The organism is Herbaspirillum sp. CF444 (genome assembly GCF_000282135.1).
Taxonomy (GTDB): domain Bacteria; phylum Pseudomonadota; class Gammaproteobacteria; order Burkholderiales; family Burkholderiaceae_D; genus Herbaspirillum.
Genome location: NZ_AKJW01000070.1, coordinates 1 through 57,671 on the forward strand (window position 1 = coordinate 1; position 57,671 = coordinate 57,671).

At 58.9% G+C, this 57,671-nt stretch carries 47 protein-coding genes and 1 pseudogene (1 of these 48 running past the window's edge); 37 read left to right on the forward strand and 11 right to left on the reverse strand.

Annotation, left to right across the window (positions count from 1 at the left end; translation table 11 throughout):
- The first annotated feature begins 185 nt into the window (after window positions 1-185).
- The 3 genes from PMI16_RS16440 to PMI16_RS25045 all read left to right on the forward strand — a co-directional run bounded on the left by PMI16_RS16440 (window position 186) and on the right by PMI16_RS25045 (window position 5,653).
- Window positions 186-2,909: a DUF4118 domain-containing protein gene (locus PMI16_RS16440; RefSeq protein ID WP_007881526.1), complete on the forward strand. Its 2,724-nt coding sequence runs from the start codon at window positions 186-188 to the stop codon at window positions 2,907-2,909.
- 2 nt (window positions 2,910-2,911) lie between these two features.
- A complete protein-coding gene (locus tag PMI16_RS16445; protein ID WP_007881527.1) occupies window positions 2,912-3,613 on the forward strand; it encodes a response regulator in 702 nt (233 codons plus the stop codon).
- A gap of 108 nt (window positions 3,614-3,721) precedes the next feature.
- Window positions 3,722-5,653, forward strand: coding sequence for a methyl-accepting chemotaxis protein (locus tag PMI16_RS25045; protein WP_007881528.1), 1,932 nt, complete (start codon window positions 3,722-3,724; stop codon window positions 5,651-5,653).
- A gap of 37 nt (window positions 5,654-5,690) precedes the next feature.
- Here PMI16_RS25045 and PMI16_RS16455 read toward each other — a convergent pair whose 3' ends face one another.
- The 3 genes from PMI16_RS16455 to PMI16_RS16465 all read right to left on the reverse strand — a co-directional run bounded on the left by PMI16_RS16455 (window position 5,691) and on the right by PMI16_RS16465 (window position 7,858).
- Window positions 5,691-6,113: a hypothetical protein gene (locus PMI16_RS16455; protein WP_007881533.1), complete on the reverse strand. Its 423-nt coding sequence runs from the start codon at window positions 6,111-6,113 to the stop codon at window positions 5,691-5,693.
- A 32-nt stretch (window positions 6,114-6,145) separates the two neighbouring features.
- A complete protein-coding gene (locus tag PMI16_RS16460; RefSeq protein WP_007881534.1) occupies window positions 6,146-6,949 on the reverse strand; it encodes a TorF family putative porin in 804 nt (267 codons plus the stop codon).
- Window positions 6,950-7,084: 135 nt separating this feature from the next.
- A complete protein-coding gene (locus PMI16_RS16465) occupies window positions 7,085-7,858 on the reverse strand; it encodes a GntR family transcriptional regulator (RefSeq protein WP_007881536.1) in 774 nt (257 codons plus the stop codon).
- Window positions 7,859-8,213: 355 nt separating this feature from the next.
- Here PMI16_RS16465 and PMI16_RS16470 point away from each other — a divergent pair, with 355 nt between their 5' ends.
- From PMI16_RS16470 to PMI16_RS16500, 7 genes are all read left to right on the forward strand, one after another.
- The gene (locus tag PMI16_RS16470; protein WP_007881538.1) at window positions 8,214-9,275 is read left to right on the forward strand and encodes an ABC transporter substrate-binding protein; all 1,062 of its coding nucleotides are present in this window, start codon (window positions 8,214-8,216) and stop codon (window positions 9,273-9,275) included.
- Between the two features lie 52 nt (window positions 9,276-9,327).
- Window positions 9,328-10,143 carry an ABC transporter permease gene (locus PMI16_RS16475; RefSeq protein ID WP_007881544.1) on the forward strand — a complete coding sequence of 272 codons (816 nt, stop codon included), beginning with the start codon at window positions 9,328-9,330 and terminating at the stop codon, window positions 10,141-10,143.
- A gap of 10 nt (window positions 10,144-10,153) precedes the next feature.
- Window positions 10,154-10,945, forward strand: coding sequence for an ABC transporter ATP-binding protein (locus PMI16_RS16480; RefSeq protein WP_007881546.1), 792 nt, complete (start codon window positions 10,154-10,156; stop codon window positions 10,943-10,945).
- A gap of 17 nt (window positions 10,946-10,962) precedes the next feature.
- Window positions 10,963-11,691, forward strand: a complete 729-nt coding sequence (locus tag PMI16_RS16485; protein ID WP_007881547.1) for a maleate cis-trans isomerase family protein — start codon at window positions 10,963-10,965, stop codon at window positions 11,689-11,691.
- A 13-nt stretch (window positions 11,692-11,704) separates the two neighbouring features.
- A complete protein-coding gene (gene hydA / locus PMI16_RS16490; RefSeq protein WP_007881548.1) occupies window positions 11,705-13,123 on the forward strand; it encodes a dihydropyrimidinase in 1,419 nt (472 codons plus the stop codon).
- A gap of 256 nt (window positions 13,124-13,379) precedes the next feature.
- Window positions 13,380-14,102 (forward strand): hypothetical protein, encoded by a 723-nt coding sequence (locus PMI16_RS16495; protein ID WP_007881549.1) that lies wholly within the window; start codon window positions 13,380-13,382, stop codon window positions 14,100-14,102.
- A gap of 242 nt (window positions 14,103-14,344) precedes the next feature.
- A complete protein-coding gene (locus tag PMI16_RS16500; protein WP_007881550.1) occupies window positions 14,345-15,679 on the forward strand; it encodes a hemolysin family protein in 1,335 nt (444 codons plus the stop codon).
- Window positions 15,680-16,122: 443 nt separating this feature from the next.
- On the opposite strand, the gene PMI16_RS16505 is transcribed toward PMI16_RS16500, so the two are convergent.
- Window positions 16,123-16,905 carry a 3-hydroxybutyrate dehydrogenase gene (locus PMI16_RS16505; RefSeq protein ID WP_007881551.1) on the reverse strand — a complete coding sequence of 261 codons (783 nt, stop codon included), beginning with the start codon at window positions 16,903-16,905 and terminating at the stop codon, window positions 16,123-16,125.
- Between the two features lie 9 nt (window positions 16,906-16,914).
- Window positions 16,915-17,655 carry an acetoacetate decarboxylase gene (locus PMI16_RS16510; protein WP_007881553.1) on the reverse strand — a complete coding sequence of 247 codons (741 nt, stop codon included), beginning with the start codon at window positions 17,653-17,655 and terminating at the stop codon, window positions 16,915-16,917.
- A gap of 224 nt (window positions 17,656-17,879) precedes the next feature.
- Here PMI16_RS16510 and PMI16_RS16515 point away from each other — a divergent pair, with 224 nt between their 5' ends.
- The 5 genes from PMI16_RS16515 (at window position 17,880) to PMI16_RS16535 (ending at window position 24,831) form a co-directional block, all read left to right on the forward strand.
- Entirely contained in the window at window positions 17,880-18,647 is a 768-nt protein-coding gene (locus PMI16_RS16515) for a GNAT family N-acetyltransferase (protein WP_007881566.1), read from the forward strand.
- Window positions 18,644-19,504 carry a UDP-2,3-diacylglucosamine diphosphatase gene (locus PMI16_RS16520; RefSeq protein ID WP_007881568.1) on the forward strand — a complete coding sequence of 287 codons (861 nt, stop codon included), beginning with the start codon at window positions 18,644-18,646 and terminating at the stop codon, window positions 19,502-19,504. Before PMI16_RS16515 ends, PMI16_RS16520 begins: the two co-directional genes overlap by 4 nt.
- The gene (locus PMI16_RS16525; RefSeq protein WP_007881569.1) at window positions 19,486-20,532 is read left to right on the forward strand and encodes a glycosyltransferase family 4 protein; all 1,047 of its coding nucleotides are present in this window, start codon (window positions 19,486-19,488) and stop codon (window positions 20,530-20,532) included. The genes PMI16_RS16520 and PMI16_RS16525 overlap by 19 nt, the downstream gene beginning before the upstream one ends.
- Window positions 20,533-21,104: 572 nt before the next feature.
- On the forward strand, window positions 21,105-22,838 hold the full coding sequence (locus PMI16_RS16530; protein ID WP_034380944.1) for a methyl-accepting chemotaxis protein: 1,734 nt from the start codon (window positions 21,105-21,107) through the stop codon (window positions 22,836-22,838).
- Window positions 22,839-23,028: 190 nt separating this feature from the next.
- Window positions 23,029-24,831: a methyl-accepting chemotaxis protein gene (locus tag PMI16_RS16535; RefSeq protein WP_007881575.1), complete on the forward strand. Its 1,803-nt coding sequence runs from the start codon at window positions 23,029-23,031 to the stop codon at window positions 24,829-24,831.
- A gap of 151 nt (window positions 24,832-24,982) precedes the next feature.
- Here PMI16_RS16535 and PMI16_RS16540 read toward each other — a convergent pair whose 3' ends face one another.
- Together PMI16_RS16540 and ppk1 are read right to left on the reverse strand one after the other, a co-directional pair.
- Window positions 24,983-25,441, reverse strand: coding sequence for a SixA phosphatase family protein (locus PMI16_RS16540; protein ID WP_007881576.1), 459 nt, complete (start codon window positions 25,439-25,441; stop codon window positions 24,983-24,985).
- A 53-nt stretch (window positions 25,442-25,494) separates the two neighbouring features.
- Window positions 25,495-27,606, reverse strand: coding sequence for a polyphosphate kinase 1 (gene ppk1, locus PMI16_RS16545; RefSeq protein ID WP_007881578.1), 2,112 nt, complete (start codon window positions 27,604-27,606; stop codon window positions 25,495-25,497).
- A gap of 367 nt (window positions 27,607-27,973) precedes the next feature.
- Between ppk1 and pstS the strand changes: the two genes are divergently transcribed.
- The 7 genes from pstS to phoR all read left to right on the forward strand — a co-directional run bounded on the left by pstS (window position 27,974) and on the right by phoR (window position 34,973).
- Window positions 27,974-29,023: a phosphate ABC transporter substrate-binding protein PstS gene (gene pstS / locus PMI16_RS16550; protein WP_007881582.1), complete on the forward strand. Its 1,050-nt coding sequence runs from the start codon at window positions 27,974-27,976 to the stop codon at window positions 29,021-29,023.
- A 122-nt stretch (window positions 29,024-29,145) separates the two neighbouring features.
- Window positions 29,146-30,180, forward strand: a complete 1,035-nt coding sequence (gene pstC / locus PMI16_RS16555) for a phosphate ABC transporter permease subunit PstC (RefSeq protein WP_443134896.1) — start codon at window positions 29,146-29,148, stop codon at window positions 30,178-30,180.
- Window positions 30,180-31,097, forward strand: a complete 918-nt coding sequence (pstA, locus tag PMI16_RS16560; protein WP_007881585.1) for a phosphate ABC transporter permease PstA — start codon at window positions 30,180-30,182, stop codon at window positions 31,095-31,097. The genes pstC and pstA overlap by 1 nt, the downstream gene beginning before the upstream one ends.
- 51 nt (window positions 31,098-31,148) lie before the next feature.
- A complete protein-coding gene (pstB, locus tag PMI16_RS16565) occupies window positions 31,149-31,934 on the forward strand; it encodes a phosphate ABC transporter ATP-binding protein PstB (RefSeq protein WP_007881586.1) in 786 nt (261 codons plus the stop codon).
- Between the two features lie 157 nt (window positions 31,935-32,091).
- On the forward strand, window positions 32,092-32,805 hold the full coding sequence (gene phoU / locus PMI16_RS16570) for a phosphate signaling complex protein PhoU (RefSeq protein WP_007881590.1): 714 nt from the start codon (window positions 32,092-32,094) through the stop codon (window positions 32,803-32,805).
- Window positions 32,806-32,847: 42 nt separating this feature from the next.
- Window positions 32,848-33,525 carry a response regulator gene (locus tag PMI16_RS16575; protein WP_007881593.1) on the forward strand — a complete coding sequence of 226 codons (678 nt, stop codon included), beginning with the start codon at window positions 32,848-32,850 and terminating at the stop codon, window positions 33,523-33,525.
- Window positions 33,526-33,653: 128 nt separating this feature from the next.
- The gene (phoR, locus tag PMI16_RS16580; protein WP_034380982.1) at window positions 33,654-34,973 is read left to right on the forward strand and encodes a phosphate regulon sensor histidine kinase PhoR; all 1,320 of its coding nucleotides are present in this window, start codon (window positions 33,654-33,656) and stop codon (window positions 34,971-34,973) included.
- 99 nt (window positions 34,974-35,072) lie between these two features.
- Here phoR and PMI16_RS16585 read toward each other — a convergent pair whose 3' ends face one another.
- Together PMI16_RS16585 and PMI16_RS16590 are read right to left on the reverse strand one after the other, a co-directional pair.
- A complete protein-coding gene (locus tag PMI16_RS16585) occupies window positions 35,073-36,914 on the reverse strand; it encodes a TRAP transporter large permease (protein WP_007881595.1) in 1,842 nt (613 codons plus the stop codon).
- A 26-nt stretch (window positions 36,915-36,940) separates the two neighbouring features.
- The gene (locus PMI16_RS16590) at window positions 36,941-38,017 is read right to left on the reverse strand and encodes a TRAP transporter substrate-binding protein (RefSeq protein ID WP_007881596.1); all 1,077 of its coding nucleotides are present in this window, start codon (window positions 38,015-38,017) and stop codon (window positions 36,941-36,943) included.
- A 255-nt stretch (window positions 38,018-38,272) separates the two neighbouring features.
- Here PMI16_RS16590 and PMI16_RS16595 point away from each other — a divergent pair, with 255 nt between their 5' ends.
- From PMI16_RS16595 to PMI16_RS16610, 4 genes are all read left to right on the forward strand, one after another.
- Complete coding sequence (locus PMI16_RS16595; protein ID WP_007881597.1) at window positions 38,273-39,187, forward strand: LysR substrate-binding domain-containing protein; 915 nt, start codon at window positions 38,273-38,275, stop codon at window positions 39,185-39,187.
- Between the two features lie 317 nt (window positions 39,188-39,504).
- Window positions 39,505-40,872: an NAD(P)H-dependent oxidoreductase gene (locus PMI16_RS16600; protein ID WP_007881599.1), complete on the forward strand. Its 1,368-nt coding sequence runs from the start codon at window positions 39,505-39,507 to the stop codon at window positions 40,870-40,872.
- Window positions 40,873-40,881: 9 nt separating this feature from the next.
- Window positions 40,882-41,199 carry a putative quinol monooxygenase gene (locus tag PMI16_RS16605; protein WP_007881601.1) on the forward strand — a complete coding sequence of 106 codons (318 nt, stop codon included), beginning with the start codon at window positions 40,882-40,884 and terminating at the stop codon, window positions 41,197-41,199.
- Window positions 41,196-42,092: an NAD(P)-dependent oxidoreductase gene (locus PMI16_RS16610; RefSeq protein WP_007881602.1), complete on the forward strand. Its 897-nt coding sequence runs from the start codon at window positions 41,196-41,198 to the stop codon at window positions 42,090-42,092. Before PMI16_RS16605 ends, PMI16_RS16610 begins: the two co-directional genes overlap by 4 nt.
- Before the next feature lie 49 nt (window positions 42,093-42,141).
- Here the strand turns inward: PMI16_RS16610 and PMI16_RS16615 are convergent, their stop codons facing one another.
- Complete coding sequence (locus PMI16_RS16615) at window positions 42,142-43,062, reverse strand: LysR family transcriptional regulator (protein ID WP_007881603.1); 921 nt, start codon at window positions 43,060-43,062, stop codon at window positions 42,142-42,144.
- Window positions 43,063-43,174: 112 nt separating this feature from the next.
- On the opposite strand from PMI16_RS16615, the gene PMI16_RS16620 reads away from it, so the two are divergent.
- From PMI16_RS16620 to PMI16_RS26765, 7 genes and pseudogenes are all read left to right on the forward strand, one after another.
- Window positions 43,175-44,272, forward strand: a complete 1,098-nt coding sequence (locus PMI16_RS16620; protein ID WP_007881604.1) for a tartrate dehydrogenase — start codon at window positions 43,175-43,177, stop codon at window positions 44,270-44,272.
- A gap of 276 nt (window positions 44,273-44,548) precedes the next feature.
- Window positions 44,549-45,877: a glycerate kinase type-2 family protein gene (locus tag PMI16_RS16625; RefSeq protein ID WP_007881605.1), complete on the forward strand. Its 1,329-nt coding sequence runs from the start codon at window positions 44,549-44,551 to the stop codon at window positions 45,875-45,877.
- Window positions 45,878-45,887: 10 nt separating this feature from the next.
- A complete protein-coding gene (gene pyk / locus PMI16_RS16630) occupies window positions 45,888-47,306 on the forward strand; it encodes a pyruvate kinase (protein WP_007881612.1) in 1,419 nt (472 codons plus the stop codon).
- A gap of 249 nt (window positions 47,307-47,555) precedes the next feature.
- A complete protein-coding gene (locus PMI16_RS16635) occupies window positions 47,556-48,866 on the forward strand; it encodes an MFS transporter (RefSeq protein ID WP_007881613.1) in 1,311 nt (436 codons plus the stop codon).
- A gap of 310 nt (window positions 48,867-49,176) precedes the next feature.
- Window positions 49,177-50,751, forward strand: a complete 1,575-nt coding sequence (locus PMI16_RS16640) for a methyl-accepting chemotaxis protein (protein ID WP_007881614.1) — start codon at window positions 49,177-49,179, stop codon at window positions 50,749-50,751.
- 420 nt (window positions 50,752-51,171) lie between these two features.
- Window positions 51,172-52,299, forward strand: a complete 1,128-nt coding sequence (locus PMI16_RS16645) for a GGDEF domain-containing protein (protein ID WP_034380949.1) — start codon at window positions 51,172-51,174, stop codon at window positions 52,297-52,299.
- Window positions 52,300-52,313: 14 nt separating this feature from the next.
- A pseudogene (locus PMI16_RS26765) lies at window positions 52,314-52,529 on the forward strand (glycosyl transferase family 8); the annotation flags it as partial.
- A gap of 241 nt (window positions 52,530-52,770) precedes the next feature.
- Here PMI16_RS26765 and PMI16_RS16650 read toward each other — a convergent pair.
- Window positions 52,771-53,676, reverse strand: a complete 906-nt coding sequence (locus PMI16_RS16650) for a LysR family transcriptional regulator (protein WP_007881616.1) — start codon at window positions 53,674-53,676, stop codon at window positions 52,771-52,773.
- Between the two features lie 199 nt (window positions 53,677-53,875).
- On the opposite strand from PMI16_RS16650, the gene PMI16_RS16655 reads away from it, so the two are divergent.
- From PMI16_RS16655 to PMI16_RS16670, 4 genes are all read left to right on the forward strand, one after another.
- Window positions 53,876-55,198, forward strand: a complete 1,323-nt coding sequence (locus PMI16_RS16655; protein WP_007881617.1) for an aspartate aminotransferase family protein — start codon at window positions 53,876-53,878, stop codon at window positions 55,196-55,198.
- Between the two features lie 110 nt (window positions 55,199-55,308).
- A complete protein-coding gene (locus PMI16_RS16660) occupies window positions 55,309-56,199 on the forward strand; it encodes an amino acid ABC transporter substrate-binding protein (RefSeq protein ID WP_007881618.1) in 891 nt (296 codons plus the stop codon).
- A gap of 182 nt (window positions 56,200-56,381) precedes the next feature.
- Window positions 56,382-57,095 carry an amino acid ABC transporter permease gene (locus PMI16_RS16665; protein WP_007881619.1) on the forward strand — a complete coding sequence of 238 codons (714 nt, stop codon included), beginning with the start codon at window positions 56,382-56,384 and terminating at the stop codon, window positions 57,093-57,095.
- 51 nt (window positions 57,096-57,146) lie between these two features.
- Window positions 57,147-57,671, forward strand: the 5' portion of a protein-coding gene (locus tag PMI16_RS16670; RefSeq protein WP_007881620.1) for an amino acid ABC transporter permease. It continues 159 nt past the right edge of the window; 525 of the gene's 684 nt are visible here — the first part of the coding sequence; the start codon lies at window positions 57,147-57,149; its stop codon lies beyond the right edge, outside the window.

Sequence of the window (57,671 nt, forward strand, 5' to 3'; positions counted from 1 at the left end):
GCAGCCGCTCACTTTTCTTGCTTCGCCAAGAAAAGTGAGTAGCCGCCGGGCTACCCCTGGCAGGGTTGTCCGAAGAAGGAAAGACGCAGCTATCTAAAAACGGCCAGTCGGAACAAAACACAATCTATCGAAAACGGCATCCGGGTAACCGAGAAGCCCTCATTTCAAACTACAATACCCCCACCATGCCCACCCGCCCCAACCCCGACGAACTGCTCGACCGCGTCATGCGCGACGAAGACCGTCAGGCGCGTGGCCGTCTCAAGATTTTCTTCGGCTCCTCCGCCGGCGTTGGCAAAACCTACGCCATGCTCGCCGCCGCACAAAGCTTGCGCGAACAAAATGAAGAAGTCGTCGCCGGCATCGTCGAAACCCACGGCCGCGCCGATACCGAAGCCATGCTTGAAGGCATAGAACGGCTTCCCTTGCGTGCTTCCGAATACCGCGGCCGCACGCTCTACGAATTCGACCTCGACGCCGCACTCGAACGCAAACCGCACGTCATCCTGGTCGATGAACTGGCGCATTCCAACGTGCCGGGTTCGCGTCACGCCAAACGCTGGCAGGACATCGAAGAGCTGCTGCATGCCGGCATCCACGTCTACACCACCGTCAACGTCCAGCACATCGAAAGCCTCAACGACGTGGTCGGCCAGATCACCGGCATCCGTGTGCACGAGACGATTCCGGATCATGTGTTCGACGAGGCCGATGAGGTGACGCTGGTGGATCTGCCGCCCGACGAGCTGTTGCAGCGACTCAAGGAAGGCAAGGTCTACCTGCCGCAACAGGCAGAGAAAGCAGGGCGCAATTTTTTCCGCAAGGGCAATCTGCTGGCGCTGCGCGAGATCGCCTTGCGCCGCACCGCCGATCGCGTCGACGCCGACATGCGCGAGTACCGCGCCGATCGCTCCATCGTGCAGTTGTGGCAGACCAAGGAACGCATCGTGGTCGCCATCGGCGCGCGTGCCGACGAAGACAAGCTGGTGCGCGCGGCGGCGCGGCTGGCGGCCAAGCTGCAGGCGGACTGGCTGGCAGTGCACGTGGATGCGCCGCGCTGGCCGCGCGTGACGCTGGCCGGACGCGAGCGCATACTCAAGAACCTCAAGCTGGCGCAATCGCTGGGTGCGGAAACCGCCAGCATCACCGGCGAAGACCTGGCGCAGGCGCTGGTGCAGTTTGCGCGTAGCCGCAATGCCGGCAAGCTGGTGATCGGTCAATCGCAGGGCCGCCGTTGGATGCACTGGCAGCGCTGGTGGCGCAAGAATCTGGCCGAGCGCATCGGCGCCGCAGGCAAGGATATCGACGTCTACACCGTGGCGCGTCCCGCCGGATCGGGACGCGACGATAGCGTCAGGACCCCGGCTGAAGAAACACGCGACGACAGCGGACGCTTGCGCCGCCGCCGCGGCTATCTGTGGGCGACCGTCAGTTGCGCCCTGACCACGGCGCTGGCGTGGTGGCTGATCGCCTATCTGCATCCCGCCAACGTGATCATGCTGTACCTGGTCGGCGTGATGATCGTCGCGGTGCGCTACGGCCGCTCGGCATCGGCGCTGGCGTCGATCATGAGCGTGCTGGCTTTCGATTTCTTTTTCGTGGCGCCGCGCTTTTCCATCAGCGTCTCGGATGCCCAATACCTGATTACCTTGCTGGTGATGCTGGCGGTATCGCTGTTCATCAGTTCGCTGGCCTCGCGCATGCGACATCAGGCCAACGTCGCCATGCTGCGCGAGACGCGCGCGGGCAATCTGTACATGCTCGGCAAGGAGCTGGCGGCGGTGCTGACGCTGGAGCAGATCCTCGAAATCGGCCGCCGCCATCTCGGCGCGGTGTTCGGCGCGAAGACGGCATTCTGCCTGCCGGATAGCGGTGAAAACGTACGCGTGGCCGCGCCCGAAGAACATGACGCGCATGCCTTGCAGCAAGTCGACCTGGGCGTGGCGCAATGGGTCTACGACAACGATCAGGCGGCGGGGCGCGGTACGGCGACCTTGCCGGCGGCGCAGGCCCTGTATCTGCCGTTGAACGCCACCATGCGCACGCGCGGCGTGCTGGCCTTCGTCGCCGAGGACCCTTTGCAACTGGCTTTGCCGGAAAACCGGCAGATGCTGGAAATTTTTTGCTCGCAGATCGCCATGGCGATCGAGCGCCTGCACTACGCCGAGGTCGCGCAGGATGCGCTGGTGACGATGGAGTCGGAGCGCCTGCGCAATTCGCTGTTGTCGGCGATTTCGCACGACCTGCGCACGCCGCTGACCTCGCTGGTCGGCAGCGCCGAAGCCCTGGCGCGGCAACCCTCGCTGGGCGCCGACGAGCGCGAGATGGCGATGACCATCAGCGAACAGTCGCAACGCATGTCGGGGCTGGTGGAAAATTTGCTCGACATGGCGCGCCTGCAATCGGGCGGCATCACGCTCAACCGGCAATGGAACTCGATCGAAGAAGTCGTCGGCGCAGCCTTGCGCCTGTTGAACAAGACGCTGGGCGAACGCCGCGTCGAGACGCATCTGCCGGTCGACCTGCCGCTGGTGCGCTTCGACGCCGTGCTGATCGAGCGCGTCTTCGCCAACCTGATCGAGAATGCCGTCAAGTACGCGCCGGCCGGCGAGATCATTGTTGTAGAAGCCAAGGCGAATGCCGGCATGATGGACATCAGCGTGATCGATCGCGGCCCGGGTTTTCCGGCAGGCATGGAAGAACGCGCATTTGAAAAATTCACCCGCGGCGACACGGAATCGAGCACCCCGGGCGTCGGCCTGGGCCTGGCGATTTGCCGCGCCATCGTCGATGCGCATGGCGGCACAATTCGGGTGCTTGGCGCGTTGCCCGGCGATGGCGGTCGTGGTGCGCGCGTGTGTTTTACTTTGCCGCTTGAACAAGCACCAGCGTTACCAGAAGAGGATTAATCATGTTGGATCACGCCGGCAATATCGTTTTCGTCGAAGACGACGCCCACATCCGCAAGCTGGTGCGCAGCGCACTGGAACAGGAAGGCTTCATCGTCCACGAGGCGCGTACCGCGCGCGAAGGCATGGTCGAAGCCGGCACGCGCAAACCGGACCTGGTGATCGTCGATCTCGGCCTGCCCGATCAGGACGGCAAGCAGGTCATCGCCGACATCCGTTCGTGGAGCGACGTGCCTATCGTGATCCTGTCGGCGCGCACGCAAGAGGCGGAGAAGGTCGCCGCGCTCGACGCCGGCGCCGACGATTACCTGACCAAGCCCTTTGGCGTGCCAGAATTGCTGGCGCGTATCCGCGCGCAACTGCGCCGGCGCAGCCAGGCCAGCGCGGCCACTGGAAGATTTCGCTTGGGCGATCTGCTGATCGACCTGCCGGCGCGCACGGCAAACAAAGGTGGCGAGCCGGTGCATCTGACGCAGATCGAGCATCGCCTGATCGCCACGCTGCTGCGCGACGCCGGGCGCGTGATTACCCACCGGCAACTGCTGGCGGCAGGCTGGGGGCCGTCGCATACGGAAGACCATCACTACCTGCGCATCTACATGCAACGCCTGCGCCAGAAGCTGGAACAGGATTCCGCGCAACCGAAATACATCCTGACCGAGATCGGCGTGGGATACCGCGTGGTGAACGCCGAGCCGGCCTGAAGCCCGCTGCCGCGGCAGGCGATATCGCGAATCAGGCCTGCTTTATGCAAAGAATTCGATGTCTCAAGCGCAATATGGTCATTTAGAATAAGAAAAACAGGAGGTCCCATGATGCGAATGTTGCAGCAGATGAAGTTGTGGCAGCGGATTGTGTTGCTGGGATTGATGGGGCTGCTGCTGGTCGCTCCACCCTTCTATCTGTACATCGATGGCGCCAACAAGAATATTGATGCCTCTTACCGCGAACGTGCAGGGCTGGAACCCGGCAAAGACGCGTTGAGGATGTTGCAGATGGTGCAGCAGCATCGCGGTTTGTCGGCGGCTTTCCTGATTTCCGGCCAGATGGCGCAGCAGCGCAGCGAGAGCGTCGAACGCGGGAATCTTGCCCTGGATCAACTTGCGCTGGCCCTGCAGGCCAGCGGCTTGTCTTCTTCTCCGCTATGGGGACGCATCCGCTCCGAATGGAGCAGCCTCTCCAAGAGCGTCGGCGCGCGCGGCCTGACCGCCAATGAGAGTTTTCAGCGGCACACGCAGTTGTGTCAGTTGCTGTTGTTGCTGATTGAGCAGATCAGCGACAAATACCTGCTCAGCCTGGATTCCGACGCCGACATCTATTATCTGGTGCATACCGTCTATTTCGACTTGCCGCAATTGACCGAATACTTCGGGCAGGTGCGCGGCATGGGGGTGAGCGTGCTGAGCAGCGGCAACGTGACGCCGGAAGAACGCACGGTCATTTTCGGCCTGATTGCCGGTGCGCGGCTTTATGGCAAGAGTACGACGCGGTATTTCGAGAAGGCTTATGAAGCGCGGCCGGAAATGAAGGAGCGTTTCGCGCCAGGCATTGCTGCGGCTACTGCCGAGGGAGATGAAATCCTGACGCTGGCGAGCGAGAAAATTGTCACGGCGGACGGCGTCAATTTCTCCCCCCTGGAGTATTTCAACCTCGTGAGCAAAGCGATCGAGCGGCAATACGGGATTGCATTCGCCACGGCTGACCAATTGCAATTGCTGATCGGCGAGCGGATCGAGCGGCAGCGCAAGATGCGCAATCTGCTCGCCGGCGGCGTGTTGCTGATCGCGGGACTGGCGACATTGTTCGCCTGGTTCATCTGCCGCAGTCTGGTGCGGCAGCTCGGCGGCGAGCCGGGGGAGGTGATCCGTGTGCTGGCCCGGGTTGCGCAAGGCGATCTGACCCAGCGCATCGCCGTCGTCGACGGCGATCGTTCCAGTCTGGTGTGCCGGATGAAGGAGATGGTGGATCGCCTGTCGGCCGTGATCACCGAGGTGTCTGCCGGCGCCTCGGTGCTGGCCGATGCATCGTACGAGATCAGCAGCACCGCGCAGGCGCTGTCTGCCGGCGCCAACGAGCAGGCTGCGGGTGTTGAAATGACCAGTGCCTCGCTGGAAGAAATGTCTGCGTCGATCGCCAGGAATGCCGCCAGCGCCAAAATCACCCGGATGCTGGCGGACAAGGTCGTCACCGATGCCGGTGCGGGCGCGGCGACGGTGCGTTCGACCGTGGTGGCGATGAAGCAAATCGCAAAAATGGTCGAGGTGATCGACGATATTGCGTACCAGACCAATCTGCTCGCGCTGAATGCCGCGATCGAAGCTGCCGGCGCCGGCGGGCAGAGCCGCGGTTTTGCCGTGGTTTCCGCAGAAATCCGCAAGTTGGCCGAACGCAGCCAGACGGCGGCGCAAGAGATCGGCGGGGTGGCGGACAGGAGCGTCGAGCTGGCGGAAAAGTCCAGCGACACGCTCGACCAGCTGGTGCCGGATATCCATGAAACGGCGACGCTGGTGCAAACCGTGACGCTCGCATCGGCCGAGCAGGATTCCGGCGTCGGTCAGATCAATTCGGCGCTTGCCCGTCTCAGCATGACGGTGCAGCATAACGCCGCCGGGTCGGAGCAATTGGCGGCCACGGCCGAAGAGATGAGTGCGCAGGCGGAAAAACTGCGCCGTTCCATCGCCTTCTTCAAAACGAAAGAGGGACCCGCCGAGGACGACGCCGACGCCGACGTTGTGGCCGGATGATCGCATCTGCATCAGGCTTCACTCCACGCGGCGAAACCTAAAGCTCCCCCCAGATGTCGATCTGCCGCCGCACAATGCCAGCATGTCCGTCGCAGATGATCAATATCTCCTTGCTGCCGCTGCGCATCACGAAACGGAAATACTCCGCATCGCCGCGCTGCACGAAACTCTCGCTTTCGATCTTGCCGCCTGCAACGCCGTTGGTAACGGCCGCCATTGTTTCCATGGCGGCGCGGCGGCAGGCGGACAAGTGATTCCTGGCTTCCAGCGAGGGGCCATAGTCTTCCGGTGAGCGGTAGGGCACGACCGCATGCGATTGCTGCAGGCCCAGTGCCGCGTACAACATGACCGCCAGCATCACGCACCATGCCGCTTTCTTGTGCCGGCCGCGGCGTTTGGCCGAGGCATTCAGAAAATCACGAAGAACGTGCTTGTGCGAAGGAATGAGATAGTGGCGCATGATGGCCTCCGGAGCAGACGAATGCAGATGGATCAGAACGTGCGCGAAACCGCCAGTACCAGCTGGTCGCGGCCCAGATTCTTGCCCTTGACGGTATAGCCTGCATCCTTGGCGTTGGTGCCGGTGTAGTAGGCGGCCAGCACATAACCTGAGAAGTCGCGGTTCAGGCCCAGCTTCCAGTCGGTATACGACAGGTTGGACGAATTGGGGCCGGTGTAGCGCTGACGGCCGATGTGGGCGACGCCGTTGATGCCGGCGAACAATTCATGCGTCAGCGACAGATCGATGTAGTTGGAGCCGCGCGTGTCGGGGCTGCCGAAGGTGTTGCCGAGGGCGTAGGAATAGCGCAGCGTGATCCACTTGGCGTCCAGGCCCAGATACAGCTCGTTGGTGTCGGCTTTGGTAAAACCGTTGGGGAAGCTGCCCGGATAGGCGTAGTGCAGGAAGCCGACGTCGCCGGTCAGCGTGTCGTTGAAGCCATGCTTGAAGCCGCCGTAGATGTCTGCTTCCAGGCTGGCCGAAGCGCCCGGCGTGGCGTCGCTGATCCAGCTGATGTTGGATGCCCAGATGCCGGCGTACAGGCCGCTCTCGTGCGACAGATCGAAGCCGCCTTGCAGGGCCGGTTTTTCATTGGTCTGGGTCAGGCCGCGGAAGACGTACTGGCTGTAGAGGCCGATGTTGGCGCTGGTGGTGAAGGCCGGAGCAGGCGCTGCTGCTGTTTGAGCGTCGCTGCCGTCCGCTGCCATCGACGGCACGGCTTGCAGCAATGCCACCGCGCCTGCGGTCAGCACCAGCAGGCGGCCAAGCGCCAGAGAGAAGGTCTTCGGGGATGTCATTTTCTTGTACTCCACATGTCAGGTTGATGTGGACTACAAGATACGAAAAGTGGCGTTTAATTTTTATAAAACTTCAGCCCGGCAGAATAAACATCGCGTAAAAAACGGCGATATTTTTTTGCTGGCGAATGTGATTTACATCACTCCCAGGACCGCTTCCAGATCTTCCTCTTCGCTCGGCGGCACCGACATGTCGAGCACCGCTTCGATGTGATTCAGATGCTCGATCATGGATGCGACGGCCTGCTCGGCCTTGCCGGCGGCGATGGCGTCGATGATGTCGCCGTGTTCGTCGTGGGTGCAGGCGGGCACGGTGGGCGAGTCGTACAGCACGATGATCAGGCAGGTCAGCGAAGCCAGCTCGCGCATCATCTTGCTCATGACCGGATTCTCGACCATGTCGGCGATGCGGATGTGGAATTCCCCCGACAGCCGGATGATCGCGCGGCGGTCGTTGGCTTCGCGCGCCTGGGCTTCCTGCGCCACGTGCTCGCGCAGTTGAGCCACGTGTTCTGGCTTGGTTTGTTCGCACAGATGGCGCAGCAGCGCCGGCTCGATCAGGCGGCGCGCGGCAAAGATCGCGCGCGCCTCGCTCGGCGTCGGACTGGCGATGAAGGCGCCGCGATTCGGAATCGTCGTGATCAGGCCTTCGTGGCTCAGCCGCGCCAGCACTTCGCGCACGCGGGTGCGGTTGACGTTGAAGATGCCGGCCAGCTTTTCTTCCACCAGCTTGGTGCCCGGCGTGAGGCGGTGCTCCATGATGGAAGTGAGGATGCGTTCATAAATGATGTCGCCGGCCATCGGGCGGGCGCTGACGGCTTGCGCCGGAAGAGGGCTGTTGTCCGGTTTGCCGGCGGCTTTCTTTCGGCCGGGGCCGGTTTTTGCGTTTGGGGTGATGGTGCTGGTCATTGCCTGGTCCTGAATGAGTGTCCTGCTCGCCTGTTCTTTTATTTAAGGGGCAAGCCGGAATTAATTTTGTGGAGATATATTGTCACAATTAATAAAAAATTTCCCCACATTTATAAAATATTTTGTCGCACTGATTTGGTTTGATTTTTTCATTTTTGCACCAGCGTGGACGCGGTGCTTTGTACGAAGACAGTGAATTGAGGGTGAAATAGTGAATAACAGGCTTCCACAAAAGCGATTCTGATCCAAAACTCTCCTGGCACATCTATTGCATACATTGTCGCAATAAAGAAATTTAATTGTCACAATTTAAATCGATGTTGCTCATTGTTGTTCTACTTACGGGAGAGTCACCATGCAATACCTGGCACAAGAAACACAAAAAACACAAAAAACTTCATCGCGGCTGTTCGTCTTCCGCACTGCGGCCGTGACTCTGGGCCTGGCATGTAGCCTGGCGTTTGCCAGTTCGGCGCAAGCCCAGTCCAAGCCGAAATTCAAGCTGGCTTACGCCAAGTGCGCGCACTGCATGTCCATGGCGCTGGTGCCTGAGCTGGCCAAGAACGTCGACATCGAAGGCATCAACTTCACGGCCGGCAGCGATGCGCTGACCGCGCTGGTGTCCAAGAGCGTGGATATCGCGCAGGTGACTTATCTGTCCTTCGTCAGCGGCCTCGACAAGGGTTTCGACCTGGTGGCGGTGTCGGGCCAGGTCAACGGCGGCTCCGAAATGCTGGTCGGCAAGGACACGGCCCTGGCGTCCGACGACTGGGTCGGCCTGAAGAAGCTGATCGCCGAATACAAGGCGCAGGGCAAGCCGTTTCGCATCGCTGCTTCGCGCGGCAACGCGCAGGATTTGCACATGCGCGGCGAGCTGGCCCTGAACGGCATCAATCCGAACAAGGACGTGCAGTTCGTCAACATCCCGAATCCGTCCGACCACGCGGCAGCCCTGCAACGCGGCGAGGTGGAACTGATCTGCTCGGTGGAACCCTTCGCTTCGCAGATCCGCATGACCGGCGTCGGCAAGCATTTTGCCTTCCCTTATAAGCAAGCCGCCGGCCGCCTGACCAACCTGATCGTCACGCGTTCGGATGTGATCAAGGAACATCCTGCCGAGGTGAAGGAAACGGTTGCCGCCGTGGTGCGCCTGGTCGACAACCTGCAAAAGGACAAAGGCGCCTGGGTTGCCAGCATCGTCAAGGGCACCGGCCTGGACAAGACCGTCGCCACCGAAGCGCTGAAGAATTCCTACCCCGACTACAAGATGTACCGCGCGCAGACACAGGCCATCGGCACCATGATGAAAGACCTCAAGTACATCTCCACCGATGTCTCGGCGCAGATCGACAAGAACATGGACTACAGCTTTTTGATGGAAGTCACCAAGAAGCCGAAGACCGAACTGGGCTATTGATTTCCATCGGCATGCACGACGAACTTAGTGAGATAGAAAGCAGGTGATCACAATGAATGGACTGATGCGCTCTTTGTCGGAGGCGAAGTGGCGGTTCGCCGTACCGATTTTTCTGGTGTTGTTCTGGGAAGCGTTTTCTCGTTCGGGGGCGATTCCTGCTTCCTTGCTGCCGGCGCCGTCGCGCGTGTTCGCGACCTGGATGGACTGGATCTTCGGTTACAGCGAAGCGGCCCAGGACAGCAGCGGCCGCTGGATCTTCGACGCCATGGCCAGTTGCATGCGGGTCACGGCCGGTTATCTGATTGCGGCGATTTCCGGCATTGCACTGGGCGTGGCGATCGGCTGGTGGCGCTGGGTGGAGCGCGCCATCGAGCCGACCGTGCAGATGCTGCGGCCGATTCCGCCGGTGTCGTGGATTCCGCTGGCGATCATCTGGTTCGGCATCGCCAACAAGCCGGCGATCTTCCTGGTGTTCCTCGGCGCGTTCTTTCCCATCCTGATGAACACCGTGCACGGCGTCAAAACTTCCGATCGCAATCTGTTGCGCGCGGCGGCGATGGCCGGCGCCAACCAGAGCCAGCTGTTGCGTTTCGTGATCCTGCCGGCGGCGATGCCGAGCATCTTCGCGGGGCTGCGCATCGGCATCGGCAGCGCCTGGATGCTGACCGTGACGGCGGAGATGGTGGCGGTCAAGAGCGGTCTCGGTTACGCGCTGTGGGATTCGTATTACTTCCTGCGCTACGACCTGGTGATTGCAGCCATGATCAGCATCGGTCTGCTCGGCTATCTGGCCGACCTGATCCTGAAACTGATCATGAATTCGGTACTGCGCTGGCAGCATGTGGCGACGGTACAGGGCAAAGCGTAAGGAGAGCAACATGGCATTCATCGAACTCAACAATATCGTCAAGGTCTTTAAAGACAAAAAACGCGGCACTGACATGCTCGCCATCGACAACGTCACGCTGAAGCTGGAGAAGAAGGAATTCCTCTGTCTGCTGGGACCGTCCGGTTGCGGCAAGTCGACGCTGCTGAACATGATCGCCGGCTTCGAACATCCGACCTCCGGCAGCGTCACCGTTGCCGGCAAGCCGATCACCGGTCCCGGCGCCGACCGCGGCATGGTGTTCCAGCAAGCCAACCTGATGCCATGGCTGCCGGTGTGGGACAACATCGCGTTCTCGCTCAAGCTGCAGGGCAAGAGCGCCGCCGAACGCCGCGCCGCCGCCCAGCCGTTCATCGAGACGGTCAAGCTCAAGGGCTTTGAAAACCACTTCCCGGCCGAGCTCTCGGGCGGCATGGCGCAGCGCGTCGGCATCGCCCGCGCGCTGTTGCAGAATCCGTCGGTGATCCTGATGGATGAACCGTTCGCCGCACTCGACGCGCAAACCAAGATGGAAATGCAGGAAGAGCTGGTCACGCTGTGGCAGCGTTATGAGGGTACGATCGTGTTCGTCACGCACAGCGTTGACGAAGCGCTGGTGCTGGCCACCAAGGTCGCCGTCATGACGCATCGGCCGGGGCGGATCCGCGACCTGATCGACATCGATCTGGCGCGGCCGCGCGACACCACCACCGCCGAATTCAATCAATACAAGCGCCATGTACTGAGCCTGATCCGCGAAGAATCCGCGCTGGCCCATGCCGACGCCGTCAAACTTGCTGCATAGATTTCAAGGAAACCATCATGACTCAACGTACCCTGCTCGGCATGCTGACGCCGTCCTCCAACACCACGCTGGAGCCGGTCACCACCGCGATGATCGCCGATATCCCCGAGGCCAGCGCCCACTTCGGCCGCTTCCGCGTCACCGAGATCGCCTTGTCGAATCAGGCGCTGGCGCAATTCGACGACAGCGAAATCCTGCGCGCGGCCGAACTGCTGTCGCACGCCAAGGTGCAGAGCATAGGCTGGAACGGCACCTCGTCCGGCTGGCTCGGCTTCGATGCCGACGAACGCCTGTGCCGCCGCATCACCGAAGCGACCGGCATCCCGGCCTGCACCTCGGTGCTGGCATTGAATGAAATCTTCGACATCACCGGCGTCAAGCGCTTCGGCTTGGTGACGCCTTACCTCGATGACGTGCAGGCCGCGATCATCAGGAACTATGCCGCATCGGGGCTGGAATGCATCGCCGAACGCCATCTGCGCAAGCAGGACAATTTCTCGTTCTCCGAAGTCGGCGCCGACGAGTTGCGGGCCATGGTGCGCGAAGTCGCGAAGGAAAAGCCGCAAGCCATCACCATCTTTTGCACCAACCTGCGCGGCGCGCCGCTGGTGGAAGAGCTGGAGCGCGAAGTCGGCATTCCGATTTACGACACCATTTCCACCGTGGTGTGGAAGTCGCTCAGGCAGGCTGGATCGGATCCCTCGCGCATTCGAAACTGGGGCAGTTTGTTCCGCGACGTTGTGTAAGGGCGAACACGACATGGAAGATTTTGATCTGGTAATCCGCAACGGCACCGTCGCCACCGCGTCCGACATCATGCAATGCGATGTCGGCATCGTCGGCGGCAAGATCGTGGCGTTGGGGCGTAATCTCGCGCCCGGCAGGAAAGAGATCGATGCAGCCGGCAAGCTGGTGTTGCCGGGCGGTGTCGACAGCCACTGCCATCTCGATCAGCCGATGGAAGAGGGGCTGGAGATGGCCGACGATTTTCGCAGCGGCACGATCTCGGCGGCATGCGGCGGCACCACCACGGTGATTCCTTTTGCGGCGCAAGCGAAGGGACAATCCCTGCGCGCTGCGGTGGAGGACTATCATCGCCGCGCCGAGGGCAAGGCCGTGATCGACTATGCCTTCCACATGATCGTCAGCGATCCGACGGAGAAGGTCTTGAAGGAAGAGCTGCCGCAACTGATCAGCGAAGGCTATACCTCGTTCAAGATCTATATGACCTACGACGATCTGAAACTCAATGATCGCCAGATCATCGACGTACTGGCCATCGCGCGGCGCGAAGGCGCGATGGTGATGATCCATGCCGAGAATGCGGATTGCATTGCCTGGCTCACCGAGCAACTGGAAGACGCCGGCCTGACGGCGCCAAAGTATCACGCGACTTCACGGCCGATGCTGGTCGAGCGCGAAGCGACGCATCGCGCGATCGCGCTGTCCGAACTGGTCGACGTGCCGATCCTGATCGTGCACGTCTCGGGCAAGGAAGCCATCGAGCAGATCCGTTGGGCACATGGCCACGGTCTGCGCATCTATGCCGAAACTTGCCCGCAGTATTTCATGCTGACCGCCGACGATCTCGATCAGGAGGGCTATCACGGCGCCAAGTGCATCTGCAGCCCGCCGCCGCGCGACAAGGAAAACCAGCAGCACATCTGGGATGGCCTGGCCAATGGTTTGTTCACGGTGTTCTCGTCGGACCATGCGCCGTTTCGTTATGCCGATCCCAAGGGCAAGATGCCGGGCGGGAAGGAAGTGCCGTTTCGCTATATCCCCAACGGCACGCCGGGACTGGAAACACGTTTGCCGCTGCTGTTTTCGGAAGGCGTGGGCAAGGGTCGCATCGACCTCAATCGTTTCGTCGCGCTCACGGCCACCGACCCGGCCAAGATGTACGGCCTGTATCCGCAGAAGGGCACCATCGCCATCGGCGCCGACGCTGACATCGCGATCTGGGATCCGCACAAGGAAGTCGTGATCGCCAACGACAATCTGCATCACAACGTCGACTACACACCGTATGAAGGTGTGGCCGTGACGGGCTGGCCGGTGACCACGCTGTCGCGCGGCGATGTGGTGTATGACGGCAAGGATCCGCAGGGCGCCGCCGGCCGCGGCGAGTTTTTGAAATGCGGTTTGCCCGATCCTGCGCGTCCGCGCAAACGTTGATCGCTTTGATGGCCGGCGTGCATTACTCGTAAACGATAAGCACTCTCAACACAGCAAATGTTCGATGCCAGGGGGGGCACTTCTGCGGAAGTAGAAGTGTGACCCTGGCATGTCATTGTGGTTATTTCGTCCTCGTATTTCAAAATCTGCGGCTCGCGTTCGATTTCTGATTGCCCGCGCCGGAGGCATGGTGCTAGCATCACGCCGGACGTTGCCTTCCGATGGCGGCGTCAGATTCTTAAAGACGGGGTAACACATGAAAAAACAACTCATGATCGCAACCATGGCCGTCCATGGATTGCTGGGGATGCAGTCGGCCTACGCTGCCGGTGCAATGAATGTCGACGACGCGCAAGTGCTCGACGCCAACAAATGCCAGTTGGAAGCCTGGGGTAAATTCAATCGCGACGGCACCGAGCGCTGGCTCAATCCGTCGTGCAACCTCACGGGCAATCTGGAGATCTCGTGGGGCAATTCGTGGCAGCGCGACGCCAACGGCATGTATCTCTCGAACAGCCAGCTGCAGGGTAAAACCGTCTTCAAGGAAATGTCGGCCAACAGCTATGGCGTCGGCATGCTGGGCGGCGTGGTGCGCCAGACCGACAGTGGCGACGACAACGACGGCGCTCGCCGGCGCTCGTGGAATTATTATTCCAAGCTGCTGACTTCGTTCTCATTCAAGGATGACGCGGTGCTGCTGCATACCAATCTCGGCTTTAATCACCGGGGCAAAGAACAAACCACGCGCCTGACCTGGGGCCTGGGCAACGAGACGCGCCTGATGGAGCGGCTGTCGCTCATCGGCGAAGTGTTCGGCGAGAACAAGGGCAAGCCCGGTTATCAGGGTGGCATCCGCGCGAAGCTGGTGCCGGACCATGTCGAAATGGATCTGACCTACGGCAATACCTTCGGCCGCGAGACGCAAGGCCGCTATGTGGTGCTGGGGCTGCGTTTCATCACGCCGGAACTGCGTCGCTGATCGTTCTGTCCGGTCAATCCGGGTTGTCGGATTGACATTGTTTTCTGACAATGCCTGTTGTCGTGGTAAATTACGGCTTGCGCTTGCAGCAACACGCAAGAGCAGCTAACAAAACTTTCGCAGTTTTTCCCGTTTGCGATTTCTTCATTGCGCATCCGCGGTTCCACCCGACGGACTTCGCGCTGTTTTGTTAGCTGTTCTTCGGCATGCGCAATTTCTTCACTACTCAATAGGTACCTTCGTTGGAAAACATCTTACTGATCGTCGCGGCCCTCTTTCTGGTCGCGTTGAACGGTTTTTTCGTCGCAGCAGAATTCGGTCTGGTCAAATTGCGCCAGACGCGTATCAGGGCCATCGTCAAGACGCAGGGTTTGCGCGGACGCATCCTGGCCACTGTCCACAATCAACTTGACGCTTATTTGTCGGCCTGCCAGCTGGGCATCACGCTGGCCTCGCTGGGTCTCGGCTGGATCGGCGAGCCGGCCTTTGCCAGCCTGCTGGAACCGGTCTTCGCTTTCCTCGGCGTGAGCTCGCCGGAACTGATCCACGGCGTGTCCTTCGTCTTTGCCTTCGTCATCATTTCCTTCTTGCACATCGTGGTCGGCGAACTTGCGCCGAAGTCCATGGCCATCCGCAACCCAGAGCGCATCGGCCTGTGGTGCGCGATGCCGCTGTACGGTTTCTACTGGACGATGTATCCGGCAATCTGGCTGCTGAACCTGAGCGCCAACTGGGTGCTGCGTGTTTCCGGCCTGGGCGACGCCCATGGTCACGATTCGCATTATTCGTCGGACGAGCTCAAGCTCATCCTGCGCGGCGGCGGCAAGCCCACGGGCAAGTTCACGCGCGACGAATGGAACGTGCTGGCGCAATCGCTCGACTTCGGCGACCTGAAGGTCATGGACCTGATGCGGCCCGCCAACGAGATCGTTGCGCTGAGCGCCGGCAATACGCAGGAAGAAAATCTCGAGATCATTTATCGCAACCGTTTCAGCCGCTATCCCTACTTCGACGAAGATCGTCAGGAAGTGCTGGGTCTGCTGCATCTGAAGGACGTCTTCATTGCGCAGCAGGACGGCAAGGCGGTGGCCGATCTGCGCCTGTATCTGCGGCCGGTGCAGTACATCTCGCCGAGCTTGTCGGCGCAGGAACTGTTGCGTCGTTTCCGCACCGGCACGCCGCACTTCGCGATCATCGGGCGTCAGGGACAATCGCCGCTGGGCTTTATTACTCTTGATAATCTGCTGAGCGTGCTGGTGGGCGAGATTCGCGATGAATTCCGTCATACCAACAACGAATGGACGCGTCAGGATGACGGCACCTTGCTGGGCAAGGGCAGTCTGCCTATCGTCACGCTTGAGCACATGCTGGGCATCGATTTTGAGTACGACGAGAGCGTCGACTCGGTGGGTGGTCTGGTGATGGAGAAGCTGGGTGAGGTGCCCAAGGAAGGGCAGAAGGTGGAGTTTCCTGCGTTCGACATCGTCGTGGTGAAGATGAAGGGGCCGAAGATTGTGTTGGTGAAGGTTTTGCCCAAGATGGTGGATGGGGAGTGGGTTGGGGAGTTGGAGGGATAGTGTTTTGTTCCGACTGGCTTTGTTGGTAACTGAATCTTTTCTTTCTTCGATCAACCTTTGCCGGGGGCGGCCCGGCAGCCGCTCACTTTTCTTGCTCCGCCAAGAAAAGTAAGCAAAAGAAGGGTTGGAGCACTGCTCCAACACAACTGGTTCGTAGCCCCCTTCGGGGGTTCCCGGCGCCAGCAGGTGAAAATCGGGAAGGGAAAACAACTCGCTGCGCTCAGACATTTTTCCCTTCTTGATCCGATTTTCACCTGCTGACACCGGCTACTCTCAAGCGGACTTCGAGACTGGCTCGCTGCGCATCGCCAGGGGACGGTATCGAAGAAAGAAAAATCGAAGCTACCTATAAAACGAAGTCGGAACAAAACAAATACCGACCATAAAAAAAGCCGCCCACAAAGGCGGCTTCTTGCATCCCAAGCGACAAGCGCTCGCAACGCTTACTGCATAAACCATCCGTGGCTAACCACCACCGACTGCCCCGTAAGCGCATTCGTCGGAAACGCCGCCAGAAACACCGCCGTCTGCGCCACATCCGCAGTCGTCGTGAACTCGCCGTCAACCGTATCCTTCAGCATGACCTTCTTGATCACGTCGTCTTCACTGATGTTCAATTCCTTGGCCTGTTCGGGAATCTGCTTTTCCACCAGCGGCGTACGGACAAAGCCCGGACAGATCACGTTGGAGCGGATCTTGTCCTTCGCGCCTTCCTTGGCGACGACCTTGGCCAGGCCGATCAGGCCGTGTTTGGCGGTGACGTAAGGCGCCTTCAGCGGCGAGGCTTCGTGCGAGTGCACCGAGCCCATGTAGATGATCGAACCGCCGTTGCCGGCCTTGATCATGGCGCGCATCGCGGCACGGGTGGTCAGGTAGGCGCCGTCGAGGTGAATCGCCAGCATCTTGCGCCAGTTGTCCAGCGTGCTGTCGACGATCGGCGCGATGATCTGGATGCCGGCGTTGCTGATCAGGACGTCGAGCGTGCCGTAGGCGGCGACCGCGTCGGCGATGCCCTTGTCGACCTGCGCTTCGTCGACCACGTTCATGGCGACGGCCATGGCGGTGCCGCCGCTCTTGGTGATTTCTTCCGCAGTGGCCTTGGCGGCGTCGAGCGCCAGATCGGCGATGACGACCTTGGCGCCGGCCTTGGCGTATTCGATGGCGATTTCCTTGCCGATACCGCTGGCTGCGCCTGTGATCAGGGCGACTTTATCTTTGAGTAGCATGACATTCCTTTATTTAGCAAGATAATCATAAGCGACCGTGCCCAGGGGCAAGGTCAGGTCAGACAAAATATGTACGGCGGATATGACTTCCAGCACGGGCAGGTCGGCGACGGGCGCCAGCGCGTGCGGATGCAGGTCCAGTGCGCCGGGACCGGTCCAGGCGCCCTTGATGGTGATGTCGGACAGACTGTACTGTACCAGTTCGCAGATGCGCGGTGTGCCGTCGACGTGGGGGATGATTTTCAGCAGGAAGCTGGGTGTCGACAGCGACTTCTTCACCGTCTCCGCATCGAGCGCCCGATGCTTGTAACCCATCGTGCCGGTGGCGATGCGAAAGTCGCTGTAATCAAGCGTGCCGACCAGCGTGTCGGTGTGCACGCGCAGTTCCGGACTGCCGAGTTTTTTGGGAAATCCCCACAGCTCGCGGCCGCCGGCGATCGGCGGATGGTCGTTGAGATACATGCTGTGTACATAGCCGCCGGCGACGCCGTCTAGCGTGACCGGAATCACTTGCCCCGATTCGCAGTAGTGGCCGAAACCGGTGGAGTCCGGCATGTTGATGAATTCGAACTTGACGATGGGTTCCACGAATTGCAGCGGCGCCGGAATGATTTTCCTGAGCGCATCGGGATCGGTGCGATAGGTGATGATCAGGAATTCACGGTCGACGAACCGGTACGGGCCGGGGGGAAATGCCGGGTTGTGGATCGGCATGGCGAAAGCGTTGCGACGAATGTCATCTTCAGTCATATCTTTGTCTTCCTTTTCTGCAGGCCGGGAAAGCCGGTCGTCCCGGTTCGACGGAGCAGTACGTTATAAAGTTCACATCGTTTTCTTGCAGCAGGCTGACAGCAACAGTCTCCGGGCAGTGTTGCACGCTAGCCATGCCGTGTCCACGTTATGTCCATGTGTCATTTGCCTGAAACAATCGACGGTTACGCTTTGCATCGTTGTCAACTGAAAAAGGACGATGCATGAGACTGCTCACCACTCCAGCAGATGCTAACCCGAGTTTTTCCAAACTGTCATTGAGTCTCGCCAGCACGCCGGAAGAGGTGCGCGAAGTACAACGTCTGCGCTACAAAGTCTTCATCGAAGCAATGAACCTGTCCGCTCTGGCCAATGCCGAAGGTCTGGACAAGGATGAATTCGACGATTACTGCGATCACCTGATCGTACGCGACAATAAAACACTGAGCGTGGTCGGCACCTACCGCGTCATGAGCCCGCATGCAGCACGTCGCATGGGCAAATTCTACTCGGAACAGGAATTCGACCTGAGCCGCCTCGACAATATCCGCAACGCCATCTGCGAAGCCGGCCGCGCCTGCATCCATCCGGATTACCGCAGCGGTGCCGTCATCATGTTGCTGTGGGCCGGCATTGCCGACTTCATGCGCAAGGAACGTTGCGACTACCTGATGGGCTGCGCCAGCGTCAGCCTGGCCGACGGCGGCCACAACGCAGCGGCGCTGTATCACGCCTTCCGCGAAAACAACATGGCGCCGCAAGAGTACAGCGTCACGCCGCATACGGCATTTCCGATCGAAGAACGCGAAGCCGGCCATCAGCCGCAAGTGCCGCCGCTGTTGCGCGGCTACCTGCGCAGCGGCGCATGGGTGTGCGGCGAACCGGCCTGGGATCCTGATTTCCACTCTGCGGATTTCTTCCTGCTGCTGCCGCTGGCCAAGCTCGACGGCCGTTATGCGAAACACTACCTGAAAGAAACGAGAGCCGTATGAAACCACGCGATCAGTTTCTGGATGACGACGGCGTGGAAGCCGCTCTGGGAATGAAACGCGATCCCCTCCGTTTCAGGACGATCTGGATCTCCGACGTGCATCTGGGCACGACGGGGTGCCAGGCGCAACGCCTGCTGGAATTCCTGCGCGCGACTGAATCGGAGACGCTCTATCTGGTGGGCGACATCATCGACGGTTGGCAGCTCAAGCGTCGCTGGTACTGGGAACAAAGTCACAACAACGTGGTGCAGACGGTGCTCAAGAAAGCCAAGAAGGGCACCAACGTCATCTTCGTGCCGGGCAACCACGACGAAGTCATCCGTCAGTTCATCGACCTCGACTTCGGCGGCATCAAGATCCGCGACGAGCTGATCCACACCACCGCCAACGGCAAGCGCATGCTGGTGATCCATGGCGACCGTTTCGACGGCGTCATTGCCTGCGCCAAGTGGCTGGCCTATGTCGGCGACAACCTGTACACCATGATCCTCAAGTTCAACCAGTGGTTCAACAGCTGGCGCGCGCGTGCAGGATTGCCGTACTGGTCGCTGTCGCAGTATCTCAAGGGCAAGGTCAAGAACGCGGTCAATTACATCACCTCGTTCGAAGATGCGCTCGCAGCTGAAGCCGCCAAGAAAGGTCTTGACGGCGTCATTTGCGGGCATATCCACAAACCGGAAATCCGCGACATCAACGGTATCAAGTATTGCAACGACGGCGATTGGGTGGAAAGTCTGTCGGCCCTGGTCGAAGACGCATCGGGTGAATTGCGCCTGGTGACCTGGGGCGAAATCATGCAGTTGAAGAAAAGTTCCAAATTAGCCGGAGTAGAAGATTTATGCGCATTGCCATCGTAAGCGACGCGGGCGAACCCCAAGTCAATGGCGTAGTCAACACCCTGCGGGCGACCCAGAATTGCCTGCGAAACAAAGGTCACGAAGTACTGATGCTGGCGCCGCGCGATTTCCGCACGTTTGCCTGCCCGACTTACCCCGAAATACGGCTGGCCTACAAGCCGTATGCCAAGATTGCCGCCGCGCTGGATGCGTTCAAGCCCGATTGCATCCACATCTCCACTGAAGGCCCCATGGGCCTCGCGGCGCGCCGTTACTGCCTCAGGAACAAGCTGGATTTCACCACGGCCTATCACACGCGCTTCCCGGAATACCTGAGCGCGCGCAAGCTGTTGCCGAAGGCGCTGACGTATCGCCTGATGCGCTGGTTCCACGGACCGTCCAAGGCCATCATGGTGCCGACGCCGAAGATGAAGGACGCGCTCGAACAGCACGGCTTCCGCAACGTCGCGTTGTGGGGGCGCGGCGTCGATACCGAACACTTCAAGCCGGCTGCGGAAGATCACGCCTGCATCGTGCGTCCGCTGTTCCTGTATGTCGGCCGCGTGGCGGTGGAAAAAAATATCGAAGCCTTCCTCAAGCTGGATTTGCCCGGTTCCAAGTGGGTGATCGGCGACGGACCGCAGCGCGAAGAACTGGAACAACGCTACCCGGATGTCCGTTTCCTCGGCGCCAAGGGCCACGACGAATTGCCGGCGTATTACAACTGCGCCGACGTGTTCGTGTTTCCCAGCCGCACCGATACCTTCGGTTTGGTGCTGGTCGAGGCAATGGCGTGCGGCGTGCCGGTCGCCGCCTATCCTGTCGAGGGGCCGATCGACGTGGTCTCCAACGGCTTTTCGGGCGCCTTGCACGAAGAGCTCGATGTCGCTTGCATGGAAGCGCTGGTGCTGCGCCGCGAAGACGTGCGCGAGCATGCGATGAGTTATTCATGGGATGCCGCCACGCAACAGTTCTTGCAGCATTTGCATTACGCGCGCAGTGTAGCTGCGGGCGCCGTGCCGACGGTCGCCGTATCCGAATCTCACTGAAATCGTCTGCGGCCCAACCGCTGGAAGTCGACGGCGCCAACAAGCGGGGAGAGTTTTAAGGCCTGGCCACGATGGTAAAAAAGCCTGTCCGGCAACGACCGGGCAGGCTTTTTTCATTCCGGCAGCGACACGCGACGCCGCCGCTTGCGGCTTCCGGAAAATTATGCGAAAACGGTATAGTTACATGCGCACAAAGCATTGGCCTAGCCCGGAGCGCTTATCTAAGATGCAGCACGAGCAATAATGGAACAGGAAATGCGGGCGGCATGACAGACGCGCAGACGTCTTATTCACTCGCAATAAAGGTCGTCAAGAGCGCCGCACAAGATGCGGCCGTTGTCTTTCCTTATTCGGATTTCATTGCTTTGCGACAAGAAAAACAAGTCTGAAACACGTACAATTGCGGGGCATCCGGGCGGGCATGAATCCTGCTGGCAATACAAGGGCAAGCATCGGCCGGCGACACCGGCGAGGTATGGTCCTTTATGCACGGCACCACATAGAACCATCAAGCATCTGGCAAGTTGCACCTTCAGGGACGGCAGTTTTTTATCAGGGAAAGTTGAATGGTTATGATCTCGAATATCAAAATTGGGGCACGTTTGGCGCTGGGGTTCTGTCTGGTCTTGTTCTGCGCAGCAGCGATTTTGTTCAATGGCCTGTGGCGCATGAGCGAAATGGAAACCAGCAGCGAGTACATCATCAACCAGAAGGTTGCCAGCATGACTGCGGCGATGAGCATGCGTGAATCGGGCAGCGCACTGGCACTCGCGTTACGCAAGGTCGTCACGCCGACCGACGCCGCCGAAGGTCAGCAGGAAAACCAGCGCCTGGCCAAGATCCTGCAAGCCTATGCAGGCTTCGAAGGACAACTCACCAAGCTGACGTCGACAGACAAAGGCAAGGCGCTGCTCGCAGCGTCGGCCGCGGAACGCAAGGTGCTGTTCCCCATCGTCGAGAAGATTCGCGAGATGGTCGGCGGCGGCAACTACTTCGACGCGGCGCAATTGCTCAAGAGCGATTTCCTGCCCGCGTATGACAAGTGGATGGCCAGCGTGGGCGCATTGGCAAGCTATCAGCAGGAAGACATGTCGGCCGCTTACGTTGCCTTTCAGTCAAGCTATCACACCGGCCAGATCAGCATGATCGTCATCGGTATCGTGACGCTGGCGCTGGGCGCTTTCTTCACCTGGTCGATTACCCGCACCATTACGGCGCCGCTGCGACGCGCCGGCAGAATCACCGAAACCATCGCCAGCGGCGACCTCACCACAATGGTCGAAGAAAAGAGCCACGACGAGGCAGGCCAGCTGGTGCATTCGCTCAATGCCATGCAAACCAGGCTGGCATCGACCGTCAACGAAATCAAGCAAAGCGCCGCCATCATCGCCGTCGCTTCGCAGGAAATCGCCACCGGCAACGCCGATCTGTCCAATCGCACCGAATCGCAGGCTTCCAGCCTGGAGGAAACCGCCAGCTCGATGGAGCAACTGACATCGACCGTAAAGCAGAATGCCGAGAATGCGAATCAGGCCAATCAATTGGTGATGTCGGCTTCGGACTATGCGGTCAAGGGCGGCAAGGTGGTCGGCGATGTGGTGGAAACCATGGGTTCCATCAAGGCCAGTTCCAGCAAGATCGTCGATATCATCGGTGTGATCGACGGCATTGCGTTCCAGACCAATATCCTCGCGCTCAACGCCGCCGTGGAAGCGGCGCGCGCCGGCGAGCAAGGTCGCGGCTTTGCCGTGGTGGCGTCCGAAGTGCGCAGCCTGGCGCAGCGTTCGGCTTCCGCCGCCAAGGAAATCAAGATCCTCATCGGCGACTCGGTCAGCAAGGTGGACGCGGGCGGCAAGCTGGTCGACGAAGCCGGCGTGACCATGAGCGAGATCGTGACCTCGGTCAAGCATGTGGCCGACATCATGGGCGAGATCACCGCCGCGAGCAAAGAGCAGAGCGCCGGCATTGCCGAAGTGAACAACGCCATTTCGCAGATCGACGAAATCACGCAGCAAAATGCCGCTCTGGTGGAGCAGGCTGCCGCTGCCGCCGAAAGTTTGCAGGAGCAGGCCGATTTGCTGGCGCGTGCGGTTGCCGTGTTCAAGATTGACGGCGCTGCGATGGCGGCGCAAGGCGCACAGGCGACTGTCGTGCCGTCGATGCTGAAGACGGTCAACCCGCCGCTGGAGTTGCAAGCCGCCGAGCCTGCTGTCGCCAAGCCGGTTGCCGTGCACAAGAAGACTTCTCCCGTGGCGCCGAAGAAACCGGTTGCCACACAAGACGAAGGAAGCTGGGAAGAGTTCTGATGCCCATCCTCGCGTAACGGCGAGGTCACAATCATCATTTAATCTGCATCCTTCGCAACGATGCAGACAAAGCCCGCAAGCCTTCCGGCCTGCGGGCTTTTTAACAAGTTGCCTCGGTAATGTCCCGCGGGCAACACCTCCACAATGTAATGGCAACATACAGGCAACAACTTTCATCAAGGGCAAGAATATGTTTTTTTCGACACTGCGCATGCGCCTGATCGCCTTGTGCGTTTCGGTAGTGGTGCTGGCGATGCTTGCCATCATCGGCGCCAATTTTTTGACGAGCAAGTCGCGCATGCTGGATTCGCTGGACCGCCAGACGCGTCAACTGTCGGACAGTCATGCGGCAACCATTGCGGAATGGGTGGCGTCGAAGAAGTCGGTCGTCACTTCCATCAAACAGGCGGCCGACATGGCCGATCCGCTGCCTTTCGTCAAGGCGGCGGAACAGGCCGGCGGCTTCGATCTGGCCTACATCGGCTATGCGGACAAGCACACCGTGTTCTCGCAGGAACGCACCCGCGCACCGGATTACGATCCGACCAAGCGCTCCTGGTATACGCTGGCCTCGCAGGTGGCCGGTCCGGTGGTGACTTCGCCGTACACCAGCGCAAGCACCGGCAAGCTGCTGGTGACTTTTGCCGAGAGTATCGGCGCGACCGGGCAGGTCAAAGCAGTGGCGGCGGCGGACGTGTTGCTGGACACGGTGGTCCGCATTATCGTGGCGATCAAGCCTACGCCTGAGAGCTATGCGTTTCTGGTCGACAGCAAGGGCAAGATCATTGCGCATCCCGATACCAAACTGACCCTCAAGCCGATTGCAGATCTCGACAAGGACCTCTCGGTGCCGACGCTGGCCGAAGTCGAGAGTACGCATCAGAGCAAGCAAATCCGCCTGAACGACCGCGACGGCATGCTTTATGTTTCCAAGGTCGCCGGCACCGACTGGCTGCTGGTGGTGGTGCTTGACCGTGCCGACGCCACGTCGCCGCTCAAGGCAATGCTGGGATCGTCGGCTGCGACCGCACTGGTGGTGACGGCGCTGGTCTGCCTGTTGCTCAGCGTGCTGATCGCCAAGGCCTTGCAGCGGCTGGCGCTGGTGCGCAATGCGCTGGGCGAGATTGCGGTCGGCGACGGCGATCTGACGCGCCGCCTGGATGCCAACGGTCGGGATGAGCTGGCGCAGATCGGCCTGGCATTCAATCAGTTCGTCGACAAAATCTCCGCGGTCCTGCTCGATATCCGCAAGGCCAGCGACACCATCAAGGAAGCGTCGCGCGAGATCGCCGAGGGCAACAGCGATTTGTCCGCGCGCACCGAAGCGCAGGCCGGTTCGCTCGAGGAAACCGCATCGGCCATGGAAGAACTGACCGCAGGCGTCAAGAGCAACGCCGACAATGCGCATGAAGCCAATCTTCTGGTCGCTTCCGCATCCGACATTGCCGCCCGCGGCGGCGACATGGTCGGCCGGGTGGTCGATACCATGGGCGCCATCAATGAATCGTCCAAGAAGATCGTCGACATCATCAGCGTCATCGACGGCATCGCTTTCCAGACCAATATCCTGGCGCTGAATGCCGCCGTGGAAGCCGCACGCGCCGGAGAGCAGGGACGCGGTTTCGCGGTGGTGGCGTCGGAAGTGCGCAGCCTGGCGCAGCGTTCAGCCACGGCCGCCAAGGAAATCAAGGTGCTCATCGGCGATTCCGTCGAACAAGTCGAACAGGGCAGTCAGCTGGTGGAGCAGGCCGGCGCCACCATTCGTGAAGTGGTCGACAGCGTCAAGCGCGTGAGCGAAGTCGTGGCGGAAATCAGCACCGCCAGCCGCGAGCAGAGCGACGGCATCAACCAGACCAACCAGGCGATCACGCAGATGGATGAAACCACGCAGCAGAACGCCGCGCTGGTGGAGCAGGCCGCGGCGGGCGCGCAATCCTTGCAGGAACAGGCGATACGTCTGGCCGGCGCGGTGAGTTCGTTCAGGCTGAACTGATGTCGTGCTGGCATCGGTGCACTAAGCAATAGCGACACCGATGCAGAAGTAAAAAGACGCCGGGCTGCTGAGAATATCGGCAGCCCGGCGTCTTTTATCGGGCAGTTCTTTTTGCGCTTATTTGTTGCGCTTGTTTTTCATGCTTACTTGGTTACTTGGCGATCAGGTCCGGCGCCATCACCGCGCGCAGATAATTGGTCGTGATGTCGCCGCGTTCGCGCTGGGCGATCCACCAGACGTTGGCTTTGCGAATCGACCATTCCTGCGGCATGCCGCCGATGAGTTGCGCCGCCACCAGGCCCAGCGTCGGCTGATGGCCGATGACCAGCACCGGTTCGCGGCTGTCGGGCCAGTTGGCGGCGGCGAGCAGGTCTTCCGGGCTCTTGTCCGGCGCCAGGTCGGTGTGAATCTTGAACTTGCGCCCGAGCGCTTCGGCCGTCTGCACGGTGCGCGTGGCCGGACTGACCAGGATGCGGCAACTCTCGGGCAGGTTGCGGTCGAGCCAGTCGGCCATTTTCCAGGCTTGCTTGTGTCCCTTGCCGGTCAGCGCGCGACCCTCGTCCGGCTCACCCAACTCCGCTTCTGCATGACGCCATAAAATCAGTTCCATGGGGACTCGCCTCTGGTTGATTGGTTGATTTTCAATGCGCGTGGTCCGGGTTGTCATTCCTCGACCAGCGGAGCGGCGATGCCGAGCGCATGCATCAGATGCGCCTGTGCGCTGAACGCTGCCTGGCGCGTGCGTGCCTTTTTGAGTGCATAGACGCCGTCGCAGTTCAAATGCCATGCATTGGTGTTGTCTTTCAGGTAAGGATCGAGTCCCTCGCTGATGATGCGCTTTTTCAGCGTCTTGTCCAGAATCGGGAAGGCTACTTCGATGCGGCGGAACAGATTGCGGTTCATCCAGTCGGCGCTCGACAGATACACGTCGTGCGCCAGATCGTTGCGGAAATAGTAGATGCGCGAGTGTTCCAGATAGCGGCCGATCACCGAGCGCACGCGGATGTTTTCCGACAGGCCTGCCACGCCGGGACGCAGCGCGCAGGCGCCGCGCACGATCAGGTCGATCTTCACGCCGTCGGCGGAGGCCGCATACAAGGCGCGGATGACCGATTCGTCCAGCAGCGCGTTCATCTTGGCGATGATGCGCGCAGGACGGCCTTCGCGGGCGATCAGCGCTTCGTTGCGGATGGCGCGGATGATTTCCTTTTGCAGCGAGAACGGCGCCAGCCACAGGTGATTCAGGGTGCGCGGCTTGGTCAGCGTGGTCAGGTGAATGAAGACCTCGTTGACTTCGGCGGTCAGTTCGCGATGCGAGGTCAGCAGGCCGAAGTCGGTATAGAACTTGGTGGTGGTCGGGTGATAGTTGCCGGTGCCGAGATGGGCATAGAAATGCAGCGCGTTGTCTTCGCGGCGGATCACCAGCGCGATCTTGGCGTGGGTCTTGAGGCCGACCACGCCGTAGACGACTTGCGCGCCGGCTTGTTCCAGCTTCACCGCCCAGTTGATGTTGGCTTCTTCATCGAAGCGCGCCATCAATTCCACGATGACGGTGACTTCCTTGCCGCGCTGGGCGGCGTGGATCAGCGCTTCCATCAGGTCGGAGTTCATGCCGGTGCGGTAAATCGTTTGCTTGATCGCCACCACGTTCGGATCGTGTGCCGCCGTGCGGATGAAATCCACCACCGGCTGGAACGACTGGAAAGGGTGGTGCAGCAGCACGTCGCGCTTTTTCAGCACGGCGAAGATGTTTTCGTTTTGCAGGTTCGGCGGCAAGGTCGGTGAAAACGGCGGGAAGCGCAAGGCCGGTTCCGACACCAGGTCGACCAGTTCCGACAGGCGCACCAGGTTCACCGGGCCTTTGACGGCATACAGGCGGTTGCGCTCGATGGAGAACTGATTGAGCAGAAACTGCGCGAGATGTTCCGGGCAGTTGCTGGCCACTTCCAGACGCACGCCGACGCCGAACTGGCGGCTTTGCAATTCGGTCTGCAAGGCCTGGCGCAGGTTTTTGACTTCTTCTTCGTCGACCCACAGGTCGCTGTTGCGCGTGACCCGGAACTGCGAATAGGCGGTGATCTCGCGGCCGGTAAACAATTCGGCAATATGCGCGTGAATCACCGACGACAGCAGGCAGAACGACACGCCTTTCTTGTCCGACAGGCCGTCGGGCAGGCGGATGACGCGCGGCAGCACACGCGGCGCCTTGACGATGGCGATCGCCGTGCCGCGGCCGAAGGCGTCCTTGCCGGACAGTTCGATGATGAAGTTGAGGCTCTTGTTGAGCACCTGCGGGAAGGGATGGGCCGGGTCCAGGCCGATCGGCGTCAGCAGCGGGCGCACGTTCTGTTCGAAGTACTGTTTGACCCAGGCACGCTGGGCGTCGTTGCGGTCTTCGTGGCGCAGCAGGTGGATGCCTTTGTTGGCCAGCTGCGGCAGGATGTCCTTGTTCAGCAATTCATACTGGCGCGCCACGATCTGGTGGCATTCGATGCTGGTGCGTTCCAGGGCTGCGCTCAGCTCGGGCGGGTCGATGTGTTCACCCTCGATGCGGTTTGCCAGCAGGCTGGCGATGCGCACTTCGAAGAATTCGTCGAGGTTGCTGCTGCAGATGCACAAATAGCGCAAACGCTCGAGCAAAGGAATGTGCTTGTTTTCCGCCTGAGCCAGAACGCGGCGATTAAACGCCAATTGCGACAGTTCTCTATTCAGATAAATGGCTGTCGGATTGATTTCTGTGTGAGCGCTGTCTTCCGGCTTTTCTTTTCTGGTCATGCGTGATTCCTGTATTCCTGGCAATTTTTTCGCAGTGTAGGGCGGCTGTATGACAAGTTAATGACAAGTCCGGAAGAGTCTTGTCACAAACGTCTGCTCCTTTGCCTCATTGATTTTCCTTGCGGAAATTAATTGTCTGCTTTTGATTCTACCTTAGCCCTTGAACCATGCCGGATATTGCATAAAAGGAATTATTTCCTTTTCCTTCATGACAAGGGTGGGTCATAAACTCGTCACAATTGCTGGTTAAAGTTCACCCCGTCCCTGGAACTCATTCCATAAGTGCGTCGTTCGTCCGGATAACTGGGACGACGATTTATGAAATGGGTTCTTCGACAAACTATCTCGTCAAACAAAGGAGCAAGACATGGGGTTTCATCACATTCTTAAATCTGTTGCGGTAGCAGTGTGTGGCACGGTCGCGTTTTCTGCAGCAGCACATGCAGCAGAAATCACCGGCGCAGGCGCATCGTTTCCGTACCCGATTTACGCCAAATGGGCAGAATCGTACAAGGCTGCTACCGGTAACAGCCTGAACTACCAATCCATCGGTTCCGGTGGCGGCATCAAGCAAATCAAGGCAAAGACTGTCGACTTCGGTGCATCCGATGCTCCGCTGTCGCAAGCTGAACTCGACGCTGACGGCCTGACGCAATTCCCTGCAGTCGTCGGCGGCGTTGTGCCGGTCATCAACCTGGAAGGCACGACTCCAGGCCAGGTCAAGCTGTCCGGTCAAGTGCTGGGCGACATCTACGCCGGCAAGATCACCAAGTGGAATGCTCCTGAAATCGCTGCCCTGAACGCAGGCGTCAAGCTGCCGGCGGAAGACATCACTGTCGTTTATCGTTCCGACGGTTCGGGCACATCGTTCGTGTTCACCAGCTACCTGTCGAAGGCTAACGCCGACTTCAAATCCAAGATCGGCGCGGGCACCGCAGTCAAGTGGCCAGTCGGCGTGGGCGGCAAGGGCAACGAAGGCGTTGCAGCCAACGTGCAAAAGGTCAAGGGCGCAATCGGCTACGTCGAATACGCTTACGTCAAGAAGAACAAGCTGAACTACACCCAGCTGAAGAACAAGGACGGCACATTCGTGTCGCCTGACGACGCTACTTTCAAGGCAGCTACTGCCGCCGCCGACTGGGCCAAGACGCCGGGTTTCGCAGTTGACTTCACTGACGCAGCCGGCAAGAACAGCTGGCCTATCAGCAGCGCAACCTTCATCCTGCTGCACAAGGCACAAGCTGCCGACGGCGCCAAGGGCAAGGAAGTCCTGAAGTTCTTCGACTGGGCCTACAAGAACGGCGGCGCAGCTGCTGCCGATCTGGACTACGTGCCACTGCCAGCATCGGTCACCAAGCTGGTTGAAGATTCCTGGAAAGCCAATGTCAAGGACAGCTCCGGCAAGGCAATCTGGTAATCAGTATTCAGTACTGCCCCGGGTACGCCCCAGCGGCGTACCAAATGTGCATTAACTGAAACATGGCAGGGCTGCGGTGGGCCAATCAGGTCTCCGCAGCCCGCTACTAAATGGTGAAAACAATGAGCTCAAACATCTCTGCCACGACCATGTCGAACACCGATCTAGGTAAGCCTCCCGTAGATACGTCTGCGCAGCAAGCTCACGAAGAGCTGTTGGCAACGATGCGCAAGCAACGCATTCAAGATTTCCTCTTTCATAAAGTCACGCTGATCTTCGCATTGTCGGTATTGCTGATGCTCGGCGGGATTATCGTTTCTCTTTTCATCGGCGCCTGGCCGGCCTTCCACGAATTCGGTCCCGGCTTCATCACGCGCGTGGAATGGGATCCGGTCAACGACCAATACGGCGCCGCGATTGCCATCGTCGGCACGCTCTCCACTTCGCTGATCGCGCTGCTGATCGCTTTCCCGGTCAGCTTCGGCATCGCACTGTTCCTTACTGAAATCTGCCCGAGCCGCCTGCGTCGTCCGCTCGGCACCGCAGTTGAGTTGCTGGCCGGCGTGCCCAGCATCATCTACGGCATGTGGGGTTTGTTCGTATTCGCACCTCTGTTTGCGGAATACGGCCAGCCCTTCCTGAAAGCCACCATCGGCCAGTTGCCGGTGATCGGCGCCTTGTTCCAGGGCCCGACCATGGGTATCGGCATCATGACCGCCGGCCTGATCCTGTCGGTCATGATCATCCCGTTCATCGCTTCCGTGATGCGCGACGTGTTCGAAGTCGTGCCGGCCGTGCTGAAAGAATCCGCTTACGGCCTCGGCTGTACCCGTTGGGAAGTGGTGCGCAAGGTGGTGCTGCCGTACACCAAGACCGGCGTGGTCGGCGGCGTCATGCTCGGCCTCGGCCGTGCATTGGGCGAGACGATGGCGGTCACCTTCGTGATCGGCAACTCGCACCGTTTGTCGTGGTCGCTGTTCGCCGCGGGCAACAGTATCGCTTCCACACTCGCCAATGAAATCGCCGAAGCCTCGTCGAAGCTGCACGTTTCGTCGCTCTTCGCACTCGGTCTGATCCTGTTCGTGATCACCTTCATCGTGTTGTCCGCGGCGAAGATCATGTTGATGGGCATGACACGCAAGGAAGGTGCCAAATAATGAATCAACCTGTCAATCAAACGGCCGCTCCGGCGCAAGCTGCACACGCCAGGCCCGAAATCAATTCGCCGATGAACCCGGTGTATCGCCGCCGCCTGCTGCAACATCGCATCGGCATGCTGTTCTCTTTCCTGGCGATGGCAGCCGGCCTGGTCGTTCTGGCCTGGATTCTGCTGACGCTGATGATCAAGGGCTTCAGCGCGATCAACATCGGCATGCTCACGCAAAACACCCCATCGCCGGGCGGCGACGGCGGCGGTCTGCTCAACCCTATCATCGGCAGCCTGATGATGGTCGGCATCGGTACCCTGATCAGCACCCCGATCGGCATTCTGGCCGGCATCTACCTGGCTGAATACGGCGAAGAAAGCAAGCTGGCGCAGGTCACGCGTTTCGTCACCGACATCATGCTGTCGGCGCCATCGATCGTCATCGGTCTGTTCGTCTACGCGATCTACGTCGCCAACGTCGGCCATTTTTCCGGCTGGGCCGGCACTTTCGCCATCTCGCTGATCGCGATTCCGGTGGTGGTGCGTACGACCGACAACATGTTGAAGCTGGTGCCAAGCAGCCTGCGCGAAGCGGCATTCTCGCTCGGCGCGCCGCGCTGGAAAGTGGCGATGATGGTGCGTCTGCGCGCCGTCAAGGCCGGCGTCGTGACCGGCGTGCTGCTGGCGGTGGCGCGTATCTCCGGCGAAACGGCGCCGCTGCTGTTCACTGCGCTCAACAACCAGTTCTTCAGCACCAACATGAATCAACCGATCGCCAACCTGCCGGTGGTGATCAACCAGTTCGCCATGAGTCCTTACGACAACTGGGTCGCACTTGCATGGGGTGGCGCCTTGCTGATCACGTTCAGCGTCCTCGCCCTGAACATCCTGTCCCGAACCATGTTTAGCCAACGCGTTCCAGGCTAAAAGATACGCATAACAAGCGAACCCAGATAAGTGAATCGACAAGAGAACACTATGACTACTCAGACATCCGCAACTGCAGACAAGAAATCGACCATTGAAATTTCCCAGTTGAATTTCTACTACGGCGGTTTTCACGGCCTGAAGAACATCAACATGAACATCTTCGAAGGCAAGGTCACCGCCTTCATCGGTCCGTCGGGCTGCGGCAAATCGACATTGCTGCGCACCTTCAACCGCATGTACGACCTGTACCCGGGCCAACGCGCCGAAGGCAAGATCATGTACGCCGGCAAGAACATCCTTGAACCGGGCCAGGACTTGAACATGCTGCGCGCCAAGGTCGGCATGGTGTTCCAGAAGCCGACGCCGTTCCCGATGTCGGTCTACGACAACATCGCCTTCGGCATCCGCCTGTACGAAAACCTGCCCAAGGGCGAAATGGACGAGCGCGTCGAATGGGCGCTCAACAAGGCGGCCTTGTGGGGCGAAGTCAAGGACAAGCTGAACAAGAGCGGCCTGTCCCTGTCGGGCGGTCAGCAACAACGTCTGTGCATCGCCCGCGGCGTCGCGGTCAAGCCGGAAGTGCTGCTGCTGGACGAGCCGACATCGGCGCTGGACCCGATCTCGACGGCCAAGGTGGAAGAGCTGATCGGCGAACTGAAGAACGACTACACCATCGCCATCGTCACGCACAACATGCAACAAGCGGCGCGCTGCTCGGATTACACCGCCTACATGTACCTGGGCGAATTGATGGAGTTCGGCGAGACCGACCAGATTTTCATGAATCCGGCGCGCAAGGAAACCCAAGACTACATCACTGGCCGCTTTGGATAAGGTACGGCATAAGCTACTGCGCGGCCCGATGTCCGCGCTGTGATGCTCGCCGTACCCCAGTACGGCTGCGCTTCTCGCGCAGACCTCGGGCCGCTCGCTACGCTTCTGCCGCACCTCTTGAGGTCAGTTATTTTTAATTATTTTTTAAGGACGTGACATGACAGGCGATCACTCTTCCAAGCAATACGATGCTGATCTGGAAACCATCCGTTCCAACGTGCTGGCCATGGGCGGCATGGTGGAGCGTCAGTTCCAGGATGCGATTTCGGCTTTCCGCAACGGTAATCTCGAACTCGCTGCACGTGTGATGAAGGACGACGAGGCGGTCAATCGTCTGGAAGTCGAACTCGACGACGCCTGCAGCCACCTGATCGTGCGTCGTCAGCCGACTGCCAACGATCTGCGCACCGTGATGGCGACCATCAAGATCATCACCGATCTGGAGCGCGTCGGCGACGAAGCCACCAAGATCGCACGCAATGCGATCCATCTGCACAAGCGCGGCAGCGTCGGTCCGATCAATCATTTCGAGACCGTGCGCGTCATCGCCGAAGAAGCATCGGAAATGCTGCGCAGCGCGCTGGATTCCTTCGCCCGTCTGGATACCGATCAGGCGACCGCCCTGATTGCACAGGACGCCAGCATCGACCACGGCTTCCGTTCGATCACGCGCAGCCTGGCAACCTTCATGATGGAAGATCCGCGCACGATCTCGGCATCGATCGACACGCTGTGGGTGGCCAAGGCCATCGAACGCATCGGCGACCATGCCAAGAACATCGGCGAATACGTGATCTACGTCGTCGGCGGCAAGGATATCCGTCACACCGATTTCGGTGCTGCCAAGATCCTTGCGTCGGACGAAGAGTAAGCGATCGGCGTTCTCCTTGATCAATCCTGACGGCGCAACTCCATGACTACCATCCTGATCGTTGAAGACGAACCATCGATTGCCGAACTGATTGCCTTCACGCTCAAGGAGGCAGGCTGGTCCAGCTTCGTGGTGTCGAACACGGCGGCGGCGTGGGAATTTGTCCAGCGCCGCGCGCCGCAACTGGTGCTGCTGGACTGGATGCTGCCGGACCGCAGCGGCCTGCATCTGCTGTCGCGCATTCGCGGCGATCGCCAGTTGCAGCAGCTGTCGGTGATCATGCTGACCGCCAAGAGCATGGAAGAAGACAAGATCGCCGGCCTCGACAACGGCGCCGACGATTACATCACCAAGCCGTTCTCGCCGCGCGAGCTGACGGCGCGCATCAAGGCCTTGCTGCGGCGCAAGAGCCCGGAGTTCGCCCAGGAAGAAATGATCGTCGGTCCGGTCACGCTGGACCCGGCCAGTTGTTCGGTCGCCCTCAACGGCGACAAGATCGACATCGGCCACGCCGAGTACAAGCTGCTGAAGTTCTTCATGGCGCATCCCGACCGCGTGTTTTCGCGCAGCCAGTTGCTCGACCGCGTCTGGGGCGATCACGTCGTCATCGAAGAGCGGACCGTCGACGTGCACGTGCTGCGCCTGCGCAAAGCCTTGCGCGACGCGGAGCACCTGATCAAGACCGTGCGCAGCGTCGGCTACATGTTGTCTGCAAAATAACAAAAAAGATACACGCAGGCAGGCGCAACCCCTTTGGAGACATGGGGAATCCCGAAAGACCTCTATACTGGATGCTCGATCGTCATCGCGACAATCGAGTCAACCTGATTCTGAATAATGAGTTTTACATGAGTCCACAACTGCTGTTTTGGGTTCCGGCTGCCCTGCGTTTTCTGGTTTGCCTGGCCGGCGTCGGTATTGTCTGGTTTTTCTTCGGCGCCACCGCCGGGCTGATCATCGCCCTGATCGGCATGGGCGCACTGGCGTTTACCCAACTGCATTACCTGTTCCGCCTCGGCAGCTGGCTCGACAATCCGCATCAATCCAAGCTGCCGGACGGCTGGGGCGCGTGGACCGATATTTTTGCGCGCCTGTACCGCATGCGTCGCGATGACGAAAAAAACCAGATCGAACTGGCCGAATGGCTGGCGCGTTTTCGCCAGGCGATGAGCTTGTTGCCGGACGGCGTGGTGATCATGGATGACGTGTTGTTCCTCGAATGGTGCAATCCGGCGGCGCAGCAGCATCTGGGTTTGCAGCTCGAACGCGACAAGGGCATGCGGGTGACCAACCTGATCCGCAATCCGGCCTTCATCGACTACATCATCCTCGGCCGCTATGAGCAGCCGCTGACCCTGGCCGTGCAGGAGCGCAAGCTGATCGTGCAGATCATTCCCTTCGAAAACCGCCGCCAGATCCTGGTCACCCACGACGCCACCGAATCAGAGCGCATCGACATGATGCGCCGCGACTTCATCGCCAACGCTTCGCACGAGTTGCGCACGCCGCTGACCGTCATCAACGGCTTCCTCGAAATCGCCTTGGCCCAGCCCAACCTCGATACGGAAATCCGTACCGCGCATCTCAAGCTCATGACCGAGCAGGGCCAGCGCATGCAAAACCTGATCGGCGACATGCTCACGCTGACGCGCCTGGAGTCGGTCGACTACCCGTTGCGTTCCGAGCGCGTACACGTCAGGCCGCTGCTGGAAGGCATCCTGGAAGAAGCCAAGGCGCTGTCGTCCGGCAAGCACAGGATCACGCTGGAAGCGGACGGTCCGGATTTGCAGGGCAACGTCGACGAGCTGCGCAGCGCCTTCAGCAATCTGGTTTCCAACGCCGTGCGTTACACGCCGCAAGACGGCGCCATCAAGCTGAACTGGGAGCGCAAGCCGGGCGGCGGCGCGCAATTCGTCGTCAAGGACAACGGCATCGGCATCAGCCAGGAACATATCGCGCGCCTGACCGAACGCTTCTATCGCGTCGACAAGAGCCGCTCGCGCGAAACCCAGGGCACCGGCCTCGGCCTGGCCATCGTCCGCCACGTCCTGCTGCGCCACCGCGCGACGCTCGGCGTGGAGTCGATGCCGGACAAGGGCAGTACCTTCACGGTCTGTTTCCCGGCGAGTTTGCTGATTGAAGAGTTTGTGCCGGTGGAGAGCAACTGAGTTGTCGTCTCGGAGGGCAGGGGCACGTCCTGCAGCCGGTACAGGTATTTAAAAGGCCCGCCGCTCGGTGGGCCTTTTCTTTTTTGAAGCATCGAGCCGTTAAAGAAAACCGATTGATATCCAGGGGATGAAAGTAATTGCAATCAATCCCAGTAGCAGCATTCCTAAATAGAGCCAGATACGTTTCAGCGCCACTTCCGGTTTCACTTCGCCGATAATGCAGGCGGCGTAGTAGCAGAGGCCAAAGGGCGGGGCGAAGACGCCGAGTCCCATGGCCAGTATCACGACCATTGCGTAGTGAATTTCATGGATGCCAAGTTGGCGCGCTACCGGAAATAGCAATGGGCCGAACAGCACGATGGCCGGGATGCCTTCCAGCACGCTGCCAAGGACGATGAAGGCCGCGATGGAAACCAGCAGGAAGCCGGTTGCACCGCCCGGCACCGCCGTCATCATTGCCGCAAGGTCATGTGAAAAGCCGGATTGCGTCAATGCCCATCCCATCGCGCTGGCTGCACCGACGATGAACAGAATGGCGCCGGACAATGCGGCCGTCTGCACCAGGATCGGCAAGGCCATATGCCACTTCAGGCTGCCGCGATAAATGATCAGGCCGACGATGAGCGAATAGGCGATGCCGATGGTCGAGACCTCGGTCGCGGTCGCCACGCCTTCCACCACGGCAGTACGGATGACGAAGGGCAGCAGCAAGGCGGGCACGGCGATGGCGAAGGTTTTCAGTACGCGCTTGAACGGCGCGCGGCTGGTCGCGACATGGTCCGATCCCGCGCGCCACCAGGCGACGACGGCCAGCACGATGGCAAGGACGAAAGCAGGCATGATGCCCGCGGTAAACAGCGCCGCGATCGATATTCCCGTCACGGAAGCAATCGCAATCAGGACCAGCGAGGGCGGGATGGTTTCGCTCATCGCGCCGGAAGCCGCCAACAGGGAAATCAATTCGCTGTCCTGCATGCCGCGCTTGCGCATTTCGGGAAACAGCACCGGCGCCACTGCCGCCATGTCTGCGGTTTTGGAGCCGGAGATGCCGGATACCAGCAGCATCGCGCCCAGCAGCACATACGACATGCCGCCGCGCACATGGCCGACCAGCGCCGCCAGGAACTCCACCATCACGCGCGCCAGGCCGGTGGCATGCACCAGCTGGCCCAGCAGGACGAACATCGGCACCGCCAGCAGGATCAGGCTGCTCATGCCTTCATCCATGCGGCCGACGACAATCACCACCGGCGTGGTCGTCGTTGTCAGCAGATACGCACAGGTCGCAATCGCAAAAGCGAACGCGATCGGAGCACCGGCCATGACTGCCGCGCCCAGCAAGCCGATGAAGAAGATCGGCAGCGCGCTTTGTCCCATGGCGGTAAGCATCGGCGCCCCCAAGTAGCAGGCTCCGGCGATGACGGCCAGCATTGCTGCTACCGTAAGGATGTCGCGCTTGTTGTGATGCATCAGGCGCAGCGCACAGCTCACCAGGGCGACCAGAAAGCCGACCGGTACGGCCAGCGCCCGCACCATGCCGCTCCAGCCCAACGCGGGTGTTTCGACGAAGCCCTGGTCTTCGACGTAGTCGAAGCTCGGATGGATCATCATCACGAGCAGCACGGCGGTGACGCCCACGGCAAGCGTCTCTGCCCATGCCTGAGCGCGCGGCGACAGTTTCGATACAAAGAAGGTGAGGCGCATATGGCAGGAGCGCTGCACCGCCAGTGCGCTGCCCAGCATCGCGAGCCACAGAAACAGAATGGACGCCAGTTCATCGCTCCAGATCAGCGAACTGTGCAGCACCGAGCGGGCAATGATGCCGATGAACAGCAGCGCCACTTCTGCCATCAGTACGCCGGCGGTGAGGACTTCCACCGATTTTTCCAGCCAGTGCTGCGCGCTGCCCAGCATATTGCCGGCCGGGCCGTTCAGCGGCATGGGCGGTGCGGCGCTATGGACGGCGCTCACGACATTTTCCCTACGACGGCCTCCAGCGCAGCCCATGGCGCAGCGCCGAACTTGTCGCGCCATTCCTTGTAAAAGCCTGCGTCGGCCAAGGCCTTGCGGAAGGAGTCGCGATTGGCGGTTTCGAAGATGATGCCTTTTTTGGCGAGCTGGTCCTTGAGCGTGGTATTGAGCTGCTCAACGTCACCGCGTTGTTCCATATAGGCGCGATCAAACTCGCGCTGCACGATTTTCTTGAGATCGTCGGGCAGGTTGGCAAACGCGCGGCGATTGCCTAGCATCCAGAACGGGTCCCAGATGTGATTGGTCTGGGTGATGTACTTCTGTACCTCGTACAGTTTGCCGGAGTCGATCGCGACCAGGCCGTTTTCCTGGCCGTCCACCAGTTTGGTTTGCAGCGCCGTGTAGAGTTCGTTGAAGTTGATCGAGGTCGGGTTGGCGCCCAGGGATTTGAACAGCGAGGTGAACATCGGCGACACCGGCACGCGGATGCGGTATCCCTGCAAGTCGGCAGGGGTCTTGATCGGTTTGGAAGCCGAGGAAATCTGGCGGAAGCTGTTGTCGCCGGCCTTGGCCACCGAGACGAAACCGCTCTTGTCGATCTGCGCGCGGATCAGCTTGCCCAGATCGCCGTCGACGCTGCTCCACACTTGCTGATAGTCGGAATACGTGAAGCCGACGTTGGTGATTGCTGCCAGCGGCACGACGGTAGAAATAACCGAGCCGGCGATATTCAGGAATTCAACCCCGCCCGAGCGCACTTGTGTCAGCAGATCGGTATCCGAGCCCAGTTGGCTGGCCGGGAAAAAGCGGATGTCGAGTCGACCGGCACTGGCTTCGCGGATGCGATCGGTAGCCTGCTTCAGGCGCGCATTGATCGGCTGGTCGAGCGATTGGCCGGTCGCCAGCTTGTAATTGAATTCGGCGGCGCGTGCCGGGCCGGACCAGACAGTGAACAATGGTAGCGAGGCTGCGGCGGTCAGCAAGGTGCGACGCTTGGCGGAAGGTCGCTTCGACGATGGCTCGGGCGACGAATTCGACGAAAAATCGCCGCGTGGCGGTTTGATTGGGGTCATGCTGTTGTCTCCAGTTTTTATAGGTCGGTATCCGCGTCAAGGCGGCTTCCTCAGAGGATGCGCCTTATTTCTGCCGGATGCAGTGCAGCTTGTCTGGCTGCGGCAATCGACATGTCTGTCGACTGCCTTCGAGATTCTCCGGTCGCTTTCTGTGAGCTTGCCTGGGGAATCCGTGATTGAATGTAAAAGGTTTGTTGGTGAAGTACAATTAATTTATTTTTAAGAATCGTGTAGAAAATTTAAAGAGTTGACGCCATGTATCTTCCTCTTCGCTCGATCAGTGTTTTCCACGCGGTAGCACGCTCCGGCAGCATTTCGAGCGCAGCGGAAGAACTCAATGTCACCCCTTCGGCGGTCAGCCAACAGATCCAGGCGCTGGAGACGCATCTCGGCACTTCGTTGATGGTCAAGGTCGGCCGCGGCGTCGCCCTGACCGAAGCCGGCGAGCGCTATTTTTCCATGATCGCCGAGGAGATCGACCGCATTTCCGAGGCGACGCAAAGTATTCGCGGCCTGCGTCCCGTCACGCTGCTGACGGTGCGGGCGACGCCGACCTTGTCGAGCAAGTGGTTGCTGCCGCGACTACGTTCATTCCTGGATGCCAATCCTGACCTGGAAGTACGGCTGAACGGCACCAATGAAGTGACCGATTTCACGCGCGAGACGGTGGACGTGGAAATCCGCCACGGGCGTGGCCAATGGCCGGGCCTGTTCACGGAAGGACTGACCGAGGAATGGTTTTTCCCGGTGTGCAGCCCCTCTCATGCGGCAGCGGGCAGCATGAGCGTCGCCGACGTGGCGCAACATCGGCTGATTCAGTCTGTCAAGTCGCAGGTGCAATGGCCATACTGGTTTTCCATGAGCAAGATCACGCCGCCGAATCAGATGCGCCGGGTTCTGTTCGATCGCAGCCACATGGCGGTCGATGCGGCCGCCGACGGCATCGGTCTGGCGTTGGAAAGCAGCCTGATGATGTGGCGCGAACTGCGCGACGGCAGCCTGGTTTGTCCGGTGCGCAATCCGCCGAAGATTTCCCAAACCACCCAATGGATCGTCTGCCCGGTTGATCACCTGCGTAAAAACAAAGTCAGCCTCTTCATTGACTGGCTGCGCGTGGAAGTCGCGCAATGGCAGGCGGAACAGGCGCAGTATCTGCGTTTACCGTTCTAGAAGTTACCTCTTCCTTTTCTCTCCTCTTTCCCTCGTCTTTTCTACTTTTTAGAAAAACTAAGCATTTCCATCGTAAATGTTAATTGTTTTAACAGGATGCGCTGAGTAAACTTTTTTGCACGAGTTGGGCGAGTCCAAGCTGCGCAAGAAGCAGTTCGCTCAATGCGTAAGAGTCTGTCGGCTGGTTTGTCCCATGGCGCTGGTTCACGCGTGGTGGCGCAAGGCATAACGGCAATTTCACGCTTTCAGGTATCGCACCCAAAGCCCAGAACGCGAGAGACAAGGGCGATACCTTCTGTCATTGACGAGGATTAAAAATGAATCTGTACAGCTTGCTGCGCGAACGCGCGGCGGCCGGTCGCCCGGTGCGCGTCGGCCTGGTCGGCGCCGGTAAATTCGGTTCCATGGTGTTGGCGCAGGCCCGGCTTATCGAAGGCATGCATATCGTCGGCGTCGCCGATCTGAATGTGGAAAAAGCCCATGCCGCGCTGGAACGCGTGGGCTGGGAAAAGGCCAGATATCAGGCCAAAACGCTCGGCGACGCGGTCAAGAACGGCACTACCTGCGTGCTGGAAAACGCCGCCGCGCTGGCCGATTGCCAGGAAATAGAGTGCATCATCGAAGCGACTGGTCATCCAATCGCCGGCGTGCGCCACGCCTTGTCGGCCATTGATGGCGGCAAGCACGTGGTGATGGTCAATGTGGAAGCCGACGCCATGTGCGGCCCCTTGCTGGCTGCGCGCGCCAAGGCCAAGGGTCTGGTCTACAGCATGGCCTATGGCGACCAGCCTGCAATCATTTGTGAACTGGTCGATTGGGCGCGGTCCTGCGGTTTCGAACTGGTCTCGGCAGGCAAGGGCATGAACTACGAGCCGCGTTACCGTTATTCGACTCCCGACACTGTCTGGGGATTCTTCGGCTGGACCGAAGAAGAGGTCGCCAAGGGCGATTTCAATCCCAAGATGTACAACTCTTTCACCGACGGCACCAAAGCCGCGATTGAAATGGCGGCTGTCGCCAACGGCACCGGCCTCGATTGTCCTGACGATGGGCTGGCATTTCCGCCTACCGGCCTGCACGATCTGGCCAGCGTATTCCGCCCAGCAGCCGACGGCGGCCGACTGGCGCGCAGCGGCCTGGTCGACATCGCCGCCAGCCAGGAGCCGGATGGTCGCGAAGTCTTCAACAACATCCGCTATGGCGTCTTCGTCACCTTCAAGGCGCCGACTGAATATGCGCGCGCCTGCTTCAAGCAATACGGCCTGCTGGTCGACAAGTCGGGTTGGTATGGCTCGATGTGGCGACCGTTCCACATGATCGGCCTGGAAACCAGTATCAGCGTGTTGTCGGCAGTATTGCGCGGGGAATCCACCGGATGCTCGAAGGAATTCCGTGGCGATGCCGTTGCTACCGCCAAGCGCGACTTGCAGGCCGGCGAGATGCTGGACGGCGAAGGCGGCTATGCCGTGTGGGCCAATGCGATCCCTGCTTCGAAGAGCCTCGCGTTGGGTGCGTTGCCGATCGGTCTGGCGCACAACGTCAAGCTCAAGCGCCCTGTGAAGAAAGACACTGTCGTTCGCTTCGAGGATGTCGAGCTGTCGAGCGATCTGGACGTGGTGAAACTGCGTCAGGAAATGGAACGGCATGCTCGCGCCAATCCGGGTGGCAGCATCTTGTTGCGTTAGGAGTCGCGCATGACAGATGTCGCAACAGCATTTGTCGTCATTGCAGAGTTCGAGGTCAAGTCCGCCAGCATGGCGGATTTCCTCGCGCTGGCGCATGACGATGCTTATCATTCGGTCGTCGATGAAACAGGTTGCCGCCAGTTCGACGTTGTGTGTTTTCCGGACTCGACGCGTGTGCTTTTTTACGAAGTCTATGACAACCGGGCTGCATTCGATCTGCATCTGGAAACGCCGCATCTGGCGCGTTTCAGGGTGGGCTTCCCAGCCTGTATTGAGCGGGAATTGCCGGTGCGTTTTGGTAGCGGCAGAGTCGGAAGCGCAATATGACGGCGCCGCTCAACATCGGAACAATCGGCTTTATCGGCACCGGCATCATGGGTTTTCCAATGGCACGCCATCTGGCGCAGGCCGGCTATCGCGTGCAGGCCTGGAATCGTACCCCGGAGAAGGCGCAGCGCCTCTCCGCATGCGGCGCCACGATAGTCGCCGAGGCCACCGACGTCGTCCGCAATGCAGATGCGTTGATATGCATGCTGAGTTCCGGCCCCAATTGTGATGCGCTGCTGCTGGGAGAGCACGGACTGATCGCGGGCATGCGCGCCGGAAGTCTGCTTGTCGTCATGAGTTCGATTCCCGTCGAGACCGCGCGTCATCAGGCGCAGCAGGCTGCGGCACGCGGGGTCGCCTACGTCGATGCTCCGGTATCCGGCGGCGAAAAGGGCGCGATCGAAGCCAGCCTGGCAATCATGGCGGGCGGCACTGCGCAGGCCTATGAACAAGCATTGCCGTTGCTGGAAAAAATGGGACGCCCGACGCATGTCGGTCCGGCAGGATCCGGAGAACTGGCCAAGTTGGTCAATCAGATGATGGTTGCCAACAACATCGCCAGCGTGGCCGAAGCTTTGCTATTGGCTGAGCGCGGCGGCGCAGATCCGGCGAAAGTTCGGGAAGCATTGCTTGGCGGCTTTGCAGACTCGACGATATTGCGCCAACATGCGCTGCGCATGATTAGCGGCGACTTTGCCCCAGGCGGCCCGGCACGCTATCAGGTCAAAGACACAGGCACTGCGATTCGTTTCGCCGCTAGCGTGGGGCTGGATTTGCCGATGCTGAACAAAGCCGATCAGCTATTCTCCGACATGCTGGAAAACGGAGACGGCGATCTTGATCACAGCGGAATCATACGGGAACTGCGTCGGCGTAATCAGCTCCCGCCGTGAAGCGCAATTTTTGCTTCTTGCCGGCCGCAGGCGTCGTCTGTGCAGTGGCTCATTTAACGGCAATGTTTGAGATTTCTTTCTCGATAAAATCGACAAAACTGCGAATACGATTAGACATTTGATGACGCTGCGAATAAACCGCAAAGATGTCCGCATTGGGGGTCTGCCAACTTGCGAGTACCTGCACCAACCGGCCGTCCTGTAAATAGGGCCGAATATCCCATTCGGCACGCATCAGGATACCGTGGCCATCCAACGCCCATTTCACAGCAATCTCACCGTCGTTAGTAGTAAGGTTGCCGCGTATTTTCACCGTTTCGGTCTTGAGCGCCGTCCCGGAACCAATTGATAAGCGCCATACGCCATAGGCTTCGTCGCCCTGGCGGATGCCTACACAATTATGCTTGGTCAGGTCATGCGGTGTGAGCGGCATACCGCGTCGCTTCAAGTAATCCGGCGCAGCGCACAGCAAGCGCGAGTTGGCGGCGAGCCGACGAGCAACCACTCTCGTGTCAGGCGGTTCACCGAAACGTATGCAAACGTCGAAGCTATCGTCGGTGAGCGGCGGTGGCATGACGGACAGCTGTAATTGCACAGATACCTGCGGATACTCTGCGACAAAGCGAGATATCACCGGCGCCACATGACTGCGGCCGAATCCAAGCGTGGCGTTGACCCGGAGCAAGCCTTCCGGGCGTCGCTTCGAGCTGCCCAGCAACTCGGACAACTCATCGATCTCGTCGAGAATACGCCGTGCGTGCACCAGGTACAGCTCCCCCTCCGGGGTCAGCATCATGCGCCGTGTGGTGCGATTGACCAACGGCACGCCGGCGCGGGTTTCCATCTGCGTCAAATGCTTGCTTACCGCCGCAGTGGTAAGGCCCAGCTCGCGTGCCGCTGCGCTAAGACTGCCGGCCATTGCGAGAATCGAGAAGAAGCGCAGATCTGACGGAAGGACGACATCTTGCATTGCGTTTATTGTTGAATATAAGTTAAGAACGCTTTAATTTTAGCACCGGTTTTTGCGAAAAAAGAGAGGTAGAGTGCGCTCACACCAAAACATTTTTTGAAAGGCTGGAGACATGAAAACCTATCGCATCGCGACAATTCCCGGTGACGGCATCGGCAAAGAAGTGGTTCCGGCAGGCCAAAAGGTATTGGAAGCGTTGGCCAGGACAAGCAAGTCTTTCGCTTTCGATTTCCAGGATTTTGAGTGGGGCGGCGATTACTACCGCAAGACCGGCGCCATGATGCCGGCAGACGGGCTGGATGCGCTGCGCGACAAGGACGCCATCCTGTTCGGTTCGGCTGGCGACCCGGATATTCCTGACCATGTCACTCTGTGGGGCCTGCGCCTGAAGATTTGCCAAGGCTTTGATCAATACGCGAATGTCCGTCCGACACGCATTCTGCCCGGCATCGACGGTCCGCTGAAGCGTTGCAGGCAAGAAGACCTGAACTGGGTCATCGTCCGCGAAAATTCGGAAGGCGAATATGCGGGCGTGGGCGGTCGTGTTCATCAAGGTCATCCGATTGAGGCCGCAACGGACCTCTCGCTGATGACGCGTGCCGGCGTTGAACGCATCATGCGTTTCGCATTCCGCCTGGCGCAATCCCGTCCGCGCAAGTTGTTGACTGTCGTGACAAAGAGCAACGCTCAACGCCACGCCATGGTGATGTGGGACGAAATCGCGGTTCAAATCTCGAAAGAATTCCCTGACGTGACATGGGACAAGGAACTGGTCGACGCCGCTACGGCGCGCATGGTCAATCGTCCCGCAACTCTCGACACAATCGTCGCCACGAATCTGCATGCAGACATTCTGAGCGACCTGGCGGCGGCACTGGCCGGCAGCCTGGGCATCGCGCCGACCGGCAATATCGATCCGGAGCGCCGTTATCCATCGATGTTCGAACCAATCCACGGTTCCGCCTTCGACATCATGGGCAAGGGCCTGGCCAATCCGGTCGGCACGTTCTGGTCCGTCGTGATGCTGCTCGAACATCTGGGCGAGAACGAAGCCGCCAGGCGTGTCATGCAAGCAGTTGAAGCCGTCACCGCGGATACGTCCTTGCATACCCGCGATCTCGGCGGCAACGCGACGACCGCACAGGTGACCGCAGCTGTTTGCACATTCCTCGAAAAAAACGCCGCGCCGGTGGAAAAAGCAGCAGCCTGATTCGCCGCCAATGGCACTGCCCGGAGGGATTCGGGCAGTGCGGCTGCTCAGCAATGAGCGCCGGATTCCCCAAAATCTCAAACGCAGATCGCGTCCCGCGACGTGGTCCGGGAAGCGCACGCGTCACGACGTTTGGCGCGGACAAAACATAAAAAAGTACGAGGAGCGAACCGGCGCCTGGCGCAGGGAGTCGGCTGCCTCTTGCAAGAATACAGCTGGAGACACCATGTTTATTGCATTTCCTGATTCCCGGCCGGCCCCTTCGCAGAGCTGGAAATGAGCACATCCAACGAATCCCTGCCTTCCGGAGGCATCGATATTCGCTCTGCTGCGACCATTGACCGTCTCCTGAAAGACATGTTTGACGCGGCAGTGGCCATTGCCCAGCCAACTTCCCGGGTCCCAGGGTTTTTACCCGCACCACCTCGGGGTCGCCTGATTGTCATCGGCGCCGGCAAGGCGTCCGCGGCCATGGCAAAAGCAGTCGAAGATAACTGGCCGGGACCGCTCGAAGGCACGGTCGTTACGCGTTACGGCTATGCCGTACCGTGCAAGAGAATCGAGATACTGGAGGCATCGCATCCGGTGCCGGATGCCAATGGCCTCGCGGCAGCCAAGAAAATCCTGGAACATGTGGCGGGATTGACGGCCGACGACATGGTTCTTTGTCTGATCTCGGGCGGCGGTTCGGCGCTGCTTCCACTGCCGGCCAGCGGGCTGACGCTGGAACACAAGCAGGCGATTAATCAGGAGCTATTGGCCAGCGGCGCCAGCATTTCAGAAATGAATTGCGTGCGTCGCCACCTCTCTGCCATTAAAGGCGGACGCCTGGCGGCGGCATGCTTTCCGGCTCGTGTCGTTAATCTGATCATTTCGGATGTGCCCGCGGATGGCGTGAACGACATAGCATCAGGGCCAACGGTGCCCGACTCATCGACATGCGCGGATGCGATCGCGGTATTGCGTCGTTATGCCATCACCGTTCCCGCCAACGTCATGGCAATGCTGGAGGATGGTCAATTAGAGTCGTTGAAATCCGACGACCCACGTCTTCCGCCTATCGAAACACATCTCATCGCCACACCACAGCTTGCGCTGGAGGCGGCGGCAAAGCAGGCCAGAGCCGCCGGCATCGAGGCGCATATCCTTAGCGATGCCATTGAAGGCGAGGCCCGCGACGTCGGTAAGGTGATGGCGGCAATAGCGAGACAGGTAAGTCGCGGCGCACAACCGTTTACGCCGCCGTGCGTGCTGCTATCAGGCGGAGAAACCACGGTCACCATTCGTGGTAGCGGACGTGGCGGTCGTAACGTCGAGTTCTTGCTATCCATGGGCATCGCGCTAAACGGCGAAGACCGGGTGTTTGCCATGGCCGGCGACACCGACGGAGTCGATGGCCAGGAAGAAATCGCCGGCGCCATTTTGCGACCCGACACGCTCGTCCGCGCACGACAACAAGACATTCATCCACCCGCAAGCCTGGCAAACAATGACGCTCACGGATTTTTCCAGGCATTGGGCGATTCGGTCATTACCGGTCCAACGCTGACCAACGTGAACGATTTTCGAGCAATTTTCATTGCTGCCCGACCAGGCAATATTTAAAGGAAGAAGCATGCGTCGCAATAGAAATGCCAAGATTGTCGCCACGCTTGGCCCGGCCAGCACCAGTCGCGAGACTATCGAAGCATTGTTCAAGGCAGGCGTCGATGTGTTTCGCCTGAACTTCAGTCATGGAACGCATGAGGATCATCAGCGACGTCTGGAGCTGATCCGCTCGATCGAGCAAGAATACAAACGTCCAATCAGCGTATTGCTGGACTTGCAGGGACCAAAGCTCCGTATTGGCACCTTCTCGAATGGACCGATAACACTGCTACCGGGTTCCGTGTTTCACCTGGACCTGAATTCCGGCTTGCCAGGTGACGGAGGCCGGGTAGCATTGCCGCATCCCGAGATCTTTGCCGCCTTGAAGCCGGATACGAATCTGCTTCTCGATGATGGCCGCATTCAGCTTCGTGTGGAGCGATGCGGTGCAGACTTTGCCGAAACCTCCGTCATTGTCGGCGGCGTCCTGTCCGAGCGCAAAGGAGTGAACGTTCCTGACGTCGTATTGCCCTTGTCGGCGATGACTGAAAAGGACCATCGCGATCTGCGGTTCGGTTTGACCCTGGGCGTCGATTGGATTGCCCTGTCGTTCGTGCAACGCGTCGAAGACATTCTGGAAGTGCGAGAAATCGTCCAGGATCGGGCCGGTATCGTTGCCAAACTCGAAAAACCCGCCGCCATCCATCTGCTTGAAGAGATTGTGGCAGAAGCCGATGCCGTGATGGTCGCACGCGGTGACCTCGGCGTCGAGATGCCGGCAGAACGGGTGCCCGCCATACAAAAGCGTATCGTGCGTGCTTGTCGCCAGGCAGGAAAGCCGGTGATCGTGGCCACGCAAATGCTTGAGTCGATGATTTCGGCACCGGTTCCCACACGTGCAGAAGCCTCTGATGTCGCCACTGCCATTTACGACGGCGCCGACGCAGTGATGCTATCTGCGGAATCCGCCAGCGGAAAATACCCGCTCGAAGCTGTTCGCATGATGGATCTCATCATCGCTCAGACAGAAAACGATCCGTACTACCGCGAGACAATCGCCGCGTCGCATGCGGCTCCACGAGCAGACGCCGCGGATGCGATCGGCTACGCGGTGCGTCACGTTACGGGCCTGCTCAATGCGGTAGCGACGGTGGCATACACGACATCGGGATATTCGGCACTGCGCATGGCGCGCGAGCGCCCCCGAACGCCAATCCTGGGCATGACGCCGCGCCAAGCGATCGCCCGCCGTCTGGCGCTGGCCTGGGGCGTTCATCCGGTACTTTGCCGCGAAGTCATTGATGCGCTGGAGGTTAGCGACCTGGCTTGCCGGACAGTACGGGAAGAAGGCTTCGGCGTCTCCGGGCAAACCGTGGTGATTTCTGCAGGCATGCCGTTCGGCACGCCTGGTACGACCAACCTGTTGCGTATCGCTCAAATCGATTGAGATTTTCACATGACCCAAATTGTAGACAGGCAATCCAAGCGTTGCGGCAAAGGTGGTGCTGGAATACGACGCCACAGGATGTGCCGTTGCGCCATCGTATCGAGGCCGGGATTGCTTATGAGGCGTCATTTGCAGGAGCAAACGCAATTTCTGCTTTAACCGGGCAATGAAAAGAACTGGATCAACCAGCAATTGCCTTGTCCTTATTATTTTTCTACAACGCAGCGCTACACCTCCAAGGAGGAGACAATGAACCCTGATCTCGAATCACGCGTATCCCGTAAGCTCATGTGGCGCATCATCCCGTTTGTGATGGTGCTCTATTTCGTCAGTTTTCTCGACCGGGTCAATGTCGGCTTTGCCGCGATGACAATGAACAAAGCCATCGGCTTGTCGCCCACAGCATTCGGCCTGGGCGGCGGCCTGTTCTTCATTGGCTACTTCTTGTTCGAAGTGCCTTCGAACCTGATTCTGCACAAAGTCGGCGCGCGCATCTGGATCGCGCGCGTGATGGTGACGTGGGGCATCATTTCCGCAATATCCGCCTTTGCCATCGGACCAAACAGCTTTTACGCACTTCGTTTCCTGCTCGGTGTCGCTGAGGCAGGTTTCTTCCCCGGGATCATTCTGTATCTGAGCCTCTGGTTCCCCGTGAAGCAACGCGCCGTCGCCGCGGCCTGGTTTATGGCAGCAGCGCCGATTTCGGTAGCGATCGGATCGCCATTGTCAGGCGCCATCATGCAATTGCCGCCGATCTTCGGCCTGGCCGACTGGCAGATGCTGTACATCATCGAAGCTGCGCCCGCTGTCATCCTGGGCTTCGTTGTATTGAAGTACATGACCGATACGCCATCGCAAGCAAACTGGTTGGCCGTCGACGAGCGCGAATGGCTCATTGCAAAGCTCAAGGCAGAAGCTGAGGCGAAACAGTCCCATGCCGGACATACGGCCGGTGCACTCGGCGCCTTAAAAGATCCACGGGTGCTTGCACTTGCGCTGATCTACTTCGGCACTTCCGCAGGACTCTATACCTTAGGTCTGTGGGCGCCGCTGATTATCCGAGAATTCGGCTTCACGCCATGGCAGACAGGCTTGTTGACTGGTGTTCCAAGCGTCGTGGCCGTCGTGGCCATGATTCTCTGGGCCAAGCATTCGGATCGTACTGAAGAACGTACCTGGCACGTTGTCATTCCCTGCGTACTGGCATGCTTGGGCCTTGTCTTTGCAGGGCAGGCAACAACCGCAGTCCTTGTTGTCCTTGCATTGGTGATCGTGAATGTCGGCATCAGTTCCGCCAAAGCGCCATTGTGGGCGATGCCCAGTTCTTTCCTGTCTGGCGCGGGGGCTGCCGCCGGCATCGCCATGATTAACTCTGTCGGTAATCTGGGAGGTTTCGTAGGGCCGTTTGCGATTGGATGGCTGAAGAACATGACGGGCGGCTATGCTGCCGGTCTTTACGTAGTTGCAGCTACTCTCGCCCTTTCAGCGGTAGTAACATTACTCCTAAGCCGCCAGGCGAAGCGAGCACCCGTAATCGGCCAACCGCGCCACGGCCACTAAATGGAGACAATCATGGACAAAATCATATCGAAAGAAGGACGTTATTTACGGCGTGTTTTGCGCTATCTGCAAACGATGGCTGATGCGCAAACCAACCTCCGGTTCTGACTGCGCAGGCAGGCCATCAATTTGACGAAAAATAAAAGCGGGCTCAGGCCCACTTTTATTTTCGACAGTCACTGCAGGCGCCATCTTGATAGCCGTAAACGGAGAATATTCAAAAAAGAGTGGGTCGCAATATTGAAAATATTCTCAGCCTGCCGTTGGCCGTATTGCCCATGGATCAAAAAAGTTGGCACAGGGGGACAAGATGAAAAATTTGACGATGCGTTCGAGTCTTATCGCAGTACTGCTATCGTTTGCGCTCATGCTGTTCGTTGGCGCCATGGCGGGCCTTTTTACGCTTGGTCGGGCAAACAACGCACAACAGCTGCTCAGTCAGATATCGTCGCAGACGGTACTGATAAATGACGCCTACAAAAATGCCATGCGGATACGAGTGGTGTTGCTTTCCGCTTATGCCGCCCTTAAAGAAAAGAATGATCCGGTTGCGCGGGACAAGATTCTTGCTCGCGGGCAGCCTTATCTGGAGAAGTATCAACAGCAATCGCAGGCCTTTTCCGACGCCCCTCTTTTATCCGGCCAAGACGCTGCCTTGAAGCAAGAGCTCCAGGCTTCGACAAAGGCTTTGCGCAGTTCAATGCAAAAATCGTTTGATATCCTCAAGCAAGGCGACACCGCGGCATTTACCGTGAACAACGATGGTCCGGTTACTGTCGATGGAACAGCATTTTCAGTGAAACTGGAGAAATTCCAGGATCAGGCCAATCTGTTGGCCAAGAAATTGGCAACCGAAAGCGAGCGCGAGCATCACTTGGTGCAGGCCCTTGTTATTACCGGTTTGGTCTTGGCTCTGGTCCTGGTACTGGCGACCCATGCGGGGCTGAAGAAAATTGTCCTGACCCCGCTTGGCGAAGCGGTGGATTTGCTGGATCGGGTCGCGCAGGGGGATCTCAGCGTGCGGATCAATAGAACGGGGAAAAGCGAAATCGGTAGACTCTATGCAGCTTTGGCGCACATGCAGGAGGGACTAACCAGGACGATTTCTCAGGTCCGTGGCGGGTCCAACGCGATTCACGTGGCGGCCAAAGAAATCGCCACGGGAAATATGGACTTGTCGGCACGCACAGAAGCGCAAGCGAGTTCACTCGAAGAGACCGCAGCGTCCATGGAGGAACTAACGAGCACCGTCAAGCAAAGTGCCGAGAATACGAAGCTGGCAAACCAGCTTGCTGCCTCGGCGTCTAACGTCGCTGTTAAAGGCGGGGATGTTGTGTCGCAGGTAGTTGCGACGATGAGCGCCATTAACGATGCCTCCAGGAAAATCGTGGATATCATCGGCGTCATTGATGGCATCGCGTTTCAGACAAACATTTTGGCGCTCAATGCAGCGGTAGAAGCGGCGCGGGCCGGCGAGCAAGGACGAGGCTTCGCTGTCGTTGCCGGTGAAGTGCGTAATCTCGCCCAACGTTCTGCAACTGCGGCAAAGGAAATTAAAAGTCTGATCGATGACTCTGTCAGTAAAGTCGAAGCCGGGACGGCCTTGGCTCAACATGCGGGTCAGACCATGGACGAAGTGGTCGGTAGCGTCAAGCGCGTCACGAACATTATTCAAGAAATTGCATCTGCAACACAAGAACAAACCGCCGGGATTGAACAGGTGAACACTGCCGTTGTCGAGATGGATAACGTCACGCAAAGAAATGCTGCCTTGGTGGAGGAGGCGGCCGCAGCAGCGCAATCGCTACAGGACCAAGCCGACTCTTTGATCGCCTTGGTAAGTGTCTTCAAGCTTGAAGAACGGCGCCTGCAATCAAACGAGTAAATCAAAGCTAGTGTCGCAACGGACCGCATTCCGTAAAGCGTAATCGGGCGTTTTTGGTTTCTTTATTTACGCTGGACATTGCGAAATGCGGCAATCGTTCCCGTTCCTAAAGACTGCTTCTGGCCGATTGTGGGCATTGCAAATACGTTTTACAAGGCATCAAAGTGGGCGCAATTGTTGAAGCCATTGTTGAACGGATGATTGAAACGAACCTGCAAATCAATAACCATCGGGATTTCAATTTTAAAAATTTCGCACGGGCAACTCCTCGGGCAAGTTCTTTTCCCGCTTGCACAACGTGACAAATAATTAGAAGATAAGCGCGCTGTATATGCTTCGACAAGCGCAAAGACAGCGCCGCTCTGTTCCGTCCAGAAAAATGGCGGCAGCCCTCAGGAACTCGTTAAAACCAATCAAATAATGACAAACGTTCCGCCGACGATTCCTGATCAGCTTGTATCCTCCTATGACGCGGCGATTCGCGCCGATACGCTTTCACTTCTTTTTCGGCAGTCTTTCCCTGCTCTTTTTCTGAGTCTACTGATCGCCTGCATCATGTGCTGGACACTGTGGGGGAGCGTTCCGCCGTACGCTGTCTATGCATGGATTAGTGTGCTTGGCGTGAGCACACTAATCCGCCTGACCATGTTCCTACGTTATTTTGGTGCTCGCCCTCAGGGGGCGCAGATTCTGGCCTGGGAGCGTCCTTATGCGGCAACGCTCATGCTGTCCTCGCTTATATGGGGACTGGGGGCGCTGTATCTGATACACGAAGTCAAAACGATGCAACAAGGTATTGTGCTGTTCTTCCTGGCCGGCATGCTCGGTGGCAGCATGGTTACCTACGCCTCTCATCGCGTAATGACAATCTGCGCGATGAGCTGCGTGATGGTACCTAGCACATTATGGCTGTACACCCAGCCGGGCCAGGCCGCACTTGGCATGGCGATCGCCTCCACCACCATGATGGCCACCGCATTTCTGGGGACAAAAGTACTTTCCAAGGCCATGCAGAGCAGCCTGTTACTGAGTTATCAGTTGCAACACGCCCGCGATATCGCAGAAAACATGGCCCGTACCGATGCCCTCACCGGCATCTTCAACCGGCGAGCCTTCGTCGAATGCGGCGAGCAGGCAATTCAGCTGTGCGAACGCAACGCGCATCGAGTCAGCATCCTGCTGATCGATATCGATTTTTTCAAACACGTCAATGACACCTATGGCCATGGCGCCGGCGATCTTGTCCTGAAAAGAATGGGGCATTTGCTCGAATCCCGATTTCGTAAAACGGATATATGCGGCCGCTTGGGCGGTGAAGAGTTTGCCGTACTACTGCCAAATACGGAGGTCGCCGTTGCCAAAATACTTGCCGATAAATTTCGGGAAACCGTCGCCGACACAGTGATTCCATGGCAAACAAAAAATCTCGGCGTGACCATCAGCATCGGCGTCGCTGCCGATAGCTACGATCTGGAATCGCTGCTGCAACGTGCGGATATGGCGATGTATCAGGCAAAGGCGAGTGGCCGGAACGCCACGGTTTGTTAGCACATGCTTGCTGTGACTTGTCGGAAATCTTACTGCTGCAAGGAGAGTTCACGCGCGGCTGGCGTGAATACCGGTTCCGCTACAAGATGGAACACACGACCATAATCGGCTGATATGTGCAAAGTCCGCGCTGGGAAGGTCAGGCGATTGCGGGCAAGACCCTGCTGATTCACGACGAGCAGGGATACGGTGGCACATTCCAGTTCCTGCGCATGGTGGCCTGGGCGCGACGTAGCCCGCTTTAAAGCACCGGCCATCTTGAAAAACAGTGCGTACACGGACTTAAGCTAATAGCCAAATTCCCTGAGCCACAATCCACGTCGGTAGCTGACGACTATCGAAAACACGCCATTATCGATAGTCAGCAACAGCTTATTTGTCTGGCCTTTGAATTGTTCAACGACTGCTTCTGGCCGATGGCGCCGTTGATGATCCAGATAGGGCGACTCTGTTGCCCGTCCCGGGCAATGGTCAGACTCGCATTTCTTTGTATTTGAGAATCTCGCGCCACATTCTGACCACCAGCGGCCGTAAATTGTTCTTCGGTTTGAATGCGAGGATGGAGACTTCCGTATCCCACGCTCCGCCGCCGACCGGTTCAAGACTCCAATGCCGGTGCTGACTGAACGAGCTGTCGGGTAGCCACGCAACTCCCAGTCCCTGCGAGGCGAGGTCGCCCAGCACATCCGACATCTCTGTCTCGAACATGGGCGTGCCTTCCAGCTTGACTTCAGATCCTTCGATGATCTGATCGACGACGCGCGCGAAATACACGCTGGAGCTGTACATCAGCAAGGGTGCAGGGTTGCCTGCACTGCCGAGCGAAGCGTGCATTCCGATTTTTTCAATCAAGGCGGGCGACGCGTAAGGACGTACGCGCTCTCGACCCAATTCGACGCTTTCAAATAGCAGAGGATCGATCTGGATAGGTGACGCTGCATGATAAAAGCAGATGAGCAGATCGACATTGCCGGCAATGAACGACGACACGATGTCGTGCACGTTGCCGGTCTCCAGCGCACAGATCAGCGGTTGGCCACTGGTCCAGCTGTCCCACCATCCAGGAAGCCGGGTAGTCGCCAGCGCATAGGGCATGGCCAGTTTGATCTTGTCGCGCGACTGGTTGCCGGCCAGGTCGGCCTTGGCGTCGGCGATCTGGCTGACAATCTGCGCCGCGACACCGCGAAATTTTTCTCCGGCCGGGGTTAGCCTGGTCGGGTATGAACTGCGGTCGATCAGCTTGGCGCCCAGCATTTGTTCCAGGGAACCGATACGTCTGCTGAACGCTGCCTGAGAAAGATTTCTGATCTCGGACGCACGCGTGAAATTGAGAACTTCCGACAGCGTCAGAAAATCCTGGAACCACTTGATATCCATTATTGCCTTCCTCCCTTACCTATCTTACGTCCGGATCCGCCGATTTCGGCCATGTGAATTTGCGATCACGCGATGCGTCCTGAACATGACGGCGATGCTGCACTTTGCATTGGACGCTCTGCATTCTCAACGTAATACTTAAGCAAATTCTGTGCAACCAGAACTCATCTCATCAAACCATTTTTTGAAAGGAATAGCGATGCCAACATCGACAGAACTGCATTCCGCTGCGAAAAAATTCATGGTGCGCTATGGCGGCGACACGTTTCCGAATCTGTTTCGTTCGGCCAAGGGCGCGGTGGTCATCGACGATACCGGCCGCGAGATCCTTGACTTCACTTCGGGGCAGATGTGCGCCACCATCGGGCATAACCATCCGGCCATCGTCGCAGCGGTGCAAAAGGCCGGCGAAGAAGCGTTCCACATGTTCAGCGGCATGATTCCAGAGGTGGTCGCCGAACTGGCGACCACCATGGCGCAAGACTGGATGCCGGAGTCGCTGACCAAGTCCATCTTCGTCAATACCGGTTCGGAAAGCAATGAGATCGCACTGCGCATGGCAAAGATGTACACCGGTGGTTATGAAGTCCTGGCGGTAGGCGGCTCATGGCATGGCGTCACCGGCGGATCGAGCAGCGTGTCGTTTGCCAGCGATCGCAAAGGTTACGGCGTGTCGACGCCAGGTGTCTATGTGTTGCCGGAACCCAATGACTATCGTCCCTATATCAAGGGCATGAACGGCGAAGAGTCGGCGCTGACCTGTCTGGAAATCGGGCTGAAGATGTTCGACATGGCTTCCTCCGGTCGTCCCGCTGCGATCATCATCGAACCCATCATCAGCGCCGGCGGCGTGCTGGTGCCTCCCAAGTCTTACATGCAGGCGCTGCGCAAAGCCGCCGACGAACGCGGCATGCTGCTGATCTTCGACGAGGCGCAAACGGCGTTCGGCCGCATCGGTCAACGCACCGCCTCAGACCTGTTCGGCGTTGTTCCGGACATCATGTCTGTCTCCAAGACCATGGGTGGCGGCTTGCCGCTGGCGGCGACTGTCACGACAGCGCAGATCGAACAGGCTGTGCATGAGCGCGGCTTCACCTTCTACACCAGTCACGTCTCAGACCCGTTGCCTGCGCGCGTGGGCCTGGCGGTGCTCAATACGATTCGCAATGAGGATCTGATCCGTCGCGCGCAGTCTACCGGTTCTTATCTGCGTTCCCGCCTGTTGGAACTACAAACGCGCTATGAAAGCATCGGCGACGTGCGTGGTGAAGGCTTGCTTCTGGGCGTGGAACTGGTGACCGACAGGGAGTCACGCAATCCGGCGCACGAACTGGGGGCATTGACCACTCAGCGTTGCTTCGAACTGGGACTGAGCATGAACATCCGGCGCCGTCCGGAACGCGGATCCGTGTGGCGCATTGCGCCGCCGCTGACGGTAGAGCACAAGCAGATCGATCAGGCAGTGGATATTCTGGATCGTGCTCTGCGAGAAAGCCTCGACAAGATGGCTGGCGCCCGCTAGTCCCGCCCCGAACCTGTTGCAAATTGCTGTCGAATGCCGGGCCACCTCTGTACCTCATGTGGCTCGTTCAGATTGTCGCGTCTTAAATTCACTTCCTGGGGAGAACTGTCATGGCTTCAATTCGTCTTGCAGCATTTACTTTTACCTGTGCGCTGGCAGCATCGGGGGCGATGGCGCAATCCATCGGCACGCTGCAAAAGATCAAGCAGTCCGGAGAGATCGTGTTTGGCTACCGCGAAAGTGCGATTCCGTTTTCCTACATCGACGCGAATCAGAATCCGGTCGGCTTCTCCATCGACCTCTGCAACCGGATCGCTGCCGCCGTGCGCGACAAACTTAGCCTGCCCTCCCTGAGAGTGAAATTTGAACCCGTGACTGCATCCAACCGGGTCCCCTTGCTAGTCAATGGCGCTGTCGACGTCGAGTGCGGTTCCACCACCAACACGCTGGAACGGCAAAAATCAGTCGATTTTCTGAATACGACTTACGTCAGCGGTACGCGGATCATGGTGCAGACCAGTAGCAACATTACCTCCATTGCCGACCTGAAAGACAAAGCCATTGCGGTCACCGCCGGTACGAACAATATCAAAGCGATCCAGCAAGCCAATCAGGCCGGCTCCCTCAATCTGAGCCTTGTCTACGGCAAGGACCACGCGGAAAGTTTCCTGATGTTGCAAAACGGCCGGGTAAGCGCGTTCTCAACAGACGACGTTCTGCTCTACAGCATCCGCGCGATGTCGCGCAATCCTGTCGGCACCAAGGTGGTTGGCCCGTTGCTGTCGCAAGAACCCTACGGTCTCATGATCCGCCGCAACGATGATGAATTCAAAAAATTTGCCAATGACGTGCTGGGCGGCATGTTCGGCAACGGTGAATTCAAGAAGACTTACTACAAGTGGTTCAACGCGCCGATCCCTCCCAAGAACATCAATCTCAGCATTCCCATGTCGCCCGAGCTGGAAAAGCTGATGGCTGCACCAAACAGTCACGGCGTGTAACAGGCCTACCTGGTTCAGGCCACCGCAGGCGGTATCAGCAACGCGATTTCATCCATGTTGCCGCCTGCATCAATGTTTCCCTGATTTCTTCTGTAACTTGCAGCTCGTACCCGATATTCCGAGAGGCGATGAATGATCGCTTATGGGTACGCGTTACTTCGGATATGGCAAAGGATTAAGCGATGGAATATCAATGGCACTGGAACGTTTTTTTCCAGATATCGCCGGACGCGGGTCAAGCGTACTGGATTCTATTTGTCAAAGGCTTTGCCGCCACGCTGGCGGTATCGGCCGCGAGCTGGATCATCGCCTTTGTGCTGGGTGTGATCGTCGGCGCGGCGCGCACTTCCCTGATCTTCTGGATACGCATGCCCGCGTATCTGTATGTGCACTTGTTTCGCGGCGTTCCCTTGCTGGTTCAGCTATTCCTCTGGTATTTCGTCTTCCCCGAAATGTTCGACAGCGTGAAGGCGGTGGTAGTGAGAACCGACGCCATGTACGTGCAATTCATCGCCGTGACAGTTTGCCTGGGCTTGTTTACCTCGGCGCGGGTGGCAGAGCAGGTGCGCTCCGGCATTGAATCGCTGTCGCGTGGCCAGCGTAGCGCAGGCATGGCGCTGGGATTGCATCCGGCACAGATCTATCGCTACGTGTTGTTGCCGCAGTCGATGCGCCTGATCGTTCCACCGTTGACCAGCGAGTTGATGAACCTGATCAAGAATTCATCCATTGCACTGACTATCGGCTTCGCAGAACTGACATTTCGTGCGCGTGAAATTGGAGAGACCACATTTTCCTATTTCGAGGCGTTCATTGTGACCACCATCGTCTACATCGCCATCGCGCTGACTGCCTATGCTGTCATGGCGCGTTTCGAACCGAGGAAAACGGCGTAACTGCCGTATTTTCTGTAACACACGCTTCCGCAGGCAGAGAGGATATTCAATATGACACTGGATTTCGGGATCGTTTCCGACAATATTTCCTACATCGCCAATGGCTTTGCCTTTACGTTGCAGCTGACGGCGGTCGCGACAGTAATCGGCATGCTGCTCGGCCTCATGCTGGCGCTGGCGCGAGAGTCCAAGGTGCGGCTCGTTGCGCGCTGTGCCTCGACCTACGTCATCGCCATGCGGTCGATTCCACTGATTCTGGTGCTGTTCTGGATATTCTTCCTGATGCCTTTGGCTTTGCAGTTTCTCTTGGGAGCGGGGGCGCCCGTCAAGGTCGATGGAAAACAAACGGCGATGGTCACGTTCAGCCTGTTTGAATCGGCTTACTTCTGCGAGATTGTTCGCTCGGGCATACGCTCGGTATCTGCAGGCCAGCGCTCTGCTGCATTCGCGCTCGGTCTCAATCCGGTGCAGACGATGGGCTATGTGATATTGCCGCAGGGATTGCGCAATATGTTGCCGATTTTTCTGACCCAGGTCATCGTCCTCTTTCAGGATACTTCGTTGGTTTATGTGATT

Bases quoted from the DNA above. Each gene is read 5' to 3' on its own strand.
- PMI16_RS16505 (WP_007881551.1), bottom strand. From the start codon at position 16,905: ATGCTACTCAAAGATAAAGTCGCCCTGATCACAGGCGCAGCCAGCGGT.
- PMI16_RS16585 (WP_007881595.1), bottom strand. From the start codon at position 36,914: ATGCCGCTGAACGGCCCGGCCGGCAATATGCTGGGCAGCGCGCAGCAC.
- PMI16_RS16615 (WP_007881603.1), bottom strand. From the start codon at position 43,062: ATGCAAGATGTCGTCCTTCCGTCAGATCTGCGCTTCTTCTCGATTCTC.
- pstC (WP_443134896.1), top strand. From the start codon at position 29,146: ATGAGCTCAAACATCTCTGCCACGACCATGTCGAACACCGATCTAGGT.
- PMI16_RS16485 (WP_007881547.1), top strand. From the start codon at position 10,963: ATGACTCAACGTACCCTGCTCGGCATGCTGACGCCGTCCTCCAACACC.
- PMI16_RS16635 (WP_007881613.1), top strand. From the start codon at position 47,556: ATGAACCCTGATCTCGAATCACGCGTATCCCGTAAGCTCATGTGGCGC.
- hydA (WP_007881548.1), top strand. From the start codon at position 11,705: ATGGAAGATTTTGATCTGGTAATCCGCAACGGCACCGTCGCCACCGCG.
- PMI16_RS16650 (WP_007881616.1), bottom strand. From the start codon at position 53,676: ATGGATATCAAGTGGTTCCAGGATTTTCTGACGCTGTCGGAAGTTCTC.
- PMI16_RS16470 (WP_007881538.1), top strand. From the start codon at position 8,214: ATGCAATACCTGGCACAAGAAACACAAAAAACACAAAAAACTTCATCG.
- PMI16_RS16665 (WP_007881619.1), top strand. From the start codon at position 56,382: ATGGAATATCAATGGCACTGGAACGTTTTTTTCCAGATATCGCCGGAC.
- PMI16_RS16530 (WP_034380944.1), top strand. From the start codon at position 21,105: ATGATCTCGAATATCAAAATTGGGGCACGTTTGGCGCTGGGGTTCTGT.
- pstA (WP_007881585.1), top strand. From the start codon at position 30,180: ATGAATCAACCTGTCAATCAAACGGCCGCTCCGGCGCAAGCTGCACAC.
- PMI16_RS16610 (WP_007881602.1), top strand. From the start codon at position 41,196: ATGACGGCGCCGCTCAACATCGGAACAATCGGCTTTATCGGCACCGGC.
- PMI16_RS16620 (WP_007881604.1), top strand. From the start codon at position 43,175: ATGAAAACCTATCGCATCGCGACAATTCCCGGTGACGGCATCGGCAAA.
- pstB (WP_007881586.1), top strand. From the start codon at position 31,149: ATGACTACTCAGACATCCGCAACTGCAGACAAGAAATCGACCATTGAA.
- PMI16_RS16495 (WP_007881549.1), top strand. From the start codon at position 13,380: ATGAAAAAACAACTCATGATCGCAACCATGGCCGTCCATGGATTGCTG.
- PMI16_RS25045 (WP_007881528.1), top strand. From the start codon at position 3,722: ATGATGCGAATGTTGCAGCAGATGAAGTTGTGGCAGCGGATTGTGTTG.
- PMI16_RS16525 (WP_007881569.1), top strand. From the start codon at position 19,486: ATGCGCATTGCCATCGTAAGCGACGCGGGCGAACCCCAAGTCAATGGC.
- PMI16_RS16535 (WP_007881575.1), top strand. From the start codon at position 23,029: ATGTTTTTTTCGACACTGCGCATGCGCCTGATCGCCTTGTGCGTTTCG.
- PMI16_RS16605 (WP_007881601.1), top strand. From the start codon at position 40,882: ATGACAGATGTCGCAACAGCATTTGTCGTCATTGCAGAGTTCGAGGTC.
- PMI16_RS16480 (WP_007881546.1), top strand. From the start codon at position 10,154: ATGGCATTCATCGAACTCAACAATATCGTCAAGGTCTTTAAAGACAAA.
- PMI16_RS16655 (WP_007881617.1), top strand. From the start codon at position 53,876: ATGCCAACATCGACAGAACTGCATTCCGCTGCGAAAAAATTCATGGTG.
- PMI16_RS16590 (WP_007881596.1), bottom strand. From the start codon at position 38,017: ATGACCCCAATCAAACCGCCACGCGGCGATTTTTCGTCGAATTCGTCG.
- PMI16_RS16460 (WP_007881534.1), bottom strand. From the start codon at position 6,949: ATGACATCCCCGAAGACCTTCTCTCTGGCGCTTGGCCGCCTGCTGGTG.
- PMI16_RS16625 (WP_007881605.1), top strand. From the start codon at position 44,549: ATGAGCACATCCAACGAATCCCTGCCTTCCGGAGGCATCGATATTCGC.
- pyk (WP_007881612.1), top strand. From the start codon at position 45,888: ATGCGTCGCAATAGAAATGCCAAGATTGTCGCCACGCTTGGCCCGGCC.
- PMI16_RS16510 (WP_007881553.1), bottom strand. From the start codon at position 17,655: ATGACTGAAGATGACATTCGTCGCAACGCTTTCGCCATGCCGATCCAC.
- phoU (WP_007881590.1), top strand. From the start codon at position 32,092: ATGACAGGCGATCACTCTTCCAAGCAATACGATGCTGATCTGGAAACC.
- ppk1 (WP_007881578.1), bottom strand. From the start codon at position 27,606: ATGACCAGAAAAGAAAAGCCGGAAGACAGCGCTCACACAGAAATCAAT.
- PMI16_RS16575 (WP_007881593.1), top strand. From the start codon at position 32,848: ATGACTACCATCCTGATCGTTGAAGACGAACCATCGATTGCCGAACTG.
- PMI16_RS16455 (WP_007881533.1), bottom strand. From the start codon at position 6,113: ATGCGCCACTATCTCATTCCTTCGCACAAGCACGTTCTTCGTGATTTT.
- PMI16_RS16600 (WP_007881599.1), top strand. From the start codon at position 39,505: ATGAATCTGTACAGCTTGCTGCGCGAACGCGCGGCGGCCGGTCGCCCG.
- PMI16_RS16440 (WP_007881526.1), top strand. From the start codon at position 186: ATGCCCACCCGCCCCAACCCCGACGAACTGCTCGACCGCGTCATGCGC.
- PMI16_RS16445 (WP_007881527.1), top strand. From the start codon at position 2,912: ATGTTGGATCACGCCGGCAATATCGTTTTCGTCGAAGACGACGCCCAC.
- PMI16_RS16475 (WP_007881544.1), top strand. From the start codon at position 9,328: ATGAATGGACTGATGCGCTCTTTGTCGGAGGCGAAGTGGCGGTTCGCC.
- PMI16_RS16515 (WP_007881566.1), top strand. From the start codon at position 17,880: ATGAGACTGCTCACCACTCCAGCAGATGCTAACCCGAGTTTTTCCAAA.
- pstS (WP_007881582.1), top strand. From the start codon at position 27,974: ATGGGGTTTCATCACATTCTTAAATCTGTTGCGGTAGCAGTGTGTGGC.
- PMI16_RS16595 (WP_007881597.1), top strand. From the start codon at position 38,273: ATGTATCTTCCTCTTCGCTCGATCAGTGTTTTCCACGCGGTAGCACGC.
- PMI16_RS16660 (WP_007881618.1), top strand. From the start codon at position 55,309: ATGGCTTCAATTCGTCTTGCAGCATTTACTTTTACCTGTGCGCTGGCA.
- PMI16_RS16520 (WP_007881568.1), top strand. From the start codon at position 18,644: ATGAAACCACGCGATCAGTTTCTGGATGACGACGGCGTGGAAGCCGCT.
- PMI16_RS16540 (WP_007881576.1), bottom strand. From the start codon at position 25,441: ATGGAACTGATTTTATGGCGTCATGCAGAAGCGGAGTTGGGTGAGCCG.
- PMI16_RS16640 (WP_007881614.1), top strand. From the start codon at position 49,177: ATGAAAAATTTGACGATGCGTTCGAGTCTTATCGCAGTACTGCTATCG.
- PMI16_RS16645 (WP_034380949.1), top strand. From the start codon at position 51,172: ATGACAAACGTTCCGCCGACGATTCCTGATCAGCTTGTATCCTCCTAT.
- phoR (WP_034380982.1), top strand. From the start codon at position 33,654: ATGAGTCCACAACTGCTGTTTTGGGTTCCGGCTGCCCTGCGTTTTCTG.
- PMI16_RS16465 (WP_007881536.1), bottom strand. From the start codon at position 7,858: ATGACCAGCACCATCACCCCAAACGCAAAAACCGGCCCCGGCCGAAAG.